We start from the raw sequence: 57,671 nt of genomic DNA on the forward strand, positions 1-57,671 counted from the left end.
GAATCAAAAATTTAGTTTTTTGATAAGCGGCTATTGCCGAATTCTAACACGGTCGCTCCCAGCAAAGCTGGGCGAGGTGACACGCGGGGTGGCGGGTCTCGGAAGTGGAACGTGCAGGCAAGTAGTCACCCGCCCTCCCCGCCCGCTTCGCGGCCGACCCTCCGGAAAATTCCTAGTCACCTCCCCTCCGGGGAGGTCAAAGCCGGCGGTAGCCGGATTTGGGTGGGGTTCGTGGTGTTAGAAATGGGTGGTGCAAGCGTCGTTTCACCAGCCCTCCCCGACCGCTTCGCGGTCGACCCTCCCGCAGGGAGGGTGAATTTTGATTCACCTCCCCTGTGGGGAGGTCAGAGTCGGCGGTGGCCGGCTCTGGGTGGGGCTCGCAGTGTTAGAAGTGGAACGTGCCAGTGCAAGGTCCCTAGCCCTCCCCGACCGCATCCATGCGGCCGACCCTCCCGGAGGGAGGGTAAATTCTCCTCACTCCTCACTCCTCACTCCTCACTCCTCACTCCTCACTCCTCACTCCTCACTCCTCACTCCTCACTCCTCACTCCTCACTCCGTGTCTCCGTGTCTCCGTGTCTCCGTGTCTCCGTGTCTCCGTGTCTCCGTGTCTCCGTGTCTCCCCCTCCTCTTTCTCCCCGCGAGGCGCGGAGGGGCACGGTTTGGAAAACGCTCGGGGGGGGCTACTGGAGGAGGTCCCAGGAGAGTGCGGTGCCGCGATCGATGTTGGCCTTGACTGTTCGCCCGAGCACTTGGTGAATCGCTTTCGGGGGTAGCCCGTAGCCGGGGCGGATGATGCGTACATTCTCGCTGGTGAGCGTGTCACCCGCCTTTAGATCCGCGACAATGTACAACGAGCGACGAAATACCTTGCTGGCGTGTTCCTTGTCGGTCAATCGATAGCTGACCTTCCCAATCGCCTGTTCCGCCGTTCGGATGGCGTGCACCATCGCCTTGAATTCCTGCGGCTCAAGCGAAAAGGCACTGTCGGGACCGGGATCGTTGCGGGACAGCGTAAAGTGCTTTTCGATGATCGTGGCACCAAGCGTCACTGCGGCAACCGGCACCGCGATCTCGAGCGAGTGGTCCGAGAGGCCGGCGGGAACATCAAACGCAGTAGCCAAATGAGGAATCGTCCTCAGGTTCATTGATTCTGGGGGCGATGGATAAGCACTGGTGCATTTCAGAAGCGCCAGCGGGACGCCAGCACGCTTGATCACTTCGACCGCTTCGGAGATTTCCGCAAGGCTGCCCATGCCGGTCGACATGATGATCGGCCGCCCTTTGGATGCGATGTACTCGATTAGCGGTAAGTCGACCAATTCGAAGGATGCGACTTTGTAGCAGGGAGGATCAAATTGCTCTAAGAAATCGACGGAGGTGTTGTCAAAGGGAGTCGAGAAACAATCCATGCCGAGTTCGTTGGCAAGCGAAAACAATTCCTCGTGCCACTCCCAGGGCGTATAGGCCTCGCCATACAGGTCAAACAGCTTCTTGCCCTCCCAAATCGTCCCGCTGCCAATCTTAAAATCGCGTTGATCACAATCGATCGTCATCGTCTCGGGCGTGTACGTTTGCAGCTTGACTGCATCGGCCCCCGATTCGCTGATGGCACGCATGATTTGCTTGGCGGTATCGAGATCACCATTATGATTGGCCGACATTTCGGCGATCATGTAGGTGTTTCCGTCGCCAATGGTCCGTTGGCCTATTTGCATTTGCTGGGGCATCTTTTTTAGTTCTCGATGATTCGCTCGACCACGAACGCTTCGGCGGCTGCGACGCCGACGGTCGATCCGCGGTATCTCGCCAAATGTTCAACCGCTTGCAAGCTGCGAGCGTGAGGGAATGGTCGCATCTCGGCAGAGTAAGCACGAAGTGCGTCCAGTTTGCGCTCGAGCGTCAGGTCGATGTTAATGAAGTAGTTGGGAAGAAAACCGTCCGCACTGGAGCCTCCGATCCATCCCGTACTGGAGGGGACCTCGAATGTAAGGATGGATGATGGCGTCCCTTCGGACGATGGTTGCGGACGAAAGCACGTCATCACGGCGCGGTACGCAATCTGATGATCCACGTTCAGATCCGAAGGGTGATGGATATAGATTGTATCGGGGGTGCCCCACTTGCTGCAAAACGCTTCCAGCGATTTGGCGACGCTTAGAAGCGAGACCGTGTCGATCGCGTTATCGGGGTAATCGAGTCGCACGTGATGACGGACACCGAGAATTGAGAGTGCTTTTTCCATCGCGGTTTGCCGCGCCGAAATGTCGTTGGCGTCGACCGAGTCTCGAGAGGACACGCCGTTGGTCAGAAAGAGTGCGGCGACATCATCACCCGCGTCGGCGTGACGTATCAGTGCTCCGCCGCATCCGAGGGCTTCGTCATCGGCGTGTGCCGCAACCACTAGAACTTTCATGTTTGCTCGCTGTCTGGGTGTATGTCGGAGTCGTTGCTTGGTTCCGCAACCCTGATGCGAACATCCGCGCGGACTTCGCCGTCGTACAGTGCGGCCCTTGAAAACTCAAGTCGAAGGTTGCCGATTTCAAGAAACGCCGGTGGGTATCCCGCCGCGTCGAGCATGCGGATATGGTCGAAGACCGTCGTCAGATCCTCAGTGTCGGATGGCAAAACGCTATCTGCTGGACTGCGTCGCATGAAAACAACGGGATCCCCGGTTTGAGGCGTAGGTGTGGGGGCATTGTTGGCGATGTCGATCGCCATTTCGCACGATAGTTTTGAGGCTCGAATGAAGATCTCTTCAGCCGTGCTGCCTTCGAGCGAGAGCGGACGCTTCGCGTACACCGGCCCAGCATCGAACTCGGCAGTCATCTTTAGCGCTGTCAGCACGGTGTCACGGTGGCCGCGTGCAATCAAATTTTGCAGCGGGCTTCCACCGCGCCCATACGGCACATCGGTCATGTGGAAGCAGACACATTCACATTGGTCCAGGATTTCCTGAGGTATCCACTCGGACCAATGCAAAAAGAAAATGTACCGATATTGATCGAGCGGAAATTGGTTCAACTGCTGCGAGTCGCTGCAGAAATCCCAGTGGCCTGGTTGTTGTGAAAGGATCTCACGAAAGTGGCGAAGGTTCCAAGGTTGTCGGCCTGCAACCAGGTATTTTCGTGGAGTCATTGTTGCGGTTGCTCACTTTTCGAAATGGCCAACTGGTATCGTTGCCCACGCCACTCAAAGAATGCCGGATAGGACTCGTTGTCGACGATTCGGAGTAAATCGAATTGCTCGGCAATCGACTTTTCCGGATCGAGTTGGCTATCGGACGGGCCACGCCGGGGCAGATAAGTCGGCGTGCCTTGTTGAGGCATTCCACAAGCAGAAACCGCTGGATAATTTGCAATGAATCGATTGCACAAGCGGAACGTCATCTGGGCTTGAAGTTCACGAATCTCGTCGAGTAACTCGTCACCTTCGAGCGTCATTTGGTCTCGGTAATAGATTTCGCCAGCATCCACATTCGCGGAGGCTTCGAGCAGGCAGCCCGGCACAACCGATTGTCCGTCCAAGACGGCCCAGGACACGGGTGACCAACCGCGTCCATGCGGCAATTCTGATTCGTGAACCACCAAGCAATGCGAGAATTTTTGAAGCACATGCCCCGGCACAATGGACCAATAGGACAATAAAAATAGTAGATCGCCCTCGGTGGGGTGTGTTAGCTCGCCCACGATCTCGACCGCGTGTCCCTGAGCAACAAGTTCGTCACGCCATTGGTTCAGATGCGGCAGTAGCCATCCGCTGAGTGATGTGGCGATCGTGATCTTTAGCTGAGGTGACATCACCGCACAAACTCGTCGAGCGCCGTGCGTATCGATCGCCAACGATCTTGTTTCCGCTCGAGGCGGCGGCAATGGTGTTTCGATTAGCGATTCTAGACAGTGCTGGACGTGTGGACCGCTGAGGTCCTGGTGCCAACCCAAGTTCAACGCCATTTCGCGATGGGCCAGCGTTTGTGCAATTCGGCTTTGATTGTCGGCGATTTCGACCACGGCGCCACGCAAACCGAACAACAACCATTCCCAACACGTGCTGCCAGCGGCGGTGACGACGGCGTCGGCCCAAATGAATTGCGAACTCATGTCGGTTACGTTTTGCAGGAACTCAATCTTGTGGCGGGATTGGGTCGCTGTTGTTCGTAGCGTTTCGAAAAATGGATTGGCGGCGCCGATGATGACTCGAATTTCGAGACATCGGTTGGTTGATGTTTCGAGCAGCTTGAGGACCTTTGCGGTCACATTGTCGGGGTCGCCTCCACCGAGCGTGACCAGCACTCGCTGCACTTGATGACGTTCACTTCTTGCTGCGGTGACCGATTGTGTGAACTCACGCCGGAGCAATACATATTTCAGTCCAAGTAGATTGACACACCCTTGGACCTCGCTTTGGTAATCAAGTTCGTCTGCGTAGATGTTTTGATTCAAGATGGCGTCGGCACACCGCGGCTTGTTGGCCTCGCAATCGTCGACCACTAAGAGTTTGCGGCCGGTCGTGCTTCGGATTGCCCGTTGATACTCGATATCAAAATGGTAGCCATCCAGTACGATCCAGTCGGCGTCTAATTCGAGCGCAAGTTTGGCGGTTTCGGTTGCATCGGCGAGACTGCCCATTTCCACGTCGTTCAGTTGGACATGACCAATGTGTTCACTGGCAAGTCGTTGCTTCAGCGAATCGGGGCAGCGGGCTGTGGCGATCACCGGGGTTCCGCCGCGGTCTTGCCAAGCTTGCGCAAGAGCGATCATTCGCATGACATGTCCGGTGCCAATTTCGCTCGAGGCATCGGCGCGGATCATTAACTTCATGGGGTCGTTTTCGGAGCGGGCAGGGTTTTCGGAGCGGGCAGGGGGTTCGGAGCGGGCTGGGTGTTCTGAGAAAAGGTCTGGTACATCCCCTCGGCACGGGCCCAGTCCTCGATGGTGTCAATGTCTTGAACCCGCCAGCGAGGAATGCGAATCGGCCGACAATTGGCTGAGAAGATGCCGTTGGCGGTCATCCACGCTGCTGCCGTCCCCCAATAAAATTGGCCTGCGTCGTGCCAGGCTTCCGTTAGATCTTGCGAACGGGTCAATTCGTGCTGCGGCCAAATCATGTCGACTTGATCGTCGGTGATGGTTAGGGCGCGAAAGATCGGAAACGGAAATGTCGTAACAGGAAAGGCGAACTCGCTACCCGCTGCGTTTTTCAATTCGTTCAAACCAGTGACGAGATCAGCACATTGAACAAAGGGCGCGGTGGCATAGATACAGCATGCGAATTCGACAGGCTGATCGTTTTCGCTGAGCCACTTGACGGCATGACGAACGACCGGAATGGTTGGGGTGTGGTCATCGGAAAGTTCCGCAGGTCGCAGGAAGGGAGCTTCTGCACCGCAGTTGCGTGCCACATCCGCGATCGATTCGGAATCGGTCGAAACGATGATTCGGTCAAAGACGCCCGATTGCCGTGCGGCATCGATCGAGTACTCGATGATCGGTTTGCCGCAAAACGAACGAGTGTTCTTGCCCGGGATTCGTTTGCTGCCTCCGCGAGCGGGGATGACTGCGACGATCATTTGACGCGTTCCAGCAAGAACCAAGTGATGTCGTCTTGAGGAAAGTTGGGATCTCGCCGCCATGCGAACCCGTAATCCAGCAGCGAGAAATCGGGGTGGGCGTCAAGGAACTCGCCAGCGAAATCACGTTTGAACAAGCGGTCGTCGGCGCCACGATATTGGATCGTCACGGGCGATGGATTGTAGTACTCGGCGATCACAACGTAGCGAGCCGATGCATTCGCCAGTTTTTCATAAACTGCCGCGAGGGCATCCGGATTGATGTGGATTAGCACCCCTTTGATCAGTGCCAGATCGAATTTGCCGATCGGGTCCAGATTGAGGATGCTCTCGTTGATGATCTGAACGCTTGGCAGTCGTTGTTGTAATTGCTGACATGCAGTCGAGTTGATCTCGATCGCATTTGCCGACGCATTGGGTAGCAGCGTTAGCAAGGCCTGAAGATTGAGGCCAATGTTAGAGCCAAATTCAACGATGCTGTTGATGCCCTGGGTGCGTGAAAGGATTTTCGAGAACAGCGAAATATTGGAAGCCAGATTTTTCTCTTCTGTATTGCGTTCGATGTATTCCACCCCGAACGACCCCGCCCAAAATTCTTCTTGCGGGGTTTGGAATTTCGAGTCTGTGTTGGTCATAATTTCTCTTTCGCTAAGATAATGTCGAGCATAGTTTATGAACGCTTTCGACCACTCGGGTGCAGTCTTGGTCGGTGAGTTCGGGATACAACGGCAGACTCAGTGCGTTGCGGTAGAACTGTTCGGCGAGCGGGCATTTGCCCGCTTGATAGCCATAGGTTTGGCGATACCACGGTTGTAAGTAAACCGGAATGTATAACACCTGGCTTCCAACTCCTAGAGCGGCCAGTTCGTGCATGAATTGCGTTCGCGATTTGCCAAGTTTTGCAAAATCGAATTGTGGCGTGTATAGGTGCCACGATGTCAAATCCTTGTCGTCCGGGTTTCGTAAACCAGGAATTGATAAGGCGTGAAGCGAATCAAATGCATGATTATAGGCGTCAACGATTTCCCGTCGTCGTTGTAAAAAGCCTTCCAAGCGAGCCATCTGGCTGAGCCCCAATGCCGATTGAAGATCGGTCATCCGGTAATTGAATCCGAGATCCTGCATCTCATAATACCAGGGGCCACGTTCGCTGAACGAAGGATCGCCGATCCCTGCAAACCGGTCCGGTTCGCGTGTCATCCCGTGACTACGCAGTCTGCGGGCGTCGGCTGCATAGTCGTCGTTATCGGTAACCAACATGCCTCCTTCGCCAGTCGTCATCGTCTTGACCGGATGGAAGCTAAAGGTGGCGATGTCGGCCCATGGATGCCCGCCGATTTTATAGGCTTGACCGTCATGCATAAAACTTCCGCCGACGGCGTGGCATGCGTCTTCGATGACTACCGCGCCCCGTTTCCTGGCAATTTCGGCGATCGCGGGCATGTCGGCGGATTGCCCACCGTAGTGCACCGGGATCACTGCCTTTGTGTCGGCTTTCCAATTGGATTCAAGCGACCCAGGACATAGGTTGTACGAAACGGAATCAATGTCGGCGAAATCAGGGATCGCGCCGACCATGGCAGCACAATTGGCTGAGGCCAAGAAGGTATTGGGGCTGGTCACGACTCGGTCGTTCGCCCCTACCCCTGCGACCAGCAATGCCAAGTGCAATGCGGCGGTTGCGTTGCAGACGGCGACGGCATGTTTGGCCCCGACTCGCTCGGCAAACGCTTGCTCAAACTCCGCTACCTTGGGCCCGGTCGTCAGCCATCCTGATCGCAATGCCTCGGTGACTGCAGCAATGTCGGCGTCGGAAATCGATTGCTTGCCGTAAGGAATCAAATGATGGTTCATCCGTTTATCGTTTATCTGTGGTGGACAGTAAACGGCTGGCAACGATGGCGTTTTCGCTGCGAAGGCACGGGATCCCCTCAAGCACAGGGTACGCCGCTAGATGCTGGGGCGAGAACATTGCACCATTGACTGGAACCAATTCTCCTCGTGTCACCGGGCAGCAGAGTGCCGGTGGATTGCGGGATACCTCGGGTTTGCGGATGATCGTAATGCCGGTTGGATTCAGCGGATTGATCGCTAGCGGAAATAGCTCGTGCCTAACGACATCGTAGCCGAGCGAATTGATGGCCGAGAAGAGATTGATGCAATAGCCGTGCTTCTGCATTCGCTGCTTCGCTTCGGTCTCCGCCAGGTCGAATGCTGGTTCCAGCAGGATCAGCCACTTGCCAGCCACTCGGTACAGTTCTCGCAACGCGGCTTCTTCGTGTCCGCCATTGGGTTCGATGGAATGAGACGTGTAGACGACGTCGATCGAATTGTCCGGCAGCGGGATCTCAAACAGACTACCGGTAAACAGATTGCATCGATCGAGTAGGCCTTCTGCTTCGAGCCATTCTTTAGCCATGCAAAGCCGCGACCAGGAAATGTCAAATCCAAACGCCTGAGGGACATCAAGTTGCTGAAGGACAAACGATAGCGTCGTCGCTTCACCGACACCCGCCTCCATGATCGTCTGCGCTTCGCCAAGCTCCGAGATAATCGATGCGATTTCACGACCGTACTGCTGTTTATGCAGCCGTGTCGATTCATCCTGCAACGCCGAAACGTACGATCCCGTCTGCAGGTCGTAGGCGACTTCAATCATCTCTTCGGAATTTTGCACTTCATCCCCTCGAAGCAACGCAGTGATGTTTTCACCACGTTTGTACTGTTCGAGCAGCGCTAGACGAGAGAGCTTTTTTGGGGGGGCTTTTGACATGTCTTCTGTATTTGGATCTCGTATTTGGTTTTTACACAGCCCATCGTCACCCGATTAACGCCGGTAGGCAGCAGTCATTTCGTAGCGGAAATCGCGGACGGTGCGTTGATTTGATGAGCCGCTTGCACGTGAGCGGCCGGGCGTGACGCAGCACCCGGTGCCTTACGGCACTCGGCTCACCAAGGTCATTTACATCTCGATAAAATCGACAGGCCCGAGAGTCGATCGAGTCAAACGATTGCATGCGGTATCGAATCCAATCAGGCGACAAACGAAGGATCGACGTGTTGCACAATCAATTTGCGAATATCGTCCACCGATAACCATCGATCATTCTTGCCTGAAGAGTATCTGAAGTCCTCGGCGGTCATTTGCCCCTGGTGATGTTCAGAATACTTTTTCAAAACTTCTTCGCGTCCATGGTCAAATAACGATGGAACGATGATATAGCTGGCGTCGTTTTCGATCGTATTGGCGCTGTCGCTGCTGGTTACCATTTCTTCGTGCAGTTTTTCGCCGGGCCGGATACCGACAACCGGCTTTTCACACTCCGGCCCGATCGCTTCTGCGACATCAGTAATGCGGTAGCTTGGGATTTTGGGCACATACAACTCGCCGCCGAGCGAGTGCTCGAGTGCATGTAGCACGAGATCCACTCCCTCGTCCAACGAGATGTTGAATCGCGTCATCCGTGGGTCGGTGATCGGAAGCACGCCCGTTTTTTTTCGGTCAAGAAAGAAGGGAATGACACTGCCGCGGCTGCCCATCACATTGCCATACCGCACCACACTGAGTCGTAGATCCCGATGTCCCTTGACGTTATTGGCGGCAACAAACAGTTTGTCACTGCACAGCTTCGTCGCTCCGTACAAGTTGATGGGGGCGGCGGCCTTATCAGTCGACAACGCGACTAGATTCTTGACGCCTGTTTCAAAAGCGGCATCAATCAGATTCTGGGCACCCAAAACATTGGTCTTGATGCACTCGAACGGATTGTACTCCGCTGTCGGTACTTGCTTCATCGCCGCGGCATGTACCACGGTATCGATCCCTTCCAATGCTTGCTTCAGGCGATCTTTATCCCGAACGTCCCCGATAAAGAAACGCACGTTGGGAAATTTAGATTGGGGAAACAGGATTCCCATTTCGTACTGCTTTAGTTCATCGCGAGAATAGATGACTAATCGCTTGATATTAGGAAATCGGCGCAACACGGTCGCTACAAATTGCTTTCCGAACGATCCTGTGCCTCCCGTGATCAGTAGCTTGCTGTTGTTTAGGTCCACGTTATTCGTTCCTGCTTTGGATTAGGTAAAATATTACGCATTTGAATTTGCTGGGCTGTGAAACTACGAAACGGGAGTGGGGCGAAATAGAGATTTCCGGATCTGATGCAAGAATTTGCGGAATCGCTTGCGGCTCAAAACTCGCTTCTTCAATGGGGCTCGCTCTGCCGGCGGCGGTTCACGAATCACGGGGGCTGCCCAGGCCTCTTCGGGGTTGTCCTCCGGCTCGGCCATTTCGTAGCGAGTCTCCTCGAGCGTCTCGTCGAGTAGGTAGTTGCGTTTGACTGCCGTGGGGTGCTTCAGCGGTAGCGACAGTGAACTTGCCACCCGGTTCGCCATCTTCCAGTCGGCGGTGACGGTGTGCGTCGCTTCGGGACCGCAGCCGATATTGGAGATCAAATTCTGGGTCGGGACGATGCATAAACCCGAATGGATCCAGGTCGCATAGACCCATTGGTAGTCCCAGGTGAAACCAGGCGTATTGTGGGTATACCACAAATGCTCGAGCCACTCGTCGCGAACAAATTGGCGGCGAAAGAAACGATCCAGCCACCCACTCTTTACATCGTCTGGGAACGTCGTCAGCGAGCCATCATAAAGCTGCCATGCGCGTCGCCATGTGGCCCAGCCCCAAATCAACGAGTAACAAGAAAACGAATACGAGGCGTCGCAGTGATCCTGCCACGCTCCGGGATAACACTCGCCCGAAATCGACATCACTCGCGTGTCGTCGCGGTAGCGATCAAGCATCTCGTGGCAAAAGGCAAAGAAGCTGGGATCGGGAACACAATCGTCCTCCAGAATGATGCCCTCTTCGACATGTGAGAAGAACCAATCGATCGCGCCGCTGACCGCTGCTTGGCAGCCCTGGTTCTGCTCGTGGTACAACGTTTCGACTTCGCAGTCCCAGTCGACTCGCGAGTCAAACTGACGCATCTGTTTGACCGCTTCGGCGTCCTCGGGCACATCGGTTCGTGGGCCATCGACGGCGATAAACAGCTGCTTGGGTTGGTAACCGCGAATCGCCGTGAAGACCTGCTCGGCTAGGTCCGGGCGGTTGAAGCCGATGAAGAGGACGGCGGTTTTGGAGTTTGGGGGCATTGGGGAGAGGGGAGGAGCGAGAGGGGGAGAGAGGGAGACACGGAGACACGGAGAATCGATTTTACCCTCCCTGCGGGAGGGGCGGCCGCACGATGCGGTCGGGGAGGGCTGGTGAAACGATGCTTGCACGGGCCACTTCTAACACTCTGCCACCCCGCATGTTACCTCTCCCGGCGAAGCGGGGAGAGGTCGGACGGGCCCTCAAGGCCTCGTTCGGGTGAGGGCCGACCGCGCTATCTTGTTGCGGGATACGACTCGATTGCTCGGACGGCCCTCACCCGAGCAATCGCCATGCGCTCTGCTCGACCTCTCCCAACTGCGTTGGGAGAGGTGACTTTCTCGCTTGCACGGGCCACTTCTAACACTCTGCCACCCCGCATGTTACCTCGCCCGGCGAAGCGGGGAGAGGTCGGACGGGCCCTTAAGGCCTCGTTCGGGTGAGGGCCGCCCGCGCTATCTTGATGCTGGTTGCGACTTAACTTGCTCGGACGGCCCTCACCCGAGCAATCGCCATGCGCTCTGCTCGACCTCTCCCAACTGCGTTGGGAGAGGTGACTTCCTTGCTTGTACGGTCCATTTCTAACATCCTGCCACCCCGCATGTTACCTCTCCCGGCGAAGCGGGGCGAGGTCGGACGGGCCCTTAAGGCCTCGTTCGGGTGAGGGTCGACCGCGCTATCTTGATGCGGGATACGACTCCTCTTGCTCGGACGGCCCTCACCCGAGCAATCGCGATGCGCTCTGCTCGACCTCTCCCAACTGCGTTGGGAGAGGTGACTTTCTTGGTTGTGTGGTCTACTTTTAACACTCTGCCACCCCGCATGTTACCTCTCCCGGCGAAGCGGGGAGAGGTCGGACGGGCCCTTGAGGCCTCGTTCGGGTGAGGGCCGACCGCGCTATCTTGTTACGGGATACGACTCCACTTGCTCGGACCGCCCTCACCTGAGCAATCGCCATGCGCTCTGCTCGACCTCTCCCAACTGCGTTGGGAGAGGTGACTGTCTCGCTTGCACGGGCCACTTCTAACACTCTGCCACCCCGCATGTCACCTCGCCCGGCGAAGCGGGGAGAGGTCGGACGGGCCCTTGAGGCCTCGTTCGGGTGAGGGCCGCCCGCGCTATCTTGATGCGGGATGCGACTCGACTTGCTCGGACGGCCCTCACCCGAGCAATCGCCATGCGCTCTGCTCGACCTCTCCCAACTGCGTTGGGAGAGGTGACTCTCTTGGTTGTATGATCTACTTCTAACACTGCGGGCCTCACCCAGAGCCAGCTACCGCCGAATCTGACCTCCCCCGAGGGGGAGGTGAAATCGATCTTGTCCGACCATCGTCGTTGATCGCTTCGCTGATTATCTTGGGCAGGCCCTGTGCGATGACAGGTTGAAAACCTGTCCCACGGATTGACGTGGTTTGCTACCTGGCCGCTGACGCGTCACTGGGGCGAACGGAGGGCTTTGGGGAGCATCGAGCGAAATACCTTTCTGGTTCTTCGCGTGAAGCGTTCCGAGAGCCCGTGGGCTTTGTGTCGAGATGCATTTGCAGACTCGTCGAACAAATTCTTTCCTCGGAATTGGCCGTAGAAATAATCGGTCGGCTCGTAATACTCAAACGGGACCCCGTTCTTGTTCGCATAAAATCCGTATTTCAACGAGCCTGATTGTGAATGCGATTTCCAATTCGCTGGATCAGATAAAAATTCTGAAATCCGATCCGGTGTGTAGGCTTGATGTGCCACTGAAAGCTGGTCGTAAAACGACGACCCCAGCAGCAGCACGGGTTTACCGTAATAAGAGGCTTCGACTCCGGCGGTGGACGCATAGGTGATCACCAGATCACTGGCGTCGATCAGGTCGTACGAGTTGATCGGCGAATCGGCCGCGATCACCGAACAGTTTTCACTTAAGGGCAGGTTGTCCCAAAACGCTCTCGACTCGGCCGACTTGCTTCTCAAGTGCGGGTGCACACGGATCGCAAGGTGACAGTCCGGTTGCGACTTCATTGCATCCAACAGCGCCAGCACCGCTTCGGCCTGGGTTGCAAACCCTTGTTGTGCAAATGCGTCTCCGATCGCCACGTTCTCGTCGTCCGAACCACAGAAGTAACTCAGCAAATATTTCGCTTTGCGGAACTCCGCTGGCACGCCTTGGTCCTGATGGCTAGTGAAGGAGGGCCAACCGTGCGAGCCTCCTTTTCGTCGCCCTTCAAAAAATGCTCTCGCGTGTTCGTTTCTGTATTCGTCGGGGTGCTGGTCCCAAAATTTCAGAATGTTCTGTTGCAGTCGAACTCGATTGTGCGGCACGTCGTTTAGCAGACAGTAATGCCCGGGATCGCAACCTCGCTCTTGAATTCGAAACTCGGTCTGGTTTGCCTGAGTGGCGCGAAGGATAGCACGGGTGGTGCAGAACCGACCATTGAACAGATAAGCGAGATCGAAGTGATTCGCTTTGAGGACTTGATCGGCAGCGTCGTACGCCAGCATAAATGCAGTGATGGCGTCACGAACAATTTCGCTGTGACGGTGGACGTCCAGGTCGGGCAATTTGAATCGAGACACCAATGACGATACGACGCCCATTCCTAGGTCCACGTCTCGCCATTGCAATGATCTTAAGTCGTCGAGCGTCGTCAGCGGCACATTGGCAGCCTCTTTCGCAAGCTCGCTTTTCCGCTGGTCGGACAAACCTAGCCGTTGGATCACACGGACGTTGCCGTCGAGTAGATTGACACCTCGCTGAAACGCGGCTCCGGGGCGTGCAGATGATTCGGTTGGTCCCCAGGGTTCGTGGTACGGCAGTTCACCGTACCAAAAACAGATCGTGACGTTGTCACCCATTTCAAGGTGCTTTTGCGCAATTTCAAGCGTGGTTTCAAGGTGCGGTGATGCTTCTTGCGTCTCAAACAGCACCACGTTCAAAGGTGATTGTTGTGCGACGGCAGAACGCGATTCTGTGAACGATAAATACATACGCTGATTCGATTGGATCAGTAGGATTCGTTGTTGTTTAGGCTTTCAGCCTGTCGTTGCATCCTCGGCGGCAGCCTGGAATCCAATTCCAAAACGGCCCTGCTCGGAAGTTTTGAAGTTGAGCTACAGCTAGTGATCTGAATGGCCGAGGGTTTGTGTCAGCGCGGACTTCGTCCATATGGGTGACACTTGCACTGTGTTTTTGGGGCGACTGGGAGAGCTGCGCAATTTCAAACGTCATTTGCCAGTGCGCCCAGTTTCCCTTTGACTGGCGTCTCACCGCAACCCCAGTCCGATGGCAATGACTTGCGGGGCAAAGAGCAGACAAGAACGCACAGGAAAAAGGCGGCTTGGGATGTAGAGAACTGAACCGCTTCGTCTGCCATGCTCCGAACCTCGGCGACGCAAATGAAATTCTGCACCATCGATGAAGCGTGCCATTGACCAAATGCCCATTCCGATGGTGAAAAAAACGCTACTCAGGCTGCTGAATAATTCCGACGAATCGCGGATCGTTGCGTACGAAGTCGGTGAAGTCTTCGGGCCAGGACGGGTCGAAGGGAACGGGGGCGTAGGTCGCACCAAACATACTGTTGGTCATTTCAATTTGTAGTAACAAGCGGTTCCTTTGGAGCAGTGGCTTGCCCTTGTGAAATCCCCGGGTGTCGACGGCAATAATGGTGCCAGCCGGACCGCAAATTTCGGTATACTGCTCTTCGGAATAGGCCTCCATGATTTCATCATCCTTAATTCGACCGTCTCGCAATACTTGCTTCGGCTTCCGTTTACTGCTTCCGCGGATATAGCAATGCGGCCCCGTGTCGGTGTCCACGTCCGTTAAGTAAAAGAAGAACTTGACGAATTTGATGCGGTCCATATCGAAGTGGTAAAGCTGTGCCGCGCTGCTATGAGCCATCCCGCCACTTGGCTGACTCCACCACATGGCGACCAAATCCAGTAACGGGTCGGAGCGGAGAAAGGCCTGGGCAACCCTACGGAAACCAACATCCATCAAGAGCATTTGTATCGTCGGGTTTGATACAAGATCGATTGCGTCGAACGAAAACTTTGGAGATTCGATGTTGGGATCGTACGGAAACTTCTCGTCTGACAATGCAAAGTTGACGGCGTTCGAATCTTTGGAGACGAGTACACGACACGGTTGATTTTTCCCATACTCGACCAAAGATCTCAAAACTTCATCGGGAAGCGAGCTCTTGAAAATATAGTACCCGTCCTTTTCGATCGCGTTGACGGCGTCAGGAATCTCAGTGTCCGCGATTATGCTCGAGCTGCCTTCGATTTTTTTCGCAGGGTGCTTGTAGCTGATATAGCGTGATACCCAATCATTAAATCGACCGTTCGTCAATACATACAATTGTCTCATCGCATGATACGCTTCGGCGGGAGTGTCTCCTCTCCGACGATGGACGCGGAAACCGGATCGAACGACCTTAAGTTTATTGATGGTTTCCAACGCGTTCTTAATCATGGATATACCTTGAGTTCGTGAGGTGTTGTTTCGCTGGAACTAGGGTGGATACACGTTGCTTGAGCAAGATTCCGGCAAGCTCTTCTCCGCGAATACAAAATCGTTTGCGGGACAGGCTGCCAATCTTTAGATATGCGGTGATTTATCCTGATCTAGGTGTATCACAACACCTTTTCACTCACCCGGTTAACTCTTGCTCTCGGCGACCGATGTTGATGATTGGTCTATCCATTTCGTTGACAACGAGATCCGCTGTCCAACCAATTGCTTGGTCGCTTTGGTTGAGTAAAGGAGATCGCTCGCATTGCAAGCAATGTCATTGTTACGAGCTTAGTCGGCGCGGACTTCGTCCACGTGGGTGACAGTTGCACCGCGAGTTGATGTAGGTTTGGGGGCAATGGGTAATTGCGAACGTCATTGCCAGCGGGCACAGTCTCCCTTTGACAGGCATCCTGACGCAAGCCCAGTCCGGCAGCAATGATTTGCCAGTCAAAGAGAACGCGAGAAAACGCGAGTAGAAAGTGGAATTGGTATCAAAGGATCAAACCGGATTTGGCAACGATGTGAAACCTTTAGTGGCGGAAGGCCTACTCGGCTCTCGACAGCACTGGAATGAACGCAGACAAAGATATGCTTTGCCTTCCCTTTGGGGAGGTCAGAGTCGGCGGTAGCCGGCTTTGGGTGGGGCTCGCAGTGTTCGAAGTGAACCATGTAAGCAAGGAAGTCACCTCTCCCAACGCAGTCGGGAGAGGTCGAGCAGAGCGCATGGCGATTGCTCGGGTGAGGGCCGTCCGAGCAAGTCGAGTCGTATCCCGCAACAAGTTAGCGCGGTCGGCCCTCACCCGAACGAGGCCTTGAGGGCCCGTCCGACCTCTCCCCGCTTCGCCGGGCGAGGTGACATGCGGGGTGGCAGGATGTTAGAAGTGGACCGTACAAGCATCGTTTCCCCAGCCCTCCCCGGAAAACTCGCTGAAGGCTCGTTTTCCGACCCTCCCGACGCAAGCTGGGAGGGTGAAATGACGTCTGACTGGCTGTCTACCGCAGCTCTTGCTGAGCCATTTGATTGATGACGGCGTCGAAGCGGCGGTCGTCAGGGAACCGCTCGCGAGCCTTTCTCGCCAGCGCGCGGGCGGTGCCAATTTTATCCTGTTCCCGCAGTCGGTTGATGTACTTCAACTGCAGGTTGGCGTTAGCAGAATCGAGTTCGACCGCTTTTTGATAGCACTCAAACGATTCAATATGTCGTTTCAACACGTATGCCGTGTCAGCACACAATTCTTCGCAGCGGGCGCGTTCGGCAATCGTCTCGCTTTGACCACAGGCGAGTCCCTCAAACGCTCGGGCGAGGAATTCAAGGTCCGGATCGGGGCGAGTAATTAAGTACTTGGCGGCGGCGCGGTAGTTGGCAGTTGTCGGAGGGACAATGCTAGCAATCAGGATGTCGGGGTGCGACTCAAGCATTTTCAAGGCAGCTGGGGTCTGGTTGGGCTGCCGCTCGAGCAGTTTTCGCAAATAGGTTGCTCCGAGTTCCGATTCGTTGCTGTCGAGTGACAGCTGCGCTAATTGACGCAGCGCGGCAGAGTAGGTTCCGTAGAGCTCGCTGAGCTGCTGTAGGATCGCCCGCGTCCGGTCCCGGTCGGTGTAGACGAAATCCAAATACAAACTGGCCGTGCGTGCTTCACGTGACAGTGGCCGGACACAAAGCTCGGCCTCTGCGTTTTTTAATGCGGCGATGTAATGACGCGACAGCGGGGGTGTTGCAGTTCGCTCGACGCCGGAAGTGTCACCGCCGGTATCGGCGGAGTCATTGGAGTCTGACCCGCTGGAGGACGAGCGGTGGTTCGTTGAACGGGCCGCTACCGATTCATTCTGAGCGTGCCATTTCAAGCGGCGGACGGCAGGGGCGGTTTGTTGATACAGTTCGCGTAACTGTTCGGTTGATTTTGGATTCGCTTGCACGACTTCGTCATAACGAGCGAGTTGGAAGTGCAAGTCGCTGAGGGTTCGATAGACCGCAGGCGAGGCCGTTTGTTTGGCGAGTTCTTCGAGCGGCGAGATCAAAGTTTCAAGTTGTGCCGGTTCGACTCCACGCTGCGCCAGCATCGCTTGCGAGCGGCGAATGATCGCGTCTGCGCTGGCGTCCTTTTGCAACACGCTGAGTGCCCAAGCGTTGGGGAGCACGACCAATGCTGCGATGGCAAGCGACGGGAAGAGCGACTTCTTCGTTTGGAATCGGATTCGTGGCTTGCGTTTCGCTTCGGTCGCTGTCACTGACTCGATTGGCACACCATCGTCACCTGAACCATCGAGTTCGCCCGAGACGGTTTGCTCGTCCGCAAGATCTTCGGCGACCTCGTGTTCATCATCTGCATCGATGTACTCATCCGCATCGAAGTAGTCGTCGGTCTCGCCACTTTGGTAACCGGTGTCGCGGATTCGAGGGGCGACCAAATGACCGCGGGTGGCGGCGACCGGCAGAAAGATGGCACAAGCGATCAAATTGGCGGGGATGATCAATCCCATGTCGAAAAACTGGGAAACGGCCAGCGAGCCAAGAATGTACCAACCGGCGACTCGCAATCCGTGGTCCACTGCGTCGGGCGAATCGTTGAGTTTGTTCAGCGAGCGGATCACTCCGACGATCAACACACCGACGAATAGCAATCCCGGGATGCCTTGCTCGGTAAACATTTCCAGCCACAAATTGTCGGCGTGGTGTGCCCAGCCGTCGCTGCTTTTTTCTAGTTGGGTTAGATGCGCGTCGGCGAATGTGCCCAGCCCGCTACCCGTCGGCAGGTAGGTTGTTGCGGCCGCGATGACATCATTCCAAAGCGGTATTCGCCCATCATTAAGCAGTGTCGATTGATCTTGATCGGATAGCAGCTCCATGCGATCCAACGATGTCAGATCCAAATTGAAGGGAACGATCAACAGTGCCACCGCGATTGCCAGCACGGCAATGATCACCGGGATGCTGGCGGTGCCACGACGAGCACGGATCCAGCCCAGTGCGAGTGTAAATCCGATCATAGCGCTGACCAATCCGCCTCGCGAGCCACAGACAAGCAGCGCGGCGGTGCACAGCACTAGGCTGATTAATGCGATGCTGGAATCCCGATCACTGGCTAGCGAGATGAGGTCGTTGACTTCGAAATTTTCGTCGTCGACTTCGGTGCCGATCAATGCGGACAATCGCCACGCCAGCACTCCCATGCTGGCGCCGACCCCGATGTTCATCATCAACGCAGCATTGTTGCGATTAACGAATGCGGCAAAATGGGATCCGCGATTGATCGCGTTCATGCCAAGTAAATCCGTCTCGGGGCTGACGAGTTGAAAGATGCCCAGTGCTGCGTGCACGGCGGCACCCACTGCGAGTCCGGCCATCAGCAACACCAGGCGTCGGCGATTTTGGAAAACACTGGCGGATGTCCAGGCGAGTGTGGCGACAACCAATAGCATCGCGATGGCGTGCCGCGAGGCAGCGGGATCAATCGATATCGGGTGCATCGAAGAACGCTCGGTCTGCGATCCCAAGATGGGGTCGAGCCAAGTGGTGTAGGCGGCCGCTGAGCCGGGGCTCAGCAGGGATGTCAGAAATCCAGGCAGCGGCAATGTTTGGAACCACGCGAATGCAGCCCATCCGAGCAGCAGGATTGCGAGCCAGTGGAACCGCGGGCCTCCTAGGGTCTCGCGGTCGATGATCGAGGGGAGTGCCAAGAGCCCAGCAGCGAGCACGGCGACACAGGTCGCCCATTGGGCCCATGGCAGAATGCCTCCGTAATCAAATGCGATGGCGCAGGGCAGCACGGTCAAAATGCATGCGGATGCCCAAAGCGAAATTTGAGTGAGAAGGGGAGCGATCGATTTCATGAAAAGTTTTCAGAGCTGCGTCTCCTCGGCACCCGCAATCGGGGATGCGAAGGAACTAGCCGGCGTCGTGGATCTTGTAAAAGATCCCGCGTAAAGGATCTTTAGCAAGATCCACTACGGTGATTCGTTGTCGGTGGAGCTGGATAAGTTTTAAAAGGCAGTATCAGGACGCGTCGTTTTGATTGTGTTACCGAAGCGAAAACTCTGTTTATGAACGTAGCGGAAGTCGTCAAGACTCAGGTCGTAGCGGAAGTCGTCAAGACTTTCGAGGTATTCGGTACTTATCGAAGGATCCGAAACTCTCCCGCGAGTTCCGCTTCCTCAAAGGCCGCCCAGGAATGACAGGCTGGAAGCCTATCCCACAGCCAACTCTAGCATTCCTTTTCCTGGTTAGCCTTAGTTTAATGGAAGGTGTACAAAAATTACCCGTTGTTTCGCTTGTCGAGGGGATTGTTCGCAGATCGACATCAAACGCTCGTAAAGCGACGCTGTTTTGATGTTGGGGATGGGATCATCGTTCCCGCCTGATGAAAGAATTTTACCCCGCTACCGCAGGTGGGGAATTGCAGCTGCATTCTTCGTGCGCTGAGGGCGTGGTCGCATCCGCAATGACGTGGTAGCGGTGTTCCGTGGGACGGTAGCGGAAGTCGTCGAGACTTTCGGCAGCATTGTCGCTCGGCTTTCCAATCCGTTGGCGTGCTGCATGGGGCTCGTTTTGCTCGAGGTGGATTGTGCAAGCGAGAATTCACCAGCCCTCCCCGGCCGCTTCGTGCGGCCGCCCCTCCCATGAGGGAGGGTAAACTGATTTTACCTCCGCAGCCGCTGAAGCGGCTGACCCTCCCTGAAAGGGAGGGGGGAGTTGGCGCTGCCGAGACGGTGCTTCGGCCTACGAGGTCGCGGCCAGCTGCTCGACGGATTCGCCGGGGGTCCACTTGGTGTAGTCGCTGGGGTCGCGGTGGACTTGGCGGTAGATCGTGTCCCGCTCGACTGGATCACGGCCAGCTTCGCTGATCAGGTCACGGATCTTATCGACAGACAAACATTGCGGCGTCGTCGCGCCAGCATCGTGATAAATCAACTCGTGCCGCACTGTTCCGTCAAGATCGTCGGCGCCATAAGCCAACGCGGTCTGCGCGGTCTCGACACCTAACATGATCCAGTACGCCTTGATGTGCTGGAGGTTGTCCAACATCAAACGGCTGATCGCCATCGTTCGCAAATCCATGATCGCCGATGGCTTTTTGATCTCCGAGAGTTTCGTATTCTCAGGGTGAAACGCGAGCGGAATAAAAACCTGGAAACCACCCGTTTCATCCTGCAGATCTCGCAACCGGATCAAGTGATCGATGCGGTGATACGCCTTTTCCACATGCCCGTACAGCATCGTGCAATTGGTGCGCAGCCCGATTTGATGCGCCGTCCGGTGAATGTCCAACCAAGCGTGTGTGTTCGCCTTGTGCTCGCATAATTGGTCACGCACCTCGGGATGAAAAATCTCGGCGCCGCCTCCCGGCATGCTGCCCAAGCCGGCGTCTCGTAAATCTTCCAAAACCCAGCGGACTGATTTCTTGGTCTGGAATTCAAACCAATTGATCTCCACTGCCGTCCAGCCTTTCAGATGGATTTGCGGGTAGTTGGTATGCAGCAGCTCGATCAGGTGACGGTACCACTCGTACGGTTTTTGGTGATGCAGTCCGCCGACGATGTGCATTTCGGTACAGCCATTTTCGGTCGCTTCTTGACCTCGCTGCAGGATCTGTTCGTCGTCCATCACGTACCCTTTCGGGTCGCGTAGATCGCTGCGGAAGGCACAGAAGCGACATCGATACACACACACGTTGGTAGGGTTCAGGTGCGTGTTGATGTTGAAGTAGCCGACGTTCCCGTTTTTGCGTTCGCGAACCAAATTGGCCAGCTCGCCGACGGCACCCAGCGAGACTTCGGGATCGTACAGGAAAATTCCGTCATCAAGCGTCAGTCGCTCTTCCGCTTCGACTTTGTCGCGGATTTCTCGAAATCGGGCTTCGCGTTCTTGAGTGATCATGCGTTGGATGTTTGGGAAGGAAGTGAGGTTTCGGGGGTGTTTGAAAGTCTTCGTGACTTTTGCTACGGGGGCGGGATGATCGACAGGCTGGAAGCCTATCCCACTTACAGCCAGAGGCAATCGAGGGTTCCGGCGACGAGTAACGTTAAACTGATGGCAGCATTGGTGTTGAAAAAGGCTTGATTGACACGGTTCAAATCGTCGGGGCGGACCAGCCAATGTTGCCACAATACCATCGCGGCCACGACGACCAAAACGCCCCAAAAAAGAAATCCGAGTCCAGTGCTGTGAGCGAATGTGGGCAGCAGACTGAGCAGCCCCAGCATCACGACATGAAACGCGGCAGCGATTTTTAACGCGCCCGCGATTCCAAATTTCGCGGGGATGCTGTGCAGGCCTGCTTCGGCATCAAACGCGGCATCTTGGCATGCATAAATGATGTCGAACCCGGCAACCCAGGCGGCTACTGCGGCGGCAAGGATCAGCGGGGCGAGCAAGTCACTCGGGCTGGAGGTCACTTCGCTACCGCGGATCGCGACCCAGGCACAGATCGGCGACAGACTGAGTGCGACGCCGAGCCAGAGGTGTGCGGCGGCGGTAAAACGCTTCGCCAGACTGTAGCCACACAAGAACATCAATACAGGAACGGACGCGTACAGCGGCAATCGGTTGGGCAAAAACAACGCGGTCGAGGCGACGAATGCAAGCGAACAGCCGATCGTGAACGTCCACACACTGGTGCGAGACAACACGCCGGCGGGCAAATGACGCTTTTCCGTCCGCGGGTTTCGTGCATCGATGTTGTGATCGACCAGTCGGTTGAACGCCATCGCGGCACTGCGGGCAAACACCATGCAGAGCAGAATCCCCACGATGTCTTGCCAGCGAAACGAGGGACGAGCACCTGATGTGAGCGGAGTCGCAAACGCCATCACGGTCGCCAACGCGGCAAACGGCAATGCGAAAACGGTGTGGCTGAATCGAATCAGTCCGAGCCAATGGGAGATGTTCATGATTCCCCCCACCGCTGGATCAGCGAGTTGTCGACTCCGATTTGGTCCATGATCCGGCTGACGATGAAATCGACCAGCGAATCAAGCGACTCGACGCCGTGGTACCAGCCGGGCATCGCGGGCAAAATGACCGCGCCGGCAGCAGCCAGGCGGTGCATGTTTTCGAGCTGCAATACGCTGAGCGGTGTTTCTCGCGGCACAAGGACTAGTTTTCGATGTTCTTTCAAATGCACCTCCGCCGCACGTTGGATCAAATTCGATCCGGCCGCGCGAGCAATCCCGCTGAGCGTGCTGCCGCTGCAAGGGCAGACCACCATCGCTTGCGTTCGAAACGATCCGCTGGCGATCGGGGTGAAGTAGTCGTCATAGCGGTGGTAATGGATTCGTGACAGCACGCTTGCGTCGGGAGCCTCGATCGCCGCAGTGGACCAAGCAGGGGAAAGCGTCAACAGTCCCGCGACGTCAGCGCTATGAATATCGACGGTGGCGCCGAGTTCTTGTTTGATCACCGCCGCACCACTAGGGCTGATCGTGACATGCACTTCGAAGCCAGCGTGGACCAGGATCTGCAGCAATCGGACCCCGTAGATCGCACCACTTGCACCGGTCATCGCCAGCACCACAGGGCCTCGATCTTTTAAATCTCGATCCTGCTTCGATGCCGCGTCGCTCGCTGTCGTTTTGCCCGCCAACGTTTCGCTCACTCGGTCGACTCCGTCGTCGATACTTTGGTGCCTTGGTAGGCCACGGGTTTGGTGCCTTGATAGATCGTGGCAACGCCGAACGTCATCGGTGTGAACCGGACATCGGTCAATCCAGCGGCGGTCATGCGATCGGCAAGTGCTTGGCCATCCGGGAATTGGCCCACTGATTCGGGCAGATATTTGTAGGCCGATTTGTCGTTGCGAGCGAACAGTTGTCCGATCCGAGGCAGCACGTTGCGAAAGTAGAATCCGTAGGCTTGGCGGAGTCCGATCAGCCGAGGCTGGGAAAATTCCAACACCACGACTTGGCCGCCGGGGGTACAGACGCGAGTCATCTCGCGGAGTCCTTGGTCGGTATCGGTGACGTTCCGCAGTCCAAAGGCGACCGTGACACACTGGAAGCGGTTTTCGGGGAACGGCAGCGATTGGGAATCGGCCTCGATAAACTCGATCGATTCGCTGGTGGTTCCGGCACGTCGCTTGCGAATCGCGATTTCGAGCATCGCGTGACAGAAATCACTACCGACGACGCGAACGTTTTTGGGAGCTTTTTTAGCGATCGCGATGGCGAGATCGCCGGTGCCGGTGCAGGTATCCAGGACGGGGGCGGCCGAATCGAGTTTCAGAATCCGCACGGTTCGCCACCGCCAATAACGGTCGATGCTGAGCGACAGCAGGTGATTCATCGCGTCATAGCGAGGTGCGATTTGACGAAACATTTCCCGTACTCGCGAACCGCTTTTGTCGACCAGCGGGGACGCAGCATCGGAATCTGCGACGGGAGTTGTTTCGTGTTCGGTGACGACCATCGATAGTCCAACGGTTTTCGTTTGAGGGTAAAGTGTCGTAAGGTTAATCTGCAGCAAGGAAACGGTGAAGCCCGACCGGATTCGGGGAGTGGGTCTACGATTGTCGCTCGGCTTTCCAAGCCGTCCGCATGCTTCACCTCCCCTTTGGGGAACGCTGTGAAGCATTTCGTAGCGGAACTCGTCAAGAGTTTCGGGGGGGGCACTTGCCGTGGATCGAAAGTCTTGACGACTTCCGCTACGCTAAAAATATACAAACCGTATAGGGAAAAATGCTTCACAGCGTTGCCCTTAGGGGAGGTCAGAGTCGGCGGTAGCCGGCTCACCGGTGGGGTTCGTTGTGTTAGGAATGGACGGTGCAAGTTTCAGGTCACTAGCCCTCCCCGGCCGCTTCCTGCGGCCGACCCTCCCAAAGGGAGGGTGAACTTCGGTTTGACCTGCTAGAAAGACCGTAAATCAGCGACACTGTATAACTGTGCTGCGACCGTTTTCCCAAAAAAGTCAGAGATCTTTAAACCGATGCGAACCCTGCTCTTCGATATCGATGGAACGTTGTTGCTGACGAACCGCGGAGGGCAAGGGGCATTGGAATTGGCTCTCCAGCAAGAATTCGACTTGCCCACTGCCACCGCCGACGTGGATTATGCCGGACGAACCGATCGAGGGATTCTGGATGAGTTGCTGATTTTGAACGGTTTGCAGCCCACCGAATCAAATCGAGAACGGTTGCAAAACCGCTATATCTCGCTGCTGCCGCAGATGTTACAGCAGCGAGGCGGCACGGTGTTGCCGGGAGTGGTCGAGTTGTTGGAGCGGTTGGCGACCGACGCGAGAGTGTGCGTCAGTGTGATGACGGGCAACCTGGTCGAGACGGCGCACCACAAACTGGATCATTTTGGTTTACGGCACTATGTTCGCTGGATCGTCGGTGGCGATAGTGACCTGCACCGCGACGATTTGGCTCGTCGGGCACGTGAAGTGATCCGCAGTGAGGCGGGCGAGCAGGCGTGTGAGCGGATCATGGTGATCGGCGATACCCCTGCCGATATCCGTTGCGGGCATGCAATCGGCGCCGCAGTGGTCGCAGTTTGCACTGGCGGCTACTCACGCGAGATGCTGGAAATCGAAAAGCCACTGTTGGTCGTTGACGATTTGTCCGACTTGGTGAAACTGTTGCCGATCCTGGTCGGTGAAACGGTGGGATAGCGGCAGCGAAATCCAACTTTACCTCCCCTTTGGGGAGGTCAGAGTCGGCGGTAGCCGGCTCACCGGTGGGGTTCGTTGTGTTAGTGGTGGATCGTGCACGCGAGAATTTACCAGCCCTCCCCGGCCGCTTCCTGCGGTCGACCCTCCCAGAGGGAGGGTGAATTCGTTTTTGCCTCCCAGCTCCCGAACTCTCTTCGCCGTTAGCGGATCAGACTCATATAGAAGCTGAAGACCTTGGTGTCGTCGGTCGGTGCCTTGTTGACGGGGTAGGCAAAGTCGAATGCCAATGGGGCGGGGCCGAGCATTGGAATCGCGACGCGAAGGCCGGCACCTGGAGCGACGCGGAACGACTCGCTGTTCAGTTCGATGTCGGACTCGACCGTTCCAAAGTCGACAAACGCGACGCCTTTAAATGCGTCGTCGGCGGTGATCGGGAACATGTATTCGACTGTGTTGAGGAACTTGAACCGTCCCCCGACTTCGACATTCCCGCTCGGACTGGTCACAACCGGGCTGGCACCGCGGAAATCAAAACCACGCATGGTGGCGTAACCACCCGCAAAAAAGTTCTCGAACAGCGGTGTGTTGTCGCCACTGAACCCAAGTTGGTTCGAGTACGACAGCGTTTGCTTGCCACTGCCGTCGGCACGCTGCGCCAACAACCAATACTTGCGGTATTCGGTTTCGATGCGAGCGTAATCAAAATCGCCAAAGGCTTCTTCGAAACTGAACTCGAAATAGTGTCCTTGGCTCGACTGAATGGGACTGTCACGTGTGTCGTGTTTTAACGACAGTGTGCCTGAATACAATTCGTTGCGTCCCACGTTCTCGTGTAGCACGGCTTCCAGCGGTGCAATGCCACGCACTCGAGGGTTCGTAATGTCGACACTCTGGCCACTGATACCAAGCGAAACCGAAAGGTCGGGCGTGATCCGGTAACCAAAACTCAATCGTCCGCCGAGTCGTTCTTCGTCCCAGTCGTTGAAACGTCGATCGACCAAGAAACCGCTCACGGACATGCTGACCGGTTTGTAGCCGAACAAGTTGGGGTCGGCAAAGTTGATCGTGTAGCGGTCGAAATCACTACCCGGAGCGGCTTCGATGCGAAACGTTTGTCCGGCACCACGAAATGCGGTTCCACTAAACAAGTCTTGAAACGAACGCGGCCATCGCATGATGTCAAAGTTACGTTCATCAACTGTGATTTGGCCGGTAACGCCGGCATCACTGTTGACGGCACCTCCCAGCATGATGCGTCCGGTTCGTGCCGGGAATCCATTGATGATCAAGTCGGCTTCGCGGACCGTGGGCATCGGGACACTTGATGGGGCGCCGCCATAGGGATCGGCTCCGTATGGCAACAGCGTGCCGCTGTCAGGATAGCCTGCGCCGGGAAACGTGTTCGAGGGAGGTGCGAAAGTCGAATCGGGATACGCGGGGGCGTTGTACTGAGACGGAGGGTACTGAGTCGGAGGCACGCTCGTCGCGGGTGCACCATAGACGCTGCCACCGCTGTAGTTTTGCGATGGACTGGACAGCGATGGTGGAGCCGAATAGCTGCTAGGAGGTTGGTAATTGTTGGGCGCCGTGTAACCACTCGAAGGCGGCGTGTACGGCGGCGTACTGGGGTATTGGCGAGCAACATAGCGATCGCTGTCCGATTGCACTCGGATCGGTTCGTTTGTTGTGGGGATTGCGGCAGGTGTCGAAACAAACTGAGTCGCCGGGTCGGATGCGTGCTCGGTCGCCGATGCATTTGCGGAGCGGTTCACCGCAGAATGGGGCGATACCGACGAAGTCGCGGACGCAGAACGCGGTGCCATGGGGTTGGCGGCCCACGGTGCTTGCGTCGCGAGTTGGTTACAACCGGTGAACGACGTCGCCAGCGCGACGACACCGATCGAGCACGCAATGTTTCGTGCGGTTATTTCAATCGTGTGCATCATGCGGACGGCTTCATCGGAAGAGTGCTGTACAAACTTAGTAGACATCGTCGACCTCACGATCGGTCGGAACGACCTTGATGTCGGGGGCGTCGGCGATCTGTGGATTGGTTTCTAGCAATTGACTGCGTTCAATGCGACGGCGATTTAGTTCCAGCGAGCGGCGGTCAATGATGTCTCCTTCGCGGAGATCGACCATATTGAGCATCGTGGATTCACGCATCAGGTGCGGTTCGCCTTCGATGTTGACCAAGATGCGACCGACTTTCCAAATGTCACCTTCAGTGACGTCGTAGACTAGGTCGACCGTGTTTGCTTCGTCTCGCATTACGGTTTTCGGTTCGACTTCGGCATAGATGAACCCGAGTTCGCCATAGCCGTAGGTGATCTCGCCGATATCGCGACGCATCAAGGTGCCGTCGAACATGTCACCCGCTTTTAGTTCCAATCGTTTACGAAGTGATTCTTCGGTAATAAATTGGTTGCCTACAATTTTGACGTCGTTGACTTTGAACCGAGGTCCTTCGTTCACGACAAAGGTGACGTACAACCATTTGCCGGATTCGTCATAGTGCAGTCGTCGACCGACGGTGGCGGTCAAGAAACCGAGATTGTGATAGTACGTGGCGAGCACGTTGACGTCGTTGTCGATGGTGGCGAGATTGGCGGTGTTGCCGATGTAGGACAATACGCCCGCAGTAGGCCCACGGCTGGTGATGATCTTTTTCAGTCGTGCTTCGTTGACGATCGTGTTGCCTTTGATCGTGATGTCGGCAATCCGTTCTTTGGGGCCTTCGTTGATGCGGAAGATCACCACGCCTGGGTCGGTCTCGAAGCCGATTTGTGCATCGACGGCGACTTGATTGAAGCCTTCTTCGAGGTAGTAGTCGATGATGCGGCGGCGAGCGGATTCGACCGAAAATTCGCTCAAGGGATCGTTGGCTTGGACCCCCGCTCGATTGCGAATCTCGCGATTGTTGAACGCGCGATGACCGTGGAAAACGACCTTGGTGATGACGGGCCGCTCGTGAACGAAATAGGTGACTGCAACGCCTTCGGGGCGTTCGTCGACATTGAAAGTGACATGATCGAACGAGCCCATGTCGTTCAGACGTCGCACGTCGCCGAGCACGGTTTCGTAATCGTAAAAGCGGTCTTTTCGGGTTTCGATCTTCTGCATGATCAAGTGCGTGCCGATCGCTTTGTTGCCACGCACGGTGACGTCTAAAACGATCGCGTCCCCTTTTTCGCGGTGGATCGCCAACCCATCACGGCTGCGAACATGGTCACGAAATTTGGGACGTGTATCGGGCCCGGGAGCACTTGGGCCGCCTTGCCCACCACCAAATCCGCCTCCGCCACCCATCTGCGCAATCGCCAACGTCGGCGAAAGAGCAAACGTGATCAGCAGGATCAGCGAAACAGAATGGGCGGCACTACAGCACAAAGCGCGTCGAGTCGTTCGAGCAGTCATTCGGTTCGTAGTCCGTCGTGTCATACAGTGAGGTATCCCGCTGGGGGAAAAACCGATTCATCCTTGAATTCGGTCGCAAATGACGCAGGTTTGCCGTCATGGATTGACGATTTGCCACCTATTTGCGGTATCAATGTTGGTAACTACCAACGCGGACGCTCTCACGACAAGGCAGATTTGGAACTAATTCGGAGTGTTTTTGCAGCGATTGCTCTCTCGTAACGATAGTCGCGAAGGCTTTCCGCAAAGCAATTTTACCTCCCTTTTGGGGAGGTCAGAGTCGGCGGTAGCCGGCTCTGGGTGGGGCTCGTTGTGTTAGAGGTGGACTGTGCACGCGAGAATTCACCACCCCTCCCCGGCCGCTTCCTGCGGTCGACCCTCCCGGAGGGAGGGTAAGTACATCTGGCTAATTGGCAGGGATAGCCTTGTTTTTGGCTATCTTGCTCAATGTCTCTATCGCCGTCTTCATGGCGAGGGGATCGATTTCGTGCACATTGATCGAGTCGCCGATCCCACGGAGCATCGTGATCGTCAATCGGCCGCCGAGATGCTGGCGGAACTCTTCGAGTCCCTGCATCAATCGGTCCACCGGTTCAAGACAGGGATGCCAAAGTTGAATGCCTAGGTCATGCAAGCATTGCACGGCCATCTCCGCATCCGGGCGAGGCAGCCCAAATTTGAGCGATGAGTACAAGCAATCGATCGCCACTCCGATCGCGACCGCTTCGCCGTGACGAATTTGATAGCGTGAGAGCGTCTCGAGTTTATGGGCCGACCAGTGACCGAAATCCAACGGGCGAGCTTCGAGCATCTCAAAAGGATCGCCTCCTTCGGTGATGTGACGCATATGCAGCACACAAGAACGGTGGATCGCGCGCCGTGATAATTCAGGATCTCGCGCGGAGATCTGCGACGCGTGTTCGGCTAACCAGTGGAATTCGTCTGCATCTTTCAGCAGCGAAACTTTCACCGCTTCGCTCAGTCCGCTACAGAATTCTCGATCGGGTAACGTTTCTAACAAGGCGGAATCGTTGACGACCGCCCAAGGCACCGCAAACGTGCCGATCCAATTCTTTTTGTCGAAATAGTTGATTGCGTTTTTGACTCCGACACCCGAATCGGCCTGCGCCAGTGTGGTGGTGGGCAGACGCACCAGCCGGATCCCGCGGTGTGCGATTGCAGCGGCGTAGCCAACTGCGTCCAACATCGCCCCGCCGCCGATGGCGATGACGTAGCTGCGGCGATCAAGATTCAGGTCATGAATCAGGCCCAATATTTCTTCGACCGCGGTTTGCGTGTTTTTGATCGGTTCGCCGCCATCCACGATGATCGTGGGGGACGTCAACTCGATCGAGGCTTCGCCGCGGAGCTGTGATTCGATCCGGGCGACACGGTCGCTCGATTCAGCCACCGATCGCTCGGCGATCATTAGCACGCGCGCACCACCGTTGTCTCCGCCGTCCAGCAAATCGACCAATACCGAGAAATCATCGCCAGCGACATCGTCCGTGACCCGCAATCGATGAACGAACGAGGCGGTGAAAGGGATGTCGGTTGTATTGGAAAGACGATTCAGCATGGATATTTTTGAAGGGTTGCTTTTGCGAATTACACGCGGCGGACATCATTCATCAGTGGCAGAACGGTCGGAACGGAGAAGAACCGAGTGTTAGCTCAATACTAGTACGTTTCCTCTTTCCAATCTCGCCATAACCAACGCAGCGAATCAGGAAAAATTGCTCCGCCATGTTTTCCATTATGCGCCTCGGTGCCAAAAACCAGTTTGTAGTCGTAATCTTTGAACGCTAACGCCTTGGCCATTTGACGATTGGCCAAGGGCCAGTTTCCGAATTGATTGTCGAGATCGTTCTCGCCATCTTGTAGGAATACACGAATCGGCTTCTTGTCCGCTTTGCGAATCATTGGCGGATAATTGTGACCGCCGCGAAGATCGACGAAGCTGCCGATGTGGCTGAGGACTTTTTGAAATTGATCGGGGCGATGCCATGCGACGCTGAAGGCACAGATGCCGCCTGAGCTGTTGCCGCAAATGGCTCGCATTTTTGGATTCTTCGAGATTCGATAGTCTTTTTCGACTTCAGGAAGAATCTCTGAGAGCAGGAATTCTGCGTAATCGCCGCTGACCGTGTCGTACTCGAAACTGCGGTTACTCGGTCGGGGGCTCCAGCCGCGTTTCTCAGCGAGTTCACCTTTATGCCCGGGATCGATCATTACGGCGATCGTGACCGGCATGTCTCCTTTGGCAATCAGGTTGTCAAACACAACCGGAACTCGGAAATCTCCCTTGGTTCCTTCGAAGGCGTGTCCGTCTTGGAAAACCATCAATGCAGCGGGTGTTTTGCCATCGTACTGTGCTGGGACGTACACGCTGTAGCGTCGCCGCGTGCCCTCGAACACCTTGCTTGATTCCCAAGCGTGCTGCGTGACTTTGCCATGCGGGACCGCGTCGTTGGGTTGCGAGTCGGGACCATGTTGGTAGTCCTCGGCAGTCACAGGCTGTGCACCGAGAACCATTGCCAAGGCAACGGGGGTGGCCAAGTAGGCCGCAAAAGCGGCGACAGCCGACAACGAACGAAACGCACGCATAAGACAGACTCGATTGGCAAAGGAGGGAATGTTGGGGGGAGGGACGCCGAGACGTCAGTTGTTATTTTAGCAGCTTAGAGCCGTTTTTTCGCGTGGGCATGACATGAAAAGGACTTTCCCTTCTGCTTAGCCCGCCTGAAGGAGGACGCGGTAAAGCTTTCTGGTAGCGGAACTCGTCACGAGTTTCGGGCATGCTGGACAGTCAACGAAAGTCTTGACGACTTCCACTACGTTGAATCGCCGCAATTCACGGAAGAAAAATGCTTCACAGCGTTGCCGCTAAGGGCGTACTTTGGCTGCCCGAGGGCGTGCTCTCGCGAACATCAACATTCACCCTCTCTCTCTCCCTTCATCTTTGAACCGATCGTGATGCAAAAAAAACGTTTAGGAAGTAGCGGTGTCGTCGTTAGCGATATTTGTATGGGAACGATGACCTTTGGTAGCCAATGTGACGAAAAATCCAGTCATGCGATCTGTGACTTGGCCTTTGAATCCGGAATCGACTTTTTCGATGCGGCCGAGATTTATCCGGTGCCCCCCAATAAAGACACCGTGGGTGTGACCGAAGAAATTTTCGGACGCTGGTTGAAAACCAAGCCGCGTGAGTCGGTTGTGGTGGCCACCAAGATCACTGGGCCAGCACATGGATGGTTTTGCCCCCCCGTCCGCCATGGCAAAACGTCGATCGATCGGCACCAAATTTTGCGAGCTTGTGATGCTTCGCTTCGCCGCTTGGGCACCGATTACATCGATCTGTATCAAATCCATTGGCCGGATCACGGGATGCCCTACGAAGAGGTCTTGGGAGCGCTGACTGAACTACGAGATGCGGGCAAGGTTCGTGTGATCGGTTGTAGCAACGAGACGAGTTGGGGGGTGATGAAAAGCTTGTGGACCGCCGACGTCCAGGGGCTCGATCGCTATGAAACGGTGCAAAACAACTTCAGTTTGATCAATCGCCGCTGCGAAAGTGAACTGGCTCAGGTGTTGCGAAAAGAGAAAATGAGCCTGCTGCCCTACTCGCCGCTTGGTGGCGGGGTTTTGACGGGCAAATACAACGTCTCGCCTCCACCGGGCGCCCGCTTTACCGACTATTTGCTCAACGGCGAAGAGCGGCAACGCAAAATGGCGGAGCGTTTTGTCAACGATCGTACGATCGAAACCACACGGCGAATGGAAGAGATCGCCAAGTCGATTGGCACCACCGTCACGGCACTGGCTGTCGCGTGGAGCCGCCAGCACGACTTCGTCGCTTCGACGATCATCGGAGCGACCAACACCGAACAGTTGCTTGAATCGCTGGCGGCTCGTGATTTGGTGTTAGGCAGTGAAACATTGGCTCGTATCGATCAAGTCGACGTCGAGATTCCGACGCCGATGACCGAAGACGGATTGCGACGGTTGTAGCGATCCGGAGGGTGAGGAGCTTTGTGAGACGTAACATTTGCAGAAATTCCTTGCTGAAGATCGCTTTTTTATCTCGCATCGCAAAAACGTGAACTATTTTGGCGTTCATGAAGAACGTCGTCATGGTCCTAATGAATCTCGTGATTGCGAGCCAATGTGGTGCAGCCGATTGGTTGACGCTGCCGGGCAAATTCTCGCACGATCCGGTTACGGCACAGCGGGTGGATCAATTCCAGCCCACTGCGGCGCCGACGGTTCCAGAGGTCGCGAATTTTAAGACCAGCGGTTACACGCACGTTCGCAGCCGTTTGAATTACGGCCAATCCTCGGACAACTATCACCGCGTCGAGACTTGGGGTGATGTCGTTCGCCCCTACGGTGAATGGCAATTGCCGTATCGGCCGTATAGTGTCCCCTATGCAGCTTGGGGAGCCCCGTTCGCTGGGCTGAACATCACACCCTTTGGCTACGGTGCTGGCGGAGCTTATGGTGCTGGTGGTAATGAATTTGGTGGCAACGGATTCGGTCCCCGAGGAAACGGGCAATTCGGACGTGGCCATTATGACAACGGGCAAGATGACAACGGGCAAGATGACAACGGGCAAGATGAAAACGCTCGCGCTGGAAATGGTTACGATGGGCATGCTCCCCACGACCCCAACCGCCACCGTTCCGGCTATCCGCCCCAGACCGACTGGCCACGCAGGTAGGTTTGTTTGACCCAGCGGTCATCCCACGCAAACATCAGTTGCGACAAGGGATCGATGATCGAATCATGTCCTTGCATTTGAGTGGTAAAGTCGGGCTGGATCACCACGACGTCGGCGCGGTATCCCTGGCGAAGTTGACCGACATCGTCCCATCCCAACGCGTCCGCGGTTCCGGCGGTGATGTCGTACCAAGCGGATGCGGCGGTGGGAGGCGTGTTGCCAAGCGATGCCGCCGTTCCGATCGCCGCGCGTGCCACGCTCACCATACTGCGCTCGTAACCCGCGCCGATATCGCTGCCCAGCACCACGTTGACCTGTGCTTGATCGAGGGCTTGTCGGTTCATTTGTCCCGAACCAAGGAACCGGTTGGCTGTGGGGCAATGAGCAATGACCGCACCCTGTGTCGCGAGGGTTTGTCGATCAAGTGCATCCAGGTGTATTCCGTGTCCCAAGATCGTCCGTGGTGTCAATAGTTTGGCATCTTGATAAACGTTGACGTAGCGAGCGGAATCAAAGAGTTCGGCAACGCGAGCACATTCTTGTTTGGTTTCGGCCAAATGAGTTTGGATCGCAGCGTTATGTTCGGCGGCCAGAGCACCGGCTGATTCCAGCAGTTGTGGCGAACACGTGATCGCAAATCGCGGTGTCACGGCGGCGGCCATTTCGGACGTGGGCGGGAAACGCTTGAGCGTCTCGGCGGCCTCGTCAATCAATCGATTGGTTTCGCGGCAGAGATCCGTCGGAGCGTTGCGGTCCATCAACACTTGTCCGATCATCCCGCGGAATCCCATTTGGGATGCTACCTCCAACGCCGCTATCGCCGAATCGTGATGGACCGTCGTGTAACCGCAGAAGCTGGTGGTTCCGAATGACAACAATTGAGTGAGTACCGATCGAGTCATCTCACGGGCAAAATTTTCGTCCTGCCAACTTCGCTCGGCTGGAAACGTGACTTGATCGAGCCATTTCAGCAGCGGCAAACCATGGGCACCAATGATGCCAAATTGGGACAGGTGCAGATGGGCGTCGATGAAACCGGGACAGACGATCAGCTCGCCTGGGGTGAGGGGACGGAAACCATCCGTCGTCGTGATCGCATCATCATTGAGAGTGACGTCCGCGATTCGCCCGTCATTGATTCGAATGGATCCCGATCGCAGCGTCATTTGTCGCGTGCTGGAATCGGCAACCAGTAGTCTTCCGGCGAGTGTGGTCATGATGTTTGCCAAGGAGGTGTTTGATCGTCGTGCAATTTGGCCGACCGCCCGTCGGAATCATCGCGTTTTGGGAAGGGGATGTCGACTTTTGTCGACGGTTTTTCAAGTGTCTGATTCTCAATTTCAACCCGACGCAAGCGATTGGATGAGCCGTGATGTGGTGTCTCGTTTGGCTGCGCGAGACCGCCAAAATGCCGCGATTGGAACGAGATATGCTCTTTCTAGTGAGGCGGCACGGAAGGCTGGGGATGTGGGGGCCAGGTTTTTGGTTTTGGTCTCGACACAATGTAGCTGGCATGGGGCTCGTGCTGTGCCGCTACGAAAAAAAGGCATGGGACGAAGCCGCCGGTCGAGTGAATTTGATAGGGAAACTTTCGTGAAAGTTCGATCCAATATGGTTCAAAAGCATACATCCGCAGCCGATCGTCGCAGCCAAGTTCCTGCGCAGCTGAATCCATGCAAAGCATCCGTGTTTGCCGAGGCGCTCGGGCGGCTTGGTGGGGATGAAGAATTATTGCGCGAGCTCGCTGCCATCTTGGTGGATGACGTTCCGCCGTTGGTCCAAGGGGTTCAAAGTGCGATCCAGGCCGGTGACTTCGGCGAGGCTCATCGTGATGCGCACGCTCTAAAAGGGTTGGTGGTCACGTTTGACGAACGCGGATGCGGGTTGATGATCAGCGAATTGATGACGGCGCTAAAGGAAAATAATTCACAAGAAATTCATCGTCTCTCTCACAGCTGTATCGAAGCGGTCGAGAATTTGAGGTTGAACTGCAAGCGGCTGCTCGACTGACCCGGCGTCATGCCCGATTGATCGGGTGTCTGCGTAAATGACCCGGTGTCTTCTTAAATGACGCGGCCTTTAAATGACGCGGCCTTTAAATGACACGGTCTAGCCGCTTGCGAACCACTCGAGGACCTCACGCGTATCCCAGCGGTGCGTTGGTTCGGTTCCCCATTGCGGTTCAATTGGTTTTATGGACGATCTTTTTCAGGCGATTCTGGTGATGATGAGCCTGTCGTTAGCGGTCGGCATTCTATCAGCTGTCTTGGTGGGCCCGAGCAAAGTGGGCCCCGGCGACTTGGGCCCCGGCGACTTGGACCCGGGCAAGAAAATGGCATCGACTCGCCAGGGGCAAGGCGTCGTGTTGATGTTGACGATCGTCGTCACCTGCATGTTTGCGTTTCTGTTCTATTCGGCAGGGCGACTTTATTGGGCCAAGTGGATCGATGATTCTGCAGTGATTGTTTGGTCCAATTTTACGCCGCTGCTTGCCGCGATCGCGGCGGGGATTGTGTATCGCTTGCCCAATACGCCTCATTGGCGTCAATCTCTGCTAGCCATGTCGCTTGGTTTTGCGTCATTGGCGACGGTGTTGTGGCCGTTTGTGGGCGTTTGGTTGCGTCCGCCTCCTGAAGGGGGCGATGAGGTGTTTCGCGGGATCACGCTGCAGACATCGTGGGCGACCTGCAGCCCCTGTGCGGCCGCCACGTTCCTACGAGCGGGCGGTATCGAGGCGAGCGAAAAGGAACTGATTCCTTTGTGTTTGACCGACGAAAGTGGCACACCCACGCTCGGTCTGTTTCGTGGAGTGAAATGGATGGCCAACCGCCATCACCGCGATGTTCAAGCACTGACGCTTAGCTTGGATCAACTCGAGTCCGAGAATATTTGGCCTGTGTTGATTATGGTCGAGTTGCCGATTTCCGGAGTGGACGATCCACGCTATGCCGACCAATGGGGCTGGGTCCCAGGGCTCGGGCACAGCGTGGTGCTGTTAGGAAAAAACTCGCGAGGTGGGTTTGTGGTCGCGGATCCCGCGGTCGGTGCCGAGATTTGGACCCGCGCCGACTTAGAAGTGCTGTGGCACGGCAACGCGATTAGGTTCAGCGAGTGAGGTGTGAGGAGAATTTTTGCTGGAACGATCCAGTTCTAACACAACGAACCCCACCCAGAGCCGGCTACCTCCGACTCTGAACTCCCCAAAGGGGAGGTGAAATCAGTTTGCCCTCGCCCTGGGAGCGTCGGCCGCGGGAAGCGGCCGGGGAGGGCTGGTTGCACTGAACTTGCACTGTCCATTTCTAACAACTCCGAGGCCCCACCCAGAGCCGGCTCCGTTCGCTCTGACCTCCCCAAAACAATTTTCGGGGAGGTGAAGGAAATGGGGGAATTGGCCGATGACAGGCTGGAAGCCTATCCCACATTTGCTTAGCCGAGTAGCTCGGATGCGACCGAATCGGCAAACAGAATTCCTTGTTCGCTCAAGCGGATGTGATTGCCCTGTCGCTCTAGCAGGCCTTGTGTAATCGACTTTTCAATCGCATCACCACATTCCCTTTGAAGGTCGATCTTGGTTTCGTGGGCAAGGGCTTCGATGTCGATACCGTCGATCATGCGGATGCCAAACGCGGCACGCTCCCGTGCGTATTGCAGTGGTGTGATGGCGTCGGATTCGGCGACGGGCGATTCGTTTCGCTCCATTCGCTTCAGATACGTGGTGGTGCTGCGATGATTGACTTCTCGATGTCCGCCAACAAAGCGGGCCGCACCTGGGCCGGCGGCGAACCAGCCGCGGCCTTGCCAGTAGGTGAGGTTGTGACGACAACGAAATCCTTCACGAGCAAAGTTGGAAATCTCGTAGTGACTCAGTCCTCGCGCGGCCGACTGTTCACGCGTCATCATGTACATCGCGACTTCGCTCGCCTCGTCCACTCCATCCAACCGCCCGGCACGTTTTGCCGTCCAAAACGCCGTCCCTTTTTCGAACGTTAACGCGTAAGTCGACAGATGGTTGATCGGCAAATCGAGTGCGGTTTGTAAATCCGCCTGCCAATCGGCAACGGTTTCCTGCGGCGCGGCGAAAATCAAATCAATCGAAACGTTGCCAATCCACTTTGCTGCCAATTCGATCGCCGCAGCGGCTTGAGCAGCGGTATGGCTGCGCTCGAGTAATTTTAATTTCGTTGGCGTAAAAGACTGCACCCCAAGGCTGATGCGGTTGATCCCGTGATCGGCCAGTATGCGTAGTTTTTCTTCGTCGATGTCTTCGGGATTGGCTTCGACACTGCGTTCGGCTTGGTCGGTCAGACAAAATCGCAGCTCGATCTGTTTCAGTAGCCACTCGAGCTGGGTGACGTTTAGATGCGTCGGAGTTCCGCCGCCTAGAAACAGCGTGTCGATTTGGGGGCGATCAAGTTGCTCAAGTTCTTGGTCGATAGCGGCCAGAAAGGGCTGGACCAAGTCATCGCGGTCGGCGATCACAGAAAAGTTGCAATAGCCACAGCGATGTCGACAAAACGGAACGTGAACGTAGGCCGAGCGAGGTGTCGGCCAAGTCCAGTCGAGAGAGGCATGCGAAACAGATTGCATGTTTACAGCCACAGTTTCATGCGGCCACCGAGGGCATCGGGAAGCGCCTTTTGAGCCAGTCGCTTCACTTGCGCATCGTTGTAACGCGTGCTGAGGTGGGATGCGATGATCAATTCGTTCTGGAAACGGTCAGCACGTTGCCGGTAATCGTCAATGTGCATATGGCCATGCTTGTGGATTTTCTCTTTGCGATGCTCGGGCGCGACGAAAGTGAGTTCGCTGACCAACGCTTTGGCTTCGTAAAAGACAGGATTGTTGTCCAGTCCCGGCGGCGAGGTGTCACCGGTATAGGCGAACACGGGCACGCGTGTCTCTTCGGTGATCTCGGTTCCCGCCAGTTTTAGATCGCGGATCTTATCGCCTTCGAGTCCTTGGAATTCGGGCTTCAATTTGTGACGCCGTTGATGGATGACAAATCCGAGTGAATCGATTGTGTGACGCGTCGGCAGTGATGTGACGATGTACTCGCGGCTGATGGATGTTTCATCGCCAGGCAGCAGTCCGATCAATTCGCAAGGCATCGCGCCGCGATCGAGTCGGCGGAATAATTGCAGCATGTCCCAAGTCGCGTCGACCGCGGAATCGGGAAGGTAGATCACCGGCGGATCCATTTTCATCATCCGCCGCCGCGAAACGTAGGCGGGTAAGGCGGCGATGTGGTCGAGATGCGTGTGCGAGATAAACATGGTGGGAGTGCCCATGAAATCCCATGGTTGTCCACCGCAATCAAACAGCACTTTCAGCTCATTGACGCGCCAATACGTTTGCACGGCCGCACGCGAGTAGCCTTCGATGGTCAGACCATTGTGGACGTGAGAAAGAACAGGAAGGTTTTCAACCATCGGGCCGTAGCATTGAGTGCAAATTGTGAAGGAACTTGTCTAGGCCCGAACAAGATATCGTGAAGCGTTCGTTTGCTGTACCGGACGCGATCAACGACTTTATCGCATACGGATCGGCATGTTGCTCGCTTCAATCGCTTTGGTGCCGTAGTTATCGACTTCGTTGACATTCAAACTGTCCGAATAGTTCGCCGTGCGGACGACGTAGATATCGCCATGCTCGTGCTGCAGGACCGCGGCACCATGGTGCCGGGTCAATTCGAGTGTGGCTAGAAACCAGCCGATCAGCGACGATTTGTGGATGCCGCCGGTGACCAGGTCCATCAAATGCACCTGTTCCGAAGTTTGCAGACGTTCGTGAATCCGCTGCATATAGACGTGGATCGGCGTGTCGTCATAGACAACCTCGGTGGCCGGCGGGCCGGCGGCTTCACGCATAATTCGCCCAAACGCGCTGACCAAGTCCCAGATTTCCAGGTCGATGATCGGTTGATCCCCCAAATCGACCCGGCGGGTGGGCAGATCGTCCGACATTCGCTCGTACCGCTGCTGCCACCGACTGCCCATCTCGTCAAGAATCGAGGCGGCGTCGCGGATTTCTTTGTACTGCAGCAGCCGTTCGATCAGCTCGGACTGCGGATCGACAATCTCTTCCTCTTCGCTGTCTTCGACAATTTTGGGCAATACCGCCTGACTTTTCATCTCGACCAACGTCGACGCCAAGTCGAGAAAATCGCCTACATCACCCAAGTCCAACTCTTGCAAAATATCCATATAGCCGAGGTACTGGTCGACAATTTTGGACAAAGACACCTCCGGAAGCGACACCTCCTGGCGACGAACCAAGTAGAGCAGCAGGTCGAGCGGGCCACGATATGCTGGCAATTCAACACGAAAATTCATGGTTTTGCCGAGGTCCCAGGCGGTGCGAACGGAGCGAATGGAGAAGATGGGGGGAGATTGCGAGCGGAAAACGTATCGATCCGCGCCTCACATTAGCTTAGCAACCAAGTTCGCTCTAGACACGTTTTTATGGTCATTTGCCGCGTTTTCGCGTGAACATCCTGTGCGACCGAGCTGTCCTCGCCGGTGGCGACAGCGAAGGTACGCGACGATTCGCTTCGGAACGTGTCTAAGCCCTTGTTGGTTTTTGTCGCCAAAATTATCATGCTACGCTCGACAAAGCGGTTCAATCCAAATCCTCGTAGATGACGACACCCCCCATCTGATGAGCAACGACAACCAGCGGCATGTGCTCAGTGCACTTGTCCAAAACGTTCCAGGCGTTCTGGCCCACATCTCCGGCATGCTTGCCTCACGCGGATACAACATCGATTCGCTTGCGGTCGGTGAGACCGAAGACAAGCATCTTTCTCGCATGACGTTTGTCGTCGTGGGAGACGACCGCGTGCTTGAGCAGGTCGGCAAGCAGCTGGAAAAGATTGTGACGGTCGTCCAAGTGCTGGACGTCAGTAGTCGTGATTACGTCGAACGAGACCTATTGTTAATGAAGGTCAAGGCTCCCGCCGGTCCGGTCCGCAGCGAAATTCGAGAGCTTGTCGATATTTTTCGTGGCAAGATCGTCGACGTCGGCCCTAGCGAAATCATGGTCGAAATCAGCGGTCGTGAGAACAAGGTGCAAGCGTTCATCGAGCGAATGCGTCCTTACGGGATCACCGAACTGGCTCGTACCGGTCGTATCGCGATGGTTCGCAGCGATGCCGGAGTGCCACGCATCAGCGACTCGCCCAAGGTGGTAACGGTCTAACGATTCAACGTTCTGCCGCCCCCCCCAGAGTTTTCTTATACAAACAGACAATTTCTTACTTAACAACCCAAAGATTTGAGCCCCGTTATGGCTGCTACGATTTACTACGAAAACGATGCCGATCTGTCTCACCTCAAAGGCAAGACCGTTGCAATTCTTGGCTACGGTTCGCAAGGTCACGCTCAGGCTCAAAACCTTCGCGACAGCGGATGTGATGTGATCATCGGGCAACGCCCCGGATCGGCAAACTATGACTTGGCCGTTTCGCACGGCTTCAAGCCAATGTCGATCGACGAAGCGACCAAAGCAGCCGATGTCATCAACGTCCTGCTTCCCGATGAAGTTCAAGGCGACATCTATCGCCAACACATCGAGCCAAACTTGAAGCCAGGCAACGTTTTGATGTGCTCGCACGGTTTCAATATCCACTTCGGCCAAATCGAGCCGCCCAAGGGAATCGACACCTTGTTGGTTGCTCCCAAAGGCCCTGGCCACTTGGTGCGTAGCGAATACGAAAAAGGTGGCGGTGTTCCTTGTTTGATCGCACTTGGCGATGGAGCTTCGGAATCCACCAAGCAAATCGGTTTGGCTTACGCCAAGGCGATCGGCGGAACGCGTGGTGGTGTGATCGAGACCACGTTCGCCGAAGAAACCGAAACCGACCTGTTCGGTGAACAAGTCGTGCTTTGCGGCGGCGTTAGCGAGTTGGTCAAGGCTGGCTTTGAAACGCTTGTCGAAGCAGGCTACCAGCCTGAAATGGCTTACTTTGAGTGCATGCACGAATTGAAGCTGATCGTCGATTTGTTGTACCAAGGTGGTTTGAGCTACATGCGTTACAGCATCAGCAATACTGCCGAGTACGGTGACTACGTCAGCGGTCCACGCATCATTACGGACGAAACCAAAGCCGAAATGAAGAAGATTTTGACTGAAATCCAACACGGTGAATTCGCCCGCAAGTGGATTTCGGAAAATCGTGCCGGTGCACCTTTCTTCAAGGCGACTCGCCGTTTGGAGCGAGAGCATGGCGTCGAGCAAATCGGCCGTGGTCTTCGCCGCATGATGACTTGGATCGACGAAAAGGAAGTTTGATCCATGACAACGTCAGATCAATTGCCAGGGCTTCAGGTAACGGATCTGACGCAGATGCAGATCGATACGGTTCGGCGTTGGCACGCCGAGCCGATCGGGCATTCATTGGAGGGACTTTTGGGACTTGTTTGTGACCAACATGCCACCAACTTTCGGTTGTGGCACGAGGAGGACAAGGCTCGTAGTCCCACCGCGACCGATACAGAAATTGCAGCCGTCAAGCGTACGATTGATGGCTTGAATCAGCAGCGTCATAACCAAATCGAAAAAGTGGATGACGCGATTTCCGAAGCCGTTGCTGCAGCCGGCATCCCTGTCGCTGCCGACGCGCCGATCAACACCGAGACGCCGGGCAGTGTGATCGATCGTCTCTCCATTTTATCGCTGCGGCTGTTTCACTACGGCGAGCAGTGTGAACGCAGTGACACCGAGCCCGAGCATCGTGCGAAAGTCGCTCAGCGGCTTGCGGTCTGTGAGACACAGCTGGCCGATTTGTCGTTGTCGCTACAGCAGTTGTTGGATGACATTTTTGCCGGACGAAAGCGTCACAAAACGTATCGTCAGATGAAGATGTACAACGACGCCTCGCTCAACCCCGCAATCTATAACGCAGGCAAGTCATAGCGAATCGTCTTCGCGTTCCCGTAGCGAAAGTCGCGAAGATTTTTGGTGGCATCAGAGTAAACGGGAAACCGACGAGCGGAGTCGTCGGGCGACAATGTGCTTCACCTCCCTGAAAGCTTTGCTTTGGGGCTTCGAAGTGAGCCGTGACGCGTAAGCGGCCGGGTCGGGATCGGGAGAGACGGCGAAGGAAATTGAAAAAGTTAAATTGACAATTGAAAATTGAAAACTGCGAATCGAGGTAGGCCAGCTCAAGTCGCGACAGCGACGCAGACGCTGCAGCATGCAATTTCGTAGCGAAAGTCGCGAAGACTTTTGACAGGCGCAACTTCACCTCCCTGTAAGCTTTGCTTTGGGGGAGGTCAGAGCGAGCGGAGCAAGTTCTGGGTGGGGCCTCGCGGTGTTAGAAATGGGCCGTCCACGTTCAGAGTCACCAGCCCTCCCCGGCCGCTATCGCGTCCGACCCTCCCATAGGGAGGGTGAATTCCCAGCTCCTCACTCTCTTTCCGCTTCATGCCAGAACTTCGCTTCGCCGCGGTCCGGCCTACAGAATGGGCTGGGGCGGTGCAATTGCGTCGCCACGTGACTAATGCGGGCGGCTCTGGTTGTAGAGTTCTCGGATCTCGAAGTCCGACAGCGTGCGGCTGAACATCGCAAATTCATCGATCCGCCCGTTCAAGTTGCGGACAGGTTCGTTGTCGTATTGACGCACGGGACTCCAGTTCCCTAAATCTGCTTTCCCGAATTGGATCTTGTCGACGGGGGGGCGGGGATCCGTCTGCTCACTGCCGACACGCAAATCGAGACGTGCGATCCGTTCGCCATCGAGGTAATGGGAAAGCGTTTGCGACTTCTTATCGACCACAACGGCCAAGTGGATCCAGCGTCCGAGGTCTTCGTAACCAAGGACCGGCTTGCTCACATAGATGCGACGATTCGAGTCGGCGGTTTTAATACCGGCATCAATTTCGCCCGACGATTTGATCTGCCAGTGTAGATGGTCATCCTCGTAGAGATCGGTAAGAAAGATCGAATTGAAGTGTCGGTCAAAACCATCGAGTCGAAGCCACGTGGTCATCGTGACATCCTCGAATTCGCCGGGGATATTCAGCCGTACTCGGTCGCTCGGTTTCTTGAATTCAAGCGAGGGTTTGGCGTCCCAGCGGCCTGGGCTCACTTCGCATCCGACGATCGAACCATCGAGCGCGTTGTTGCCTTTGTCCTCTAATACTTGCGGATTTTGGCTTTGCGAATCAAAGTCATAGAAAACAATCAAGTCTTTGTCGTCTTGGATTTTTTTGCGGTAATCGAGCCACGCTTGATAGCTCTTTTGCTCTTGCTTCGTTTTCCGTCGGCTCAGGTCCACGCTGTTGGTGAACTGGTTGGAATCCGATTCGATCTTTTTCCACTGCTTGTCGTTGCCTTGCTGAAGTCCCTCGCCCGACAAGACGGTTTGCGGAGTGTCCTCGCCCTGTAGCGAATGGACACGGACTTCGCCATCAAAGACGTGCAGTTCTTCGTTGCCATCGGCCCTGATCTCGACTCCAAATTCGGTCCCCAGATCGAGATATTTGGTGTTGAGGGTCTCGATCGCAAATCCGACGGCGGCCGGCGGGACGTAGCAACGGACTTTGCCGTGATGGAGTATCGCTTTCTCCTCCGAGACAAGGTCTAGTTTTGCGGGGCCCTCGACGACCACCATCGCGCCCGAGAGGAAAACGATCTCAAGGATACCGGCGTCGAGATTCAGTATATGGCTGGGGACCACCTCGCCGATCCGCAGCGGCGTTGCCGAAGTGCCCCAGTTTACGTCGACGGCACTTTTGACCAGTGCAATCGATCGATTGTTAACCTGTCGCGTTGGAGGCAGCAGTGGGTTGGATACCGGTCGAGCATGAGGGATGATATCGTGGTCGGCCAGGGGGACGGGCGGCGGCGTTTGGTTTTCTTGCTGATATCGCAGTGAAAAAATAGCAACGCAAAGCGAAGCGACGCAAGCAATCGCCAACGCAATCCACCTAGAGTTCGTTCGGTGTGTCACAGGATCGACCTGTGCGGCGGAGGTGGTGTCCGGATGGTCCAAAGTGTCGTGTTGCATGACCGCAGTTAGCGATGTGCTGTGCAGATTCGGGCTCGCTTGATGGATGTCAAACATGTCGGCGATTTCATTCAACGCCGCGTGAGTTGACATCGTATCGCGAAACTGTTGTCGGCGTTCCGCGCTCGTGCGAAGGGTTGCTTCAAGTTGGTGGAACGATTCCCGGTCCAGCAGTCCAGCGCAATACCGATCGACGAGGTCATCGAATTCGGATGAGGTGACGACTTCTCTTGACATTGATTTTCTATTTTTTGATCGGTTTAGCGATTGAGGCCGTTTCGCTTGGTGTCAACTTAGTTTCGACGCATTGTTTTAATTTGCGCCGCAAGCGGCCGAGAAGTTTGTAGAGTCGATTGACAGGCAGGCTGTGCTTTTCAGCTACGCGGTTGATCGGAATTCCGCCCGCGTAGGCGGACAACAGGAGGTGACGGTCAGGTTCGTTTAGTCGTGACATGCAGTCGCTTAAATAGCGGATGCGATCTTCGGCATCGAGTGAATGTTTGTCCGCAGTGTATTCCTCAGCCAGTGTAGAAATTAGGTCTTCGTCAAGTACGAATCGGTCTCGTGCCAATTTCCGGCGGTACGTCAGGACTTCGAATCGAGCGATCACATACGCCCACTTGAGGAATCCCGAGGGATCCTCGAGCTCATCGAATTTCTTCCATAATACCGTGCTTACGTTTTGCATCACCTCGTCAACCGAATCGCGATCGCAGAGCAGCGTGAATAGAAATGCACGGATGCGGCGTTCGTTGGTTGTGAAAAGCTGAACAAAGTTAGCGACATCTGCATCGCTCTCTGATCGGTCTCCTTGGTCGCTCATGGCCGATCCTAGAGAAGTATCGCTATTAAATTACTGCCGCTGAAACGAACATCCGCCGCTCGTTTTTCTTTTTATAGCGATTTTTTTCTTCGGCATGCATGTTCGCCGTCTTCTGCATCGAGCGGAACGTTGATTGGATGAGTCGCTCTGCTAATCAATCCTTTTCCGAAAAAAACAAATATCTTCAAGTTTTTGTGGTGAGGTTCGGTGTGAGCGGCAGTAACTACTCAGAAACAAAAAGTGACGCGGGTCATTTCCAGGGGGCGTTTTTGAACTCGAATTCGATTTTCTCTTTATTTCTGAGGCAGATTAGATGTCAAATTATTTGGGCCGACACGGTAAGTCAGGTTTCACCTTGGTGGAACTTCTTGTCGTGATTGCAATCATTGGCGTGCTGGTGGGATTGCTGTTGCCTGCGGTGCAAGCGGCACGCGAAGCGGCGCGACGTATGAGTTGCAGCAATAATTTCAAGCAGCTTGGATTGGCAATGCACAATTACCATTCCAGCTTTAATCAGCTGCCGATCCAGGGGACGGGGCCCTACGGTGACGTCAGTAAAGGTCCAAACAATACAGGCAACGAAGGTGCGGCCAGTCGTCGGTCCACAAAACGCCAAGGCAGTGCGCTGATCGGTTTATTGCCCTTCTGTGAATTGACGGGATTGTGGGAGTCCATTTCAAACGAGCAAGTCAGCGACGACGGCGCGATTCTCTATTACCCATTTGGCCCCAATCACACATACGGTGGATCCGACGTAACTCGATACAATCCGGCCGTGACTGAGGTCCCTATGTTTCGTTGCCCCAGCGATCCAGGAGTTGGTTTTCCTGCACTGGGACGCTCGAATTACGCCTTTTGTTTGGGCGATACGGTTTGGAACATTCACCGTGGCATTCTGCATCGAAATAATTCAACTGAGGTTGCCGGCAAATCCAATGTCGCAAATTGCCGAGGTATGTTTGTGGCGCACGCTTCGATGAGATTTGGCGATATTCTTGATGGGTTAAGCAACACCATTGCGATGGGAGAAATCGCAACGGACATGGGCGACAATTTTGCGACAACCACATTCGGTACCAACCAGTCCGATAACAATCTGATTCTTTCCAATCCGTCTGCTTGCGACGTTGCGATCGATGCGTCGCGGCCTACTTTTTATAATCCCGCGAGTGCAAGCTATCTGGCAATGCCAGGTGCTCCGAATATTCTCCGAGGCTACCGATGGACTGCGGCTGGCGCTTGCTTTACGGGGATGACCACAACAAGACCACCCAACAAGCCGCTGTGCGGCCGCTACTCCGCGACGACCAACGCGATCGAGCACGTTGGTTCATTTCCTTCGAGTAGCCGGCATCAAGGCGGCTGCCATGTATTGATGGGAGATGGAGCGGTGAAATTTGTCACCGACTCCATTGAAGCAGGAGACGGAACAACGGGGCCAGTAGACCCAGGTCGTGCAGGTTGCAAGGCAGCCGGTCTGCAAAGCCCCTATGGACTTTGGGGAGCACTGGGCACTCGCTCAAGTAAAGAAACCGTCAGTATTGAGAACCTGTAATTCGATCCTTACTTCTCTTCTATCTTGTTTTCACATTAGAAATGACACGATGAATTTAACGACTATTCTTTCAATGTTTTGGGCGTTGTTATTGGCAACGTCCATGGGCTGTGCTTCAGAAGAACCTCAGAAACTGGAATACACACAGGACCAGCTTCAGCAAATGGATGCTGCCATGGGGATCGATGCTGATGGAAATCCAATCGGAGACACCGAATTTAAAGACTGAGAATGCGATTGCATCGCTGATCGCGTCTGATACTAAAGCTCGTATGAATTGCGGGAGTCTTTGGGGATGCGTGCTGCAAAAGAAGTCATCAGCGCAGATTTCTAAGCGTTATCGCGTTTGCACCCGCAATGACAAAACGAAAGCGGGCGACTTTGCTGTCGCCCGCTTTTTTTATTTGCCACCGCGTTTGCGCTGCTTCAGTCAGCGAAGCCAGCTTATTTAACGACTAAGTTCACCAAACGACCAGGGACGACGATTTGTTTGACAATCGTTTTACCCGCCAATTGCTCGCTCACTTTGGCGTCGGCCAACGCAATTTCGATCAATTGATCCTTGGTCGCGTCGGGTGCCACGTTGATCTTGGCTTTGATCTTTCCGTTGATCTGGACGGGGATCTCGATGCTGCTTTCCACCAATGCGGCTTCGTCCCAATCCGGCCACGCGGCTTTGGCGACACAACCTTCGCCGCCCAATAGCATCCATAGTTCTTCGGCCAAGTGCGGGGCGTAAGGCGACAACAAGATCAAGAAGCTCTTCATCGCTTCGCGCGGACGTTTCTCGCAGCGAGTAAAGAAGTTCGTGAATTCCATCATCCGAGCGATCGCCGTGTTGAAACTCATCGCTTCGGTGTCTTCGGTGACTTTGCGAATCGTTTGGTGCAGCGTTCGCAATTGGTCTTCGTCACACGCATCGTCGGTGATCGCGTCGCACAGCACGATTTCGTCAGCGTCCTGGTCGATGATCATTCGCCAGACGCGGTCCAAGAAATTGCGGACTCCGCCGACACCGTCCATCGACCAGGGCTTGGTCGCTTCGAGTGGCCCCATGAACATTTCGTACAATCGCAGCGCATCGGCTCCGTAATCCCGTACGACGGCGTCGGGATTGACGACGTTGCCGCGGCTCTTGGACATCTTGTCGGCCTTTGCCAAGACCTTGAAATCGGTGCCCGCCAAGAACGTGTTGCCTTTGCGTTTTTCGGTCTCATCGTCACTTAAGTCCGAGCCATCGGCTTGTTTTAAGATAACGGATGCTTTGTCGCCATCGTCCACGCGATCGCCACAGATTCCTTTGGCATCGAGATCGGCCTTAGCGGCTTGGTAATCTTCGTCGCTCATGTGGTATTGGGGCGAACCGAGGATCATGCCTTGGTTGACCAGCCGGCCAAACGGTTCGGGGGTACTGACGTGCCCGCGATCGTAAAGGACTTTGTGCCAGAATCGCGAGTACAGCAAATGCAACACGGCGTGCTCCGCTCCGCCGACGTACAAGTCGACTGGCATCCACTGCTTTTCTTTTTCTGGATCGATCATCGCTTGATCGTTCTTCGGATCGATGTATCGCAGGTAGTACCAACATGAACCGGCCCACTGAGGCATCGTGTTGGTTTCGCGGCGGTAGCGTTTGCCATCGATCGTGACGTACAACCAATCGTCATCAGCTTTGGCCAACGGCGGTTCGGGGCGTCCATGCGGCTTGTAATCTTTTAGATCAGGCAATCGCACGGGAAGCTCCGCAGCGTCCACGGCTCGCTTGACCCCGGTGGGCTCGCCGTTTTCGTCGAGCTCATGCAGGATCGGGAACGGTTCGCCCCAAAATCGTTGGCGACTGAACAGCCAATCACGAAGTTTGAAATTGACTGCCTCACTGCCCTGCCCTGATTCGGACAACCATGCTGTCACAGCCGTTTTAACTTCGTCGGTGGTTTTGCCGTTGAAGTCGCCACTGTTGATCGCCCGGCCTTGGGCCGCGAAACAGACTTCGCCCGCCAGGATCGCATCGCGGTTAGGGTCATCCGCTGCGGGGTCGACCACGGGAACAACTTTCAAATCGAACTGTTTGGCAAATTCAAAGTCGCGTTCGTCGTGAGCAGGAACGGCCATGATCGCCCCGGTTCCGTAACCCGCCAACACATAGTCGGCGACCCAAATTGGGATCGCTTCGCCGTTGACGGGATTGATTGCCGTCGATCCGGTGAAGACACCGGTTTTGACTTTGTCACCTTCGGTGCGTTCGCGGTCACTTTTAAACGATGCTTTCTCGCGGTACGCGTTGACGGCCTCGGACTGCGCCGCAGTCGTCAAGCGATCGACCAACGGGTGTTCGGGCGAGACGACCATGTAGGTCGCTCCGAACAAGGTGTCAGGACGGGTCGTGTAGACTCGCAAGGCATCCTCGCCTGCTTCGGCTGGGAACGCGTTCTTGGCACGTTCGGCTTTCCAGGCGTCAAAGTGTTCGGCGTCGCCGATGTAGAAGTCGACTTCGGCCCCGGTGCTGCGGCCAATCCAATCGGTTTGCAGTTTCTTGATCCCGGTGGGCCAATTCAATTCATCCAATCCGTCGGCCAACCGCTCGGCGTACGCGGTGATCCGCAGCATCCATTGACGCAGCGGGATGCGTTTGACGGGATAGCCACCGCGGTCGCTTTTACCATCGATCACCTCTTCGTTGGCCAAGACAGTGCCGAGTTCTTGGCACCAATTCACCAAGGCGTCGTCTTGGTAGGCCAATCGCTGGGAATCGCGATAGGCTTCGATTGCCGCGTCGCCTTGCGATTGCACCTCCGCCGGGATCGGCAATTCCGCGATCGGACGGCCTTTTTGGGCTTCGCTATCAAACCAGGTGTCGTACAAAACGAGAAAGATCCACTGAGTCCAGCGAAAATAATCTTCGTCGGTGGTCGCCAGTACCCGGTCCCAGTCATAGCTGAAGCCCAACATTTTAAGTTGGCGGGTGAAGTTATCGATGTTTTTCTGGGTTTGAACGCGAGGATGTTCACCGGTTTTGATCGCGTGTTCTTCGGCGGGCAATCCGAATGCGTCAAATCCCATCGGATGCAGCACGCTTTCGCCTCGTGCGCGAGCAAAACGCGAAATGATGTCGGTCGCCGTGTAACCTTCGGGGTGCCCGACATGTAGCCCATCACCACTGGGGTAGGGAAACATGTCCAATACGTAACGTTTTTTGCCTGTTGGAGTTTCCGGAGTGGCAAAAGTGTGGTTTTGTTCCCAATAAGCTTGCCAACGAGGCTCAATTTCGGCGGGATTGTAACGAGGCATGGAAGATTCGGCTTTGGCGTAAGAGGGGAAAATCCGGAGCGTTCAAAGGGAGAATTCTAGGAAATACGGGGGCAGATGAAAGGTGGACCCAAAATTGCGGATTTTCGTTCGGCCGCGCCCGCAAATTCACCCTCCCTCTGGGAGGGTCGACCGCTGAAAGCGGTCGGGGAGGGCTGGTGAATTCTCGCTCGAACGTCTACTTCTAACACTCCGAGCCCCACCCAGAGCCGGCTACCGCCGACTCTGACCTCCCCAAAGGGGAGGTGAAATCAGTTCACCCTCCCTCTGGGAGGGTCGGCCGCAGGAAGCGGTCGGGGAGGGCTGGTGAATTCTCGCTCGAACGTCTACTTCTAACACTCCGAGCCCCACCCAGAGCCGGCTACCGCCGACTCTGACCTCCCCAAAGGGGAGGTGAAATCCGGTTTGCCCTCCCTCGGGGAGGGGGGCGCGGGAAGCGGTCGGGGAGGGCTGGTGAATTCTTGCTCGAACGTTCCACTCCTAACACTCCGAGCCCCACCCAGAGCTGGCTACCGCCGACTCTGACCTCCCCTGTGGAGAGGTGAGTTCGTTTCTGTCCTCCCATTTCGCGGTTGACGTTTCCGCTTGGGAATCGTTACAGAGCAAGCACCATGAGACTCACGTTGCTTCGTATGACGCTGCTTTGCGCCGGGATTGCCCTCGGCGTCGGTTGTCGTTCGCGCGCTTCGATCGCGATTTGGACGCCTCCGACGCTTCAATCCACCGTAGGCAAACGAGTGGCGGTGGCCCAAGTGGTCGGCCCCGAGAAAATTGCGAAAAAAATACAACAGCAACTCATTGCCTCGGCTCCCGCCGATGACGGACGGGAACTCGATCTCGTCGATTCGGAAACGCTGCAACAGAAATCCGCGATTCGCTTGGTCGCTGCGACCGAGGATGAATCGAGTGATGTGGCGCTCGCTTCGGTCGCTCGCCGCGAGGGATATGACTATCTGCTTCGTGGTGAAGTGCTTCCCGAACGGACTCACGGAACACGTCCGGCCGATCCCGATAAACTGACGATCTCGTGGCGTTTGACCGCGATCGACGGCCATTCGGCCTCGGGTGGTAAACCGGTCGTGGTGGAACGCGAGGCGGCGGTCAAACGTTATCCTGACTTGGCGCTGCTTACCGATCCCGACGAACAATTGGTTGCGGCCGCGGTGCGTGAATCCTACCGATTGTTGTCGCCATCACTTGAGCATGAAACCGTCTCGCTTGCGGCCCCCATGCTGACGCTCGGAAAATCAGATGTGCTGCGTGGCAACGCTGCGGCGCGGCGAGGTGACTGGCAGCAAGCGACAGAGTATTGGACCAAGGTGGCTGAGGAGCATCCGATGCAGGCTGCCGCAACGCACAACTTGGCATTGGCTGCTGCCGCTTCACAAGATTTCTCGCGAGCGAAACAGCTCGCTCGCAAAGCGGTCCGGCAATACCCCATACCGATGTACCAGCGGACATCGGTATGGATCGAGCGTGCCCAGCGGCAATACCACAAGGCATTCAACTTGCCGGATCCGCCCGAAGGCTGGTTCGTGACCCGGCGATAAAGTTTAGCAGGTGATCGCCACGTCGCGTCTAACCCAACTCTTCGAGTCGGCCGCTGCTGTCGCCGATCGATTCGGCAGGCGTTCCCATTTTGTCGAGCATCGACAGGAATAGATTCGCCATCGGACGCTCGGACTTGGTTTCAATGTAACGTCCCGTGCGAATTTGTCCGCCAGCACCCCCGGCGAGCACGATCGGCAAGTCTTCGTGGCGATGGCGATTGCCATCACTAATTCCGCTGCCGTACAACACCATCGACTGATCCAGAAGTGTGCCTTCGCCTTCCTGAATCGACTCAAGTCGCTCGAGGAAGTAGGCGAATTGCTCAACCAAGTAGCGGTCGATCTTTTTCAGCTGGGCTACTTGATCTTCCTGATTGCGATGATGGCTCAGTTGGTGGTGTCCTTCTTTGACATCGATTTCCGAGTAGCGGCGACTGCCGCCGGCGGAGTCAAGCATCAATGTGGCGACTCGTGTTGTATCGGTTTGGAACCCGACAGCCATGATGTCGTACATCAGTCGAGCGTGTTCACGAAACGCTTCGACACGACCATAGGGAACTTCCAGATCCGGCATCGCGGCACGGTCGGCTTGCTCGCTGCGCAATATTCTCGCTTCGATTTCACTGACACTGGTGAAATATTCGTCGAGTTTGCGTTGGTCCGATCGCCCCACGTTTTTCATGAGTCGTTTGGCGTCTGCGGCGACCACATCCAGGATACTCTTGCGATAGAAATCGCGTTCGCGACGCGCCGAGTCACTGCCCGAATCAAACATTCGTTCAAATGCCATCCGCGGACTGACTTCTTTGGGCATCGGTTGCGATTCGCTACGCCACGAGATGTTGGACGAATAGGCACAGCTGTAACCACTGTCACAACTGCCCGCGTTTCGGCTCCCTTGCAAACCAAGTTCGATCGATGGCAAAGTCGTCTTGCCGACCAACTGGTTCGCTGCGACTTGATCGACCGAGATACCGAGTTTGATATTGCTGCTGGTTTTCACAGGGCGAGCGGCGGTAAGGAAGGTCGAGCCGCCTCGAGCGTGATCGCCTGCACCGTCTTTGTGCGCCCGCCCGTTGTCATGCGCAAGCCCCGAGATCACATTGATCTTGGATTTGAATGACTCCAGCGGTTTCAGGGTCGGAGAGAGTTGCCAATCGTCGCCGCTGCCGGTCGGTTTCCATTCCGGAACGATTACCCCGTTAGGAAAGAAAATGCACGCCATGCGAACCGGCTTCTCAGCCGTGGCGGTTGCACTGGACGCAAACGCGCTTCGCGCAATCGGAGTCATGGATTCGAGCAGTGGTAGCCCCATGGCAAGTCCGGCACCGCGAAGCATCGTTCGTCGATTGATTGGCTGGCTCATCGTGTTCTCCTCCAAGAGATATTTTAGTTCGAACGCAAGTGGTTCTGAAAGGGACTACTACGCACCACTTCAAGAATTAAATCCGTAAAGCGATATTCATCTTTTGCTGTGTTTTTCGCGATCAATTCGATCACACAGCGATCCGCAGGCGACAATTCACGACCGAGTGAAAAGGTCAATAGACGACGAATTGTGGTTCTGGCGAACGCATCCTTCTCGCTATTGCCCAGCATCTCGGCCAGATCGGCGGCACCCGAAAAGCGGCGGCCACCGGGCAATTCGCCGGAGGCATCAATTTTTGACTTGGTCGTCGATTCGCGAAACTGACCGACCGCGTCAAATTGTTCTAATCCAAATCCGAGTTGATCCATCACGCGGTGACATGCTGCGCAACTTGGATCGGCACGGTGGATTTCGAGCTGTTCGCGGAACGACGCGTTGGCGTCCGCGGTTTGCGTTTCCTCTAGCTCCGGGACTCCCGCCGGTGGATCCGGTGGCGGCGTGCCAAGGATGTTCTCCAAAATCCATTTGCCTCGCTGTACCGGCGAAGTGCGATTGGGATTGCTTGTCAGCGTCAATACGCTGGCATGCGAAAGGACTCCGCGGCGTGGTGTTGATTTAAGAGACACCCGTTCGAATTGTTGCTTGCCACTGTGTTGAGTGTTGTAGAATCCTGCGAGTTGCGGATTCAAAAACGTGTAGTCCGCAGTCAGCAGTTCGTGTGCAGGACGATTCTCGCGAACCAGATGCATGAACAATCGCTCGGTTTCTTCGGACATCGCATTGGCAAGCGAGTCGTTGTATTTTGGGAACAGTTTTTCATCGGCTTCATGCCCATTCAGATTGCGAAGTCCGAGCCACTGTGCTGCAAATTCGCTGCCGAGTGCGTCGGCTCGATCATCCTTCAGCATGCGTCGAACGTGATCTTCGATCACCTTGCCTTTCAGCTTGCCTTCGTCGGCGTCCTTCAACAACGCCTCGTCCGGCGTGCTGCTCCACAAGAAATAGGATAGTCGGGTTGCAAGTTGATGCTGCGTAAGTTTGCTGTCGGCAGCCTTGCCCTCCGCGTTTTCGGTCTCTGCGGGAGTTTCGACGCGAAATAGGAAGCGGGGTGACATCAAGATTCCGGTGACTGCGATTTGCAGTCCGCGATAGTAGCTCTCGTCTCGCTTGGTGGCGATTTCGACCAACGAGGCAAATTGCTTGACTTCGTCGTCAGTGACTGGTCCGCGAAATGCTCGTCGCATCAGCGGTTTTAGACATTCGCTTGCCGATTCGACCACGTTCTTCCACTGTTTTTTACCACCGTCGTAGCTGGCGGTTTTGCGAACGATTTCCAAATGTGACTTTGGCAGTTCATCTTTGCGCGATCCCCGCGGTCCGTCCAAGCTAAGACGACGAACCATGTGAGGATACTTTTCTATGTCGAATTTGCCACTCGGTTGCAACGCCTTCTTGCTGTCAGCGTGCTGCTTATCGATGACTTCTTTGGTTAAGTCACCATGTTGCTTGAACTTTGTTTTGCCGACCTCGGCGTCCTCAGTAAGCGGTGCGATTTGGAATCGGTACGATCCTTTTTTTAGTCGGAAGCGTTTTTCTTCGCTCTGACTGCCACCGCTGCCGCCGTAGTATTTGAGTTTGTATTTCGCGAGCAAAATTCCATCGTTGTCGAAGATGCCAAATTCCCCCGGTTCGGCCTTCTCATCCGTGACCCCGCCATAAAGACGCACCGAGTATTCGCCATCGACGGGAACGTCGACTTCGGTCCACACATAAGCGTCGGGGGCAAGGAAGCGACCATTGAAACTTCCCGTTTTTGATTCGCCGCGAACATACAAACGATCACTCGCGAGATCGGCATCTAGTTTGGGAAGCGTTGCCGGATCGATGATCACATGCGAGGCGACTTCTTCGGCCGCTTCGAAATACTTCTCCATCAACAATGGGGACAACGTTAAAACGTCACCGTTGTTGTCGAAACCTCCGCCTACTTCATCCGACGGAAACGCGTTGGCGGGGCGAAGGTCGATATGAAATAGATCGCGAATGGTGTTGTTGTATTCGGATCGGTTCAATCGGCGTGTGGTTGCATTGCTGGGGGCACGACGCGAATTGCAGGCGACGCTGTAGAGGATTTGTTCCAGCGACTCGACCAAGGCCTTGCGTTCTTCGTCGCTGGGTAGATCGGCGTCATCCGGAGGCATGGCACCGAACCGCACGATCTCGAGCACTCGTTCCACCGATCCGAGGTCCGCGTCGATCGACTGTATGTCTTTGTAGACGTTCAGATTGAGACCCGCATCGCCATCCTCGGAACCATGGCAATCGACGCATAAACGCTCGACAAGCGGCCAACCGGTGTTTTGCCACAATTCGACCGAAGCCAGCAGATCGGCAGAAACGTCTTCATGCTGGCCCGAGGCTTTTTCAGCAGTGGCTTCTTGTTGAGCGACGGCAGTCCGATTCCCCGCAAAGCAGAGGGCAATGCTCAACAGGAACATGATCGCGCGAAACGGCATTGAGAGAAAATGCAATGAATTTCTTGGGTGGGACGGGAAAACAGTCGCGAGTCACCGACTTGGTGGCGTCGGTTGACGATTCACGATTCGGCTAGGAATCGTGGCAGTGCGATGTTGAAGGGGTGGGTGGTAGGGTGGGATGTGATGGAAATCACACTGCTGATTATTGTACGAGATTCGCAGGGTGGATCCAGCATAATTTAGCCGTTAACGCTGTGGAAACGGCTGTGTTTGACAAAATTCGGCTGAAAATGGGACGGAAAGTCGCCATTTTGTTGCAAATGGGTGGGGCCGGGGCGGTGGTCTGGGGGACTAAACAAACCGACAGGGGCGTCCGTTTTCGTCGACACAGGCGATCGTCGAAGTTGCTTCGACCACCAATTGATCGCCTCGTTCAATGCGATATTGGTGATAGAGCCGGACTTTCTTGGCGTCCACCAGCGTGGTTGTCACGGTAAGAACATCGTCAAATTCAGCCGCAGCGAAATACTTAATATTCATTTCGGTCACAACTAACATCCGGCCAGACGCTTCGAATTGCTTGTAGCTAACCCCGCCTGCACGCAGCATTTCGACCCGGCCTCGCTCGAAATAATTCAGATAATTAGCGTGATGAACGCGTTTTTGTCCATCGGTTTCGTTGTATTCGACGCGAACTTCGATTTGGTGAGTTGAGCCGTTTTTCAGTAGATCCGAATCCATCAAGCTTCCTGTTTATCCGTTTAATCGTGCGAAATTGGTCTGAATTTGACAATTCTGTGTCGTCTCGGTGTTGAGCCCAGAATTGGCGAAGATTGACCGCGAATGTGGTCGAAGCGTAAACTTCTTCTTGATTTTCTATCAGTAATCACGCACAAAAACGAGCTTGCGATGAGCGTTGGCGATGGATCCGATTCAGTGACCGCATATCAGACCTCGCGTGGTCGAAATTATCCGGCACTTCGCCAGTTCACGGTTTTCTTGGAAAACCGCGTTGGCCAGCTCTTGGAAGTGGTCAAACGGTTCGAAGGGACCGGGATCCGCATTTGCGCCCTCTCGATCAGCGATGCTGCCGAATGCGCGTTCGTGCGTTTTTTAGTAAGCGATGCCGATCGTGGACGCGAAATTCTTGAACGCAGTGGTTTGGCGATCATCGAGACCGATCTGATCGGTGTCGAATTGCCAACAGGCCCGCAACCGCTGCTGCGGGTTTGCACGGCGCTTCTGCAGGCCGAATTGAATATCGTGCAAGCCTATCCGCTGCTGGTCCGGCCTCACGGCAAACCGGCCGTGGCGATCATGGTCGAAAATATCGATTTCGCGATGAAGACGCTACTCGAAAAAGGCTTCCAAATTTTGACCGAAGGCGACTTGGAAGATAATCCCATCAACGAGCAGTAATTGAGTAGGTAGGCCGGAGACCGCAGCGGAACGACGTTCCGGCATGAAGCGGAAAGAGATTGAGGAGTGAAAAAAACGTGCAGGGCTGGTGACGCTAAACTTGCACGTTCCATTTCTGACACCGCGAGGCCCCACCGGTGAGCCGGCTACCGCCGACTTTGACCTCCCCATTGGGGAGCTGAAATCCAGTTGCCTTCCCAAAATAGGTTTTGGGGAGGTTCCGTTTGGGGCACTCTTATTCGATTTCGGGCGGGTAGCGTTTGATCCATTCACGCAGTGTGCCTCGGTGAATCCCCAGCATGTCGGCGGCGGCGGCTCGATTGCCCTCGGTATGCCGGAGCACGATTCGAAGCAGCGTGGGCATCGCCGCGGATTGAAACCGTTCGTTCAGATCCGTTAGATCCTCGCTGCCCGCCGATAATTCCTGGGTCGTCCACGCTGCTACCGCTGAACCGAGCGAATCCACCGGCGTCCTAGCGATGACGCTACTGTTTTGTCGTTCGTCGGGAAAGTCGCTCAACAGCAGCGGTCGACCTCGCGCGATCACCGATGCATGCTCGACCGCGTTACGCAGTTCGCGAACGTTCCCCCACCAAGACCGCTGCTTCAACGCCTCGATCAGCGAGGGATCCGTTGCATTTTTGGGCGACGGGTAGCCCAATCGCGTCAAAAAGTACTCGATCAACATCGGAATGTCTTCGCTGCGATGTCGCAGCGGAGGCAAGCGAATCGAAACGGCGCTGAGTCGATACAGCAAGTCTTCGCGAAACGTACCCTCTTGAACAGCTTGTTCAAGATCCCGATTGGTTGCCGCGATGATGCGGACATTGGATCGACGTGGAGCGATGTCGCCGACGGCGGTAAATTCGCCCTGCTCCAAAACTCGCAACAACTTGGCCTGGATCGCCAAGGGAAGTTCTCCTATTTCGTCAAGCAGAATCGAACCTTCGCTGGCGAGTTCAAACAATCCGGTGCGGTTTGAATCCGCCCCGGTGAAGGCACCTTTAACATGCCCAAATAGCTCGCTCTCAATCACCGTTTCGCTCAGCGACACCGGAGCAATTGGTAGATACGGTTTGTCGCTACGGCGACTGTGACGGTGGATGGCGGCGGCGGCCAATTCTTTTCCAGTGCCTGTTTCGCCAGTGATCAAAACGGATAGGTCACTATCAGCTACCAATGCGATCTGGCG

The 57,671-nt window shown here is 55.5% G+C and carries 44 protein-coding genes (1 of these 44 running past the window's edge); 12 read left to right on the forward strand and 32 right to left on the reverse strand.

Annotation, left to right across the window (positions count from 1 at the left end; all coding sequences use genetic code 11):
- Positions 1-682: 682 nt before the first annotated feature.
- From pseI to ubiE, 17 genes are all read right to left on the reverse strand, one after another.
- Positions 683-1,729, reverse strand: a complete 1,047-nt coding sequence (gene pseI / locus ABD971_RS31700; protein ID WP_345327736.1) for a pseudaminic acid synthase — start codon at positions 1,727-1,729, stop codon at positions 683-685.
- Between the two features lie 5 nt (positions 1,730-1,734).
- The gene (locus ABD971_RS31705; RefSeq protein ID WP_345327737.1) at positions 1,735-2,415 is read right to left on the reverse strand and encodes a PIG-L deacetylase family protein; all 681 of its coding nucleotides are present in this window, start codon (positions 2,413-2,415) and stop codon (positions 1,735-1,737) included.
- Entirely contained in the window at positions 2,412-3,137 is a 726-nt protein-coding gene (locus tag ABD971_RS31710) for a formyl transferase (RefSeq protein ID WP_345327738.1), read from the reverse strand. Before ABD971_RS31710 ends, ABD971_RS31705 begins: the two co-directional genes overlap by 4 nt.
- Positions 3,134-4,819, reverse strand: coding sequence for a UDP-2,4-diacetamido-2,4,6-trideoxy-beta-L-altropyranose hydrolase (gene pseG, locus ABD971_RS31715; protein WP_345327739.1), 1,686 nt, complete (start codon positions 4,817-4,819; stop codon positions 3,134-3,136). Before pseG ends, ABD971_RS31710 begins: the two co-directional genes overlap by 4 nt.
- Positions 4,816-5,568 carry a pseudaminic acid cytidylyltransferase gene (gene pseF / locus ABD971_RS31720; RefSeq protein WP_345327740.1) on the reverse strand — a complete coding sequence of 251 codons (753 nt, stop codon included), beginning with the start codon at positions 5,566-5,568 and terminating at the stop codon, positions 4,816-4,818. Before pseF ends, pseG begins: the two co-directional genes overlap by 4 nt.
- Entirely contained in the window at positions 5,565-6,203 is a 639-nt protein-coding gene (locus tag ABD971_RS31725) for a pseudaminic acid biosynthesis-associated methylase (protein ID WP_345327741.1), read from the reverse strand. Before ABD971_RS31725 ends, pseF begins: the two co-directional genes overlap by 4 nt.
- Positions 6,204-6,216: 13 nt before the next feature.
- On the reverse strand, positions 6,217-7,422 hold the full coding sequence (gene pseC, locus ABD971_RS31730; protein WP_345327742.1) for a UDP-4-amino-4,6-dideoxy-N-acetyl-beta-L-altrosamine transaminase: 1,206 nt from the start codon (positions 7,420-7,422) through the stop codon (positions 6,217-6,219).
- Positions 7,423-7,426: 4 nt separating this feature from the next.
- Positions 7,427-8,341 carry a methyltransferase domain-containing protein gene (locus ABD971_RS31735; protein ID WP_345327743.1) on the reverse strand — a complete coding sequence of 305 codons (915 nt, stop codon included), beginning with the start codon at positions 8,339-8,341 and terminating at the stop codon, positions 7,427-7,429.
- 260 nt (positions 8,342-8,601) lie between these two features.
- Positions 8,602-9,627, reverse strand: coding sequence for a UDP-N-acetylglucosamine 4,6-dehydratase (inverting) (pseB, locus tag ABD971_RS31740; RefSeq protein ID WP_345327744.1), 1,026 nt, complete (start codon positions 9,625-9,627; stop codon positions 8,602-8,604).
- Positions 9,628-9,690: 63 nt separating this feature from the next.
- Positions 9,691-10,728 (reverse strand): glycosyltransferase family 2 protein, encoded by a 1,038-nt coding sequence (locus ABD971_RS31745; protein WP_345327745.1) that lies wholly within the window; start codon positions 10,726-10,728, stop codon positions 9,691-9,693.
- 1,432 nt (positions 10,729-12,160) lie between these two features.
- Complete coding sequence (locus ABD971_RS31750) at positions 12,161-13,693, reverse strand: capsular polysaccharide export protein, LipB/KpsS family (protein WP_345327746.1); 1,533 nt, start codon at positions 13,691-13,693, stop codon at positions 12,161-12,163.
- A gap of 475 nt (positions 13,694-14,168) precedes the next feature.
- Positions 14,169-15,185 (reverse strand): phytanoyl-CoA dioxygenase family protein, encoded by a 1,017-nt coding sequence (locus tag ABD971_RS31755; RefSeq protein ID WP_345327747.1) that lies wholly within the window; start codon positions 15,183-15,185, stop codon positions 14,169-14,171.
- Positions 15,186-16,220: 1,035 nt separating this feature from the next.
- Positions 16,221-19,058, reverse strand: a complete 2,838-nt coding sequence (locus ABD971_RS31760) for an O-antigen ligase family protein (RefSeq protein ID WP_345327748.1) — start codon at positions 19,056-19,058, stop codon at positions 16,221-16,223.
- 886 nt (positions 19,059-19,944) lie between these two features.
- Positions 19,945-21,102: an aminofutalosine synthase MqnE gene (mqnE, locus tag ABD971_RS31765; RefSeq protein WP_345327749.1), complete on the reverse strand. Its 1,158-nt coding sequence runs from the start codon at positions 21,100-21,102 to the stop codon at positions 19,945-19,947.
- 104 nt (positions 21,103-21,206) lie between these two features.
- On the reverse strand, positions 21,207-22,115 hold the full coding sequence (locus ABD971_RS31770; RefSeq protein ID WP_345327750.1) for a UbiA-like polyprenyltransferase: 909 nt from the start codon (positions 22,113-22,115) through the stop codon (positions 21,207-21,209).
- Positions 22,112-22,726, reverse strand: coding sequence for a UbiX family flavin prenyltransferase (locus tag ABD971_RS31775; protein ID WP_345327775.1), 615 nt, complete (start codon positions 22,724-22,726; stop codon positions 22,112-22,114). The genes ABD971_RS31770 and ABD971_RS31775 overlap by 4 nt, the downstream gene beginning before the upstream one ends.
- Before the next feature lie 89 nt (positions 22,727-22,815).
- Positions 22,816-23,628, reverse strand: a complete 813-nt coding sequence (ubiE, locus tag ABD971_RS31780) for a bifunctional demethylmenaquinone methyltransferase/2-methoxy-6-polyprenyl-1,4-benzoquinol methylase UbiE (RefSeq protein ID WP_345327751.1) — start codon at positions 23,626-23,628, stop codon at positions 22,816-22,818.
- Positions 23,629-24,144: 516 nt separating this feature from the next.
- Between ubiE and ABD971_RS31785 the strand changes: the two genes are divergently transcribed.
- Complete coding sequence (locus ABD971_RS31785) at positions 24,145-24,831, forward strand: HAD family hydrolase (RefSeq protein WP_339946594.1); 687 nt, start codon at positions 24,145-24,147, stop codon at positions 24,829-24,831.
- Between the two features lie 200 nt (positions 24,832-25,031).
- On the opposite strand, the gene ABD971_RS31790 is transcribed toward ABD971_RS31785, so the two are convergent.
- The 4 genes from ABD971_RS31790 to ABD971_RS31805 form a co-directional block, all read right to left on the reverse strand.
- Positions 25,032-26,822, reverse strand: coding sequence for a BamA/OMP85 family outer membrane protein (locus ABD971_RS31790; RefSeq protein ID WP_345327752.1), 1,791 nt, complete (start codon positions 26,820-26,822; stop codon positions 25,032-25,034).
- Entirely contained in the window at positions 26,812-28,248 is a 1,437-nt protein-coding gene (locus tag ABD971_RS31795) for a BamA/OMP85 family outer membrane protein (RefSeq protein ID WP_339946596.1), read from the reverse strand. The genes ABD971_RS31790 and ABD971_RS31795 overlap by 11 nt, the downstream gene beginning before the upstream one ends.
- A 406-nt stretch (positions 28,249-28,654) precedes the next feature.
- Positions 28,655-29,827: a 3-dehydroquinate synthase gene (locus ABD971_RS31800; RefSeq protein WP_345327753.1), complete on the reverse strand. Its 1,173-nt coding sequence runs from the start codon at positions 29,825-29,827 to the stop codon at positions 28,655-28,657.
- A gap of 101 nt (positions 29,828-29,928) precedes the next feature.
- Positions 29,929-30,783 (reverse strand): alpha/beta hydrolase, encoded by an 855-nt coding sequence (locus ABD971_RS31805; RefSeq protein WP_339946611.1) that lies wholly within the window; start codon positions 30,781-30,783, stop codon positions 29,929-29,931.
- A 441-nt stretch (positions 30,784-31,224) separates the two neighbouring features.
- On the opposite strand from ABD971_RS31805, the gene ABD971_RS31810 reads away from it, so the two are divergent.
- Positions 31,225-32,262, forward strand: coding sequence for an aldo/keto reductase (locus ABD971_RS31810; protein ID WP_345327754.1), 1,038 nt, complete (start codon positions 31,225-31,227; stop codon positions 32,260-32,262).
- A 107-nt stretch (positions 32,263-32,369) separates the two neighbouring features.
- A complete protein-coding gene (locus ABD971_RS31815) occupies positions 32,370-32,972 on the forward strand; it encodes a hypothetical protein (RefSeq protein WP_345327755.1) in 603 nt (200 codons plus the stop codon).
- Here ABD971_RS31815 and ABD971_RS31820 read toward each other — a convergent pair.
- Entirely contained in the window at positions 32,939-34,189 is a 1,251-nt protein-coding gene (locus ABD971_RS31820; RefSeq protein ID WP_345327756.1) for an amidohydrolase family protein, read from the reverse strand. The two genes, ABD971_RS31815 and ABD971_RS31820, sit on opposite strands and share 34 nt — an antisense overlap.
- A 376-nt stretch (positions 34,190-34,565) precedes the next feature.
- Between ABD971_RS31820 and ABD971_RS31825 the strand changes: the two genes are divergently transcribed.
- Positions 34,566-34,982 carry a hypothetical protein gene (locus ABD971_RS31825; protein ID WP_339946602.1) on the forward strand — a complete coding sequence of 139 codons (417 nt, stop codon included), beginning with the start codon at positions 34,566-34,568 and terminating at the stop codon, positions 34,980-34,982.
- A gap of 184 nt (positions 34,983-35,166) precedes the next feature.
- On the forward strand, positions 35,167-36,087 hold the full coding sequence (locus tag ABD971_RS31830; RefSeq protein WP_345327757.1) for a cysteine peptidase family C39 domain-containing protein: 921 nt from the start codon (positions 35,167-35,169) through the stop codon (positions 36,085-36,087).
- Between the two features lie 311 nt (positions 36,088-36,398).
- Here the strand turns inward: ABD971_RS31830 and hemW are convergent, their stop codons facing one another.
- The 3 genes from hemW to ABD971_RS31845 all read right to left on the reverse strand — a co-directional run bounded on the left by hemW (position 36,399) and on the right by ABD971_RS31845 (position 39,304).
- Complete coding sequence (gene hemW, locus ABD971_RS31835) at positions 36,399-37,559, reverse strand: radical SAM family heme chaperone HemW (RefSeq protein WP_345327758.1); 1,161 nt, start codon at positions 37,557-37,559, stop codon at positions 36,399-36,401.
- A 2-nt stretch (positions 37,560-37,561) separates the two neighbouring features.
- Entirely contained in the window at positions 37,562-38,401 is an 840-nt protein-coding gene (locus tag ABD971_RS31840) for an MBL fold metallo-hydrolase (protein ID WP_339946605.1), read from the reverse strand.
- A 99-nt stretch (positions 38,402-38,500) separates the two neighbouring features.
- Positions 38,501-39,304, reverse strand: a complete 804-nt coding sequence (locus ABD971_RS31845) for a segregation and condensation protein A (RefSeq protein WP_339946606.1) — start codon at positions 39,302-39,304, stop codon at positions 38,501-38,503.
- A 325-nt stretch (positions 39,305-39,629) separates the two neighbouring features.
- On the opposite strand from ABD971_RS31845, the gene ilvN reads away from it, so the two are divergent.
- From ilvN to ABD971_RS31860, 3 genes are all read left to right on the forward strand, one after another.
- The gene (ilvN, locus tag ABD971_RS31850) at positions 39,630-40,169 is read left to right on the forward strand and encodes an acetolactate synthase small subunit (RefSeq protein WP_339946607.1); all 540 of its coding nucleotides are present in this window, start codon (positions 39,630-39,632) and stop codon (positions 40,167-40,169) included.
- 87 nt (positions 40,170-40,256) lie between these two features.
- Positions 40,257-41,261: a ketol-acid reductoisomerase gene (ilvC, locus tag ABD971_RS31855; protein ID WP_339946608.1), complete on the forward strand. Its 1,005-nt coding sequence runs from the start codon at positions 40,257-40,259 to the stop codon at positions 41,259-41,261.
- 3 nt (positions 41,262-41,264) lie between these two features.
- Complete coding sequence (locus ABD971_RS31860; protein ID WP_345327759.1) at positions 41,265-41,885, forward strand: DUF4254 domain-containing protein; 621 nt, start codon at positions 41,265-41,267, stop codon at positions 41,883-41,885.
- A gap of 583 nt (positions 41,886-42,468) precedes the next feature.
- Here the strand turns inward: ABD971_RS31860 and ABD971_RS31865 are convergent.
- Both ABD971_RS31865 and ABD971_RS31870 read right to left on the reverse strand, forming a co-directional pair.
- Positions 42,469-44,217, reverse strand: coding sequence for a LamG domain-containing protein (locus tag ABD971_RS31865; RefSeq protein WP_345327760.1), 1,749 nt, complete (start codon positions 44,215-44,217; stop codon positions 42,469-42,471).
- A 7-nt stretch (positions 44,218-44,224) separates the two neighbouring features.
- Positions 44,225-44,803: a sigma-70 family RNA polymerase sigma factor gene (locus ABD971_RS31870; protein WP_345327761.1), complete on the reverse strand. Its 579-nt coding sequence runs from the start codon at positions 44,801-44,803 to the stop codon at positions 44,225-44,227.
- A gap of 313 nt (positions 44,804-45,116) precedes the next feature.
- On the opposite strand from ABD971_RS31870, the gene ABD971_RS31875 reads away from it, so the two are divergent.
- Together ABD971_RS31875 and ABD971_RS31880 are read left to right on the forward strand one after the other, a co-directional pair.
- Entirely contained in the window at positions 45,117-46,358 is a 1,242-nt protein-coding gene (locus ABD971_RS31875) for a DUF1559 family PulG-like putative transporter (RefSeq protein WP_339946587.1), read from the forward strand.
- A gap of 49 nt (positions 46,359-46,407) precedes the next feature.
- Positions 46,408-46,587, forward strand: coding sequence for a hypothetical protein (locus ABD971_RS31880; RefSeq protein ID WP_339946586.1), 180 nt, complete (start codon positions 46,408-46,410; stop codon positions 46,585-46,587).
- A 215-nt stretch (positions 46,588-46,802) separates the two neighbouring features.
- Here the strand turns inward: ABD971_RS31880 and leuS are convergent, their stop codons facing one another.
- On the reverse strand, positions 46,803-49,646 hold the full coding sequence (gene leuS, locus ABD971_RS31885) for a leucine--tRNA ligase (RefSeq protein WP_345327762.1): 2,844 nt from the start codon (positions 49,644-49,646) through the stop codon (positions 46,803-46,805).
- Positions 49,647-50,275: 629 nt separating this feature from the next.
- Here leuS and ABD971_RS31890 point away from each other — a divergent pair.
- A complete protein-coding gene (locus tag ABD971_RS31890) occupies positions 50,276-51,214 on the forward strand; it encodes a hypothetical protein (protein ID WP_345327763.1) in 939 nt (312 codons plus the stop codon).
- Positions 51,215-51,242: 28 nt separating this feature from the next.
- On the opposite strand, the gene ABD971_RS31895 is transcribed toward ABD971_RS31890, so the two are convergent.
- From ABD971_RS31895 to ABD971_RS31905, 3 genes are all read right to left on the reverse strand, one after another.
- A complete protein-coding gene (locus tag ABD971_RS31895) occupies positions 51,243-52,580 on the reverse strand; it encodes a DUF1552 domain-containing protein (RefSeq protein ID WP_345327764.1) in 1,338 nt (445 codons plus the stop codon).
- Positions 52,581-52,603: 23 nt separating this feature from the next.
- Entirely contained in the window at positions 52,604-55,114 is a 2,511-nt protein-coding gene (locus tag ABD971_RS31900; protein ID WP_345327765.1) for a DUF1592 domain-containing protein, read from the reverse strand.
- Between the two features lie 297 nt (positions 55,115-55,411).
- Positions 55,412-55,801, reverse strand: coding sequence for an acyl-CoA thioesterase (locus ABD971_RS31905; RefSeq protein WP_345327766.1), 390 nt, complete (start codon positions 55,799-55,801; stop codon positions 55,412-55,414).
- 168 nt (positions 55,802-55,969) lie between these two features.
- Between ABD971_RS31905 and ABD971_RS31910 the strand changes: the two genes are divergently transcribed.
- Complete coding sequence (locus ABD971_RS31910) at positions 55,970-56,479, forward strand: acetolactate synthase (protein WP_339946580.1); 510 nt, start codon at positions 55,970-55,972, stop codon at positions 56,477-56,479.
- A 235-nt stretch (positions 56,480-56,714) separates the two neighbouring features.
- Here the strand turns inward: ABD971_RS31910 and ABD971_RS31915 are convergent, their stop codons facing one another.
- Positions 56,715-57,671, reverse strand: the 3' portion of a protein-coding gene (locus ABD971_RS31915) for a sigma-54-dependent transcriptional regulator (protein ID WP_345327767.1). It continues 459 nt past the right edge of the window; 957 of the gene's 1,416 nt are visible here — the last part of the coding sequence; its start codon lies beyond the right edge, outside the window — the gene reads right to left on this strand; the stop codon is at positions 56,715-56,717.

The sequence above is a fragment of the Novipirellula rosea genome (assembly GCF_039541335.1).
Taxonomy (GTDB): Bacteria; Planctomycetota; Planctomycetia; order Pirellulales; family Pirellulaceae; genus Novipirellula; species Novipirellula rosea.

Excerpts from the sequence above, each read along its gene's own strand:
- ABD971_RS31870 (WP_345327761.1), bottom strand. The coding sequence starts at position 44,803 with ATGAGCGACCAAGGAGACCGATCAGAGAGCGATGCAGATGTCGCTAAC.
- ABD971_RS31705 (WP_345327737.1), bottom strand. The coding sequence starts at position 2,415 with ATGAAAGTTCTAGTGGTTGCGGCACACGCCGATGACGAAGCCCTCGGA.
- ABD971_RS31725 (WP_345327741.1), bottom strand. The coding sequence starts at position 6,203 with ATGACCAACACAGACTCGAAATTCCAAACCCCGCAAGAAGAATTTTGG.
- ABD971_RS31830 (WP_345327757.1), top strand. The coding sequence starts at position 35,167 with ATGGACGATCTTTTTCAGGCGATTCTGGTGATGATGAGCCTGTCGTTA.
- ABD971_RS31810 (WP_345327754.1), top strand. The coding sequence starts at position 31,225 with ATGCAAAAAAAACGTTTAGGAAGTAGCGGTGTCGTCGTTAGCGATATT.
- ABD971_RS31745 (WP_345327745.1), bottom strand. The coding sequence starts at position 10,728 with ATGCCCCCAAACTCCAAAACCGCCGTCCTCTTCATCGGCTTCAACCGC.
- mqnE (WP_345327749.1), bottom strand. The coding sequence starts at position 21,102 with ATGATCACTCAAGAACGCGAAGCCCGATTTCGAGAAATCCGCGACAAA.
- ABD971_RS31755 (WP_345327747.1), bottom strand. The coding sequence starts at position 15,185 with ATGATTAAGAACGCGTTGGAAACCATCAATAAACTTAAGGTCGTTCGA.
- ABD971_RS31815 (WP_345327755.1), top strand. The coding sequence starts at position 32,370 with ATGAAGAACGTCGTCATGGTCCTAATGAATCTCGTGATTGCGAGCCAA.
- ABD971_RS31775 (WP_345327775.1), bottom strand. The coding sequence starts at position 22,726 with ATGACCGGTGCAAGTGGTGCGATCTACGGGGTCCGATTGCTGCAGATC.
- ABD971_RS31710 (WP_345327738.1), bottom strand. The coding sequence starts at position 3,137 with ATGACTCCACGAAAATACCTGGTTGCAGGCCGACAACCTTGGAACCTT.
- ABD971_RS31865 (WP_345327760.1), bottom strand. The coding sequence starts at position 44,217 with ATGTCAAGAGAAGTCGTCACCTCATCCGAATTCGATGACCTCGTCGAT.
- leuS (WP_345327762.1), bottom strand. The coding sequence starts at position 49,646 with ATGCCTCGTTACAATCCCGCCGAAATTGAGCCTCGTTGGCAAGCTTAT.
- ABD971_RS31910 (WP_339946580.1), top strand. The coding sequence starts at position 55,970 with ATGAGCGTTGGCGATGGATCCGATTCAGTGACCGCATATCAGACCTCG.
- ABD971_RS31905 (WP_345327766.1), bottom strand. The coding sequence starts at position 55,801 with ATGGATTCGGATCTACTGAAAAACGGCTCAACTCACCAAATCGAAGTT.
- ABD971_RS31790 (WP_345327752.1), bottom strand. The coding sequence starts at position 26,822 with ATGTCTACTAAGTTTGTACAGCACTCTTCCGATGAAGCCGTCCGCATG.
- pseG (WP_345327739.1), bottom strand. The coding sequence starts at position 4,819 with ATGAAGTTAATGATCCGCGCCGATGCCTCGAGCGAAATTGGCACCGGA.
- ABD971_RS31820 (WP_345327756.1), bottom strand. The coding sequence starts at position 34,189 with ATGACCACACTCGCCGGAAGACTACTGGTTGCCGATTCCAGCACGCGA.
- ABD971_RS31840 (WP_339946605.1), bottom strand. The coding sequence starts at position 38,401 with ATGGTTGAAAACCTTCCTGTTCTTTCTCACGTCCACAATGGTCTGACC.
- pseF (WP_345327740.1), bottom strand. The coding sequence starts at position 5,568 with ATGATCGTCGCAGTCATCCCCGCTCGCGGAGGCAGCAAACGAATCCCG.
- ABD971_RS31860 (WP_345327759.1), top strand. The coding sequence starts at position 41,265 with ATGACAACGTCAGATCAATTGCCAGGGCTTCAGGTAACGGATCTGACG.
- ABD971_RS31785 (WP_339946594.1), top strand. The coding sequence starts at position 24,145 with ATGCGAACCCTGCTCTTCGATATCGATGGAACGTTGTTGCTGACGAAC.
- ubiE (WP_345327751.1), bottom strand. The coding sequence starts at position 23,628 with ATGGTCGTCACCGAACACGAAACAACTCCCGTCGCAGATTCCGATGCT.
- ABD971_RS31760 (WP_345327748.1), bottom strand. The coding sequence starts at position 19,058 with ATGAAATCGATCGCTCCCCTTCTCACTCAAATTTCGCTTTGGGCATCC.
- ABD971_RS31800 (WP_345327753.1), bottom strand. The coding sequence starts at position 29,827 with ATGCTGAATCGTCTTTCCAATACAACCGACATCCCTTTCACCGCCTCG.
- pseC (WP_345327742.1), bottom strand. The coding sequence starts at position 7,422 with ATGAACCATCATTTGATTCCTTACGGCAAGCAATCGATTTCCGACGCC.
- pseI (WP_345327736.1), bottom strand. The coding sequence starts at position 1,729 with ATGCCCCAGCAAATGCAAATAGGCCAACGGACCATTGGCGACGGAAAC.
- ABD971_RS31805 (WP_339946611.1), bottom strand. The coding sequence starts at position 30,783 with ATGGTTCTCGGTGCACAGCCTGTGACTGCCGAGGACTACCAACATGGT.
- ABD971_RS31880 (WP_339946586.1), top strand. The coding sequence starts at position 46,408 with ATGAATTTAACGACTATTCTTTCAATGTTTTGGGCGTTGTTATTGGCA.
- ilvN (WP_339946607.1), top strand. The coding sequence starts at position 39,630 with ATGAGCAACGACAACCAGCGGCATGTGCTCAGTGCACTTGTCCAAAAC.
- ABD971_RS31875 (WP_339946587.1), top strand. The coding sequence starts at position 45,117 with ATGTCAAATTATTTGGGCCGACACGGTAAGTCAGGTTTCACCTTGGTG.
- ABD971_RS31845 (WP_339946606.1), bottom strand. The coding sequence starts at position 39,304 with ATGAATTTTCGTGTTGAATTGCCAGCATATCGTGGCCCGCTCGACCTG.
- ilvC (WP_339946608.1), top strand. The coding sequence starts at position 40,257 with ATGGCTGCTACGATTTACTACGAAAACGATGCCGATCTGTCTCACCTC.
- ABD971_RS31795 (WP_339946596.1), bottom strand. The coding sequence starts at position 28,248 with ATGACTGCTCGAACGACTCGACGCGCTTTGTGCTGTAGTGCCGCCCAT.
- ABD971_RS31890 (WP_345327763.1), top strand. The coding sequence starts at position 50,276 with ATGAGACTCACGTTGCTTCGTATGACGCTGCTTTGCGCCGGGATTGCC.
- ABD971_RS31735 (WP_345327743.1), bottom strand. The coding sequence starts at position 8,341 with ATGTCAAAAGCCCCCCCAAAAAAGCTCTCTCGTCTAGCGCTGCTCGAA.
- hemW (WP_345327758.1), bottom strand. The coding sequence starts at position 37,559 with ATGCAATCTGTTTCGCATGCCTCTCTCGACTGGACTTGGCCGACACCT.
- ABD971_RS31750 (WP_345327746.1), bottom strand. The coding sequence starts at position 13,693 with ATGTATTTATCGTTCACAGAATCGCGTTCTGCCGTCGCACAACAATCA.
- ABD971_RS31770 (WP_345327750.1), bottom strand. The coding sequence starts at position 22,115 with ATGAACATCTCCCATTGGCTCGGACTGATTCGATTCAGCCACACCGTT.
- ABD971_RS31895 (WP_345327764.1), bottom strand. The coding sequence starts at position 52,580 with ATGAGCCAGCCAATCAATCGACGAACGATGCTTCGCGGTGCCGGACTT.